This is a genomic window from Mycobacterium attenuatum (assembly GCF_900566085.1).
In the GTDB taxonomy this organism is placed as follows: domain Bacteria; phylum Actinomycetota; class Actinomycetes; order Mycobacteriales; family Mycobacteriaceae; genus Mycobacterium; species Mycobacterium attenuatum.
Genome location: NZ_UPHT01000006.1, coordinates 1 through 57,671, shown reverse-complemented (window position 1 = coordinate 57,671; position 57,671 = coordinate 1). Strand labels below are relative to the sequence as shown.

Here is a 57,671-nt window from a genome sequence, read left to right as displayed (position 1 = left end):
ATCTGCTGCCAGCAGCCCGGCGCACCACCAGGTCCGCCATGTGCGTTGACCCGCGGCAGATTTTCCGGATACATGTAGGGATTAGGCGCCCCGCCGACCACGCCGGCAGCTAGTCCGCCGATCTGCGAGAGCAGCAGCGGCACCAGCGACGTCGGGTTCAGCATCAATCCCAGCCCGGACAGCAGCTCGCTGTGGGTGGCCAGAGAGTAGCCGTTACCGCCGAGGAACGTGGCGGCCTTGGGTTCGATGTCGTGGTAGTTGCGCAGCGTGCAGTACAACTCCGGGCTGTAGGTGTCCAGCAGCTGAGCGCTGGGCACCAGATCGGCGGCGCCACGGGCCAGATACGGGCCGCCCCGGCCGAAGACATCCGCGCCGGTATTGCCGAACCCGGCCGCCGCCAGCAGAGCGGCGTCCAATTCGCGCTGGCGCTGGTTGAACGTCCGTGCCGTCGGCACCGAGTTGTCGAGAAAGTCGAACAGATCCGGCGAGGCGTTGGCGTAGACGTCACCGAGGCTCGCCAGCTGCTGGATGTCGCGGCGCGCCTGCGGCATTCGCGGGTTGACGTCATCGAGGATCGCGTTGGCGTTGACGATCGACTGCCCGAACCGATCGCCCAGTCCGGTCAGCGCCTGCGCGGCCGCGCTGAGGGTCAGGTTGAGTTTGACCGGATCCACCTTCTCGGCAATCGACGTGATCGTCTGGAACAAGGTGTTGATCTCGGTCGTCACCCCGACGGCATTGATGACGCTCTTGGCCGTGAGATGCCCCTTCGAGATGACGTTGCCCCGGTCATCTCTCGGCGTTGTCAGCGACACGTACTTGCCGCCGAAGACGGTGGTCGCCTTGATCTGCGCGTTGACGTTTTCCGGTACCAGCGGCAGGTACTTCGGATCGACGTTCAGGATGAACTTGGCGGCCGGTTTGCCGTCGCGTGTGATCTCCGAGATGCTGTCGACTCGGCCGATCTGCACTCCGTTGTAGGTGACCTTCGAGCCGGGGTCCATCACCAATCCGGCTCGATCGGACAGCATCGTCAGCTTCACCTTGGGCATGAAATCCCCACGGAACTGCAAGTACACCAAGGCGAATATGACAAGCGCGATCACCAGAAAGACAACACCCGCCGTCTTGTACGGCGGATCGCTGACCTTGTTGACTTTCGCCGGCATCGTCATCGCGCTACACCGTCAGTGCAAAGTTGGGGTCGACGCCGTAGAGCGCCAACGCGGCGGACAAGACGACCACAGGAATCGAAACCAGCGAGAACCGCATCGACCGGCCGACGGCCTCGCCGACACCGACGGGGCCGCCGCCGGCGCTGTACCCGTAGTAGCAGTGACTGACCATCACCACCGCGGTGATGATGATGGCCTCCAGAAATGACCAGAAGACGTCGTCGGGACGCAGGAACGTCCGGAAGTAGTGCTCGTAGGTGCCGGTCGACTGTCCGTAGAGCACTGTCGTGGTGATCTGTGGTGACAGGAACGCCATGATCATGGCCATCGCATAAAGCGGGATGATCACCGTCAGCCCGGCCAGGATCCGCGTGGTCGCCAGGAAGCAGACCGACTTGATGCCCATCACTTCCAGGGCGTCGATCTCCTCGCTGATCCGCATCGCGCCCAGCTCGGCGGTGGCACCGGCACCGACCGTTGCCGCCATGGCCACGCCGGTGACCACCGGCGCGGCGATGCGGACGTTGATTAGCGCGGCGAAAAAGCCGGTGAACGCCTCAACGCCGATGTTCCCCAGCGACGCGAAGCCCTGAATCGCGACCAGCGAACTGCCGGACAACGTGACGAAACCGACGATTGCGGCGGTGCCGCCGATGACGGCCATCGCACCGGTGCCCATTCCGATCTGTGCGATCAGCCGCAGGGTTTCCTTGCGGTATCGGCTCAACGCAAACGGCACGTTCCCGATCGCGACCAGCGCGAACCAGGACAGCCGGCCGGTCGTGTCCAGTCCCCGGACCGCGGCGCCGCCATACCGGTTCAGATTGGCGGTGGCCCTAGGGAATCGGGCCCGCAATACCGCAGATGTCGCCATGTCAGTGCCCCGTCCCGAACCGGACGCCGACCGTGGTCAGCACCACGTTGACCGCGAACAGCGCGACCACGCAGAGCACGACGGTCTCGTTGACAGCGGTACCCAGACCCTTGGAGCCGCCGCGGACGGTCAGCCCGCGGTAGCAGCCGACCAACCCGGCGATGAGTCCGAACGTCGCGGCCTTGACCATCGCGATGACGACCTCGGGCAGGCCGGTGATGGTGGTGAGGGTGGCCAGGTAAGCGCCACCCGACACATTCTGCAAATACACCCCGAACAGATAACCGCCCACCAGGCCGACGGTGATCACCAAGGCGTTGAGCAACGTGGCGATGAGCGTCGCGGCAATGACGCGGGGCACGACGAGGCGGTGGATGGGGTCGATGCCCAGCACCTCCATCGCGTCGATCTCCTCGCGGATGGTGCGGGCGCCCAGGTCGGCGCAGATGGCCGTCGACCCGGCGCCGGCCACCACCAACACCGTGACCTGAGGGCCGAGCTGGGTGACGGCGCCGATCGCGGCACCGGCACCGGAGAGGTCGGCGGCACCGAACTGGGCCAGCAGGACGTTGAGGGTGAAGATCAGCAGGACGGTGAATGGCACCGAAACCAAGATGGCCGGCAGCAGCGCCACCCGCATGATGAACCAGCACTGCAGGATGAATTCGCGCCATTGGAACGGCCGGCGAAACAGCGCCTTTCCGGTCAGCACACACATCCGGAAGAATCCGCCGACCAATGTGAGGGGCGTTTCCAGTTGGTCGCGCAGATAGCCCATCAGGTGGGGACGCGTCGAGGTCGTCACTGTCGCCTCCTCACCATGGGACCGCTCGGGTTGCGGCGTAACGGCCGATCATGTCGCACGCCTTCCTCCTTGCCCCATCCCTAGGTGTGTGACCGTCGGCTCCCTACCTGCAGGTAGTAACGGAGACCACAGGAATGTACCTGATGGTCGTCGACGTGTGAACCGCATCCTCACAATTAACCCTTCGTCAACAGCGAGCAACCGCCAAAGGTCCTGTCAGCCGTCCTCTCTGGTCGTTGAATACGTTGGCGCAGAACGATTTTCGAAGCTACTCCGAGCTCCGTAACGCAGCCTCAATTCGGTTTTGAGCACCTTCCCTGCGGGGTTGCGGGGCAGTGCCTCGACGATCTCGAGCGCCTTCGGGTGCTTGTAGCGCGCGAGCCGTTCGGTCAGGTACTCAGTTAGGTCTTCGATCAAGAGGGTGGCGTCCGTTACAGCCGCGATCGCAACCGGCACCTCGCCCCACCTTTCGTCGGGCCGGCCGATGACCGCGACTTCGACGATGGCCGGGTGACCGGCGAGAACGTTTTCCACCTCGGCGCAGTAGATGTTCTCTCCGCCGGAGATGATCATGTCCTTCTTGCGGTCGACCACCCAGACGTAGCCGTCCTCGTCCATCCGAACGAGATCGCCGGAATGAAACCAGCCGCCCGCGAACGCTTCCGCGGTGGCCTCCGGATTGTTCCAATAGCCACTCATCAATGTTGGTGCGCGGTAAACGATTTCACCGACCTTACCGACAGGCACGTCGTTCATGTCGTCGTCGACCACGCGGGCGGCGACCGTGGGGATCACCCTGCCGACCGAGCCGCGTTTGCGGATGGCGTCCTCGCCGAGCAGCATGCACGTGACCGGCGACATCTCCGTCTGACCGAACGCGGCCAGAATTTGGGTTCCGGGAAAGACCTCAGACATCAGCCGCAGCAACGCATCCGGCGCCGGTGCGGCCCCCCACGACATCACCCGCAATTTCAGGTTGCGCGGCCGGGCCTGCTGCTCGGCGCACACCGCCTGCCACTGGGCGGGCACCAGAAAGATACCGGTGACCCGCTCCGCCTCCAGCACGTCGAGCAGCTGACCGGGATCGAACGCGCCCAGCGGGTAAAGCACGGTGGGGACGCCGAGCATCATTCCGGTCAGCATGTTGCCGATGCCGGCGATGTGGAACAGCGGGACGCCGATGAAACCGACGTCACTGTTGACGTTGGCGCCGCTGGTGTACAGCGCGGTGATGGCCTGCCCGGTGAGGTTGGTGTGCGTGAGCACCGCGCCCTTCGGCCGGCCGGTGGTCCCGGAGGTGTACATGATCAGGGCCGGCGAGTCGTTGGGGATATCGACGGGCGCCGGCGGGTCTCCCGATTCGCCGAGCAGGTCGTCATAGGCCAGCACCGTGTCGTCGGAAGCGCCGCCGGCCACGACGATCGTGTCCACCAGCGGCTGGATGGCGCGGACCCCGGTGGCGACCGGTGCCAGCACCGCCTCGGTGACGAGCACCCGCGGGGCGCAATCCTCTACCAGGAAGGCGATCTCTGTCGGTGTGAGCCGGAAATTCAATGGCACCGCGATCGCCCCGAGCATGTTGGCCGCGAACACCGACTCGATGAACTCGGTGCGGTTGAGCATCAGGATCATCACCCGGTCGCCGAAGCCGACCCCTCGACGGCTCAAGGCTCCAGCCAGCGCAGTGACCCGATAGCGCAGTTCAGACCACGTCACGGTATGACCCAGGAAGCGAAGCGCGGTCGCCCCGGGCTGCATCAGGGCGTGCCGCTGCAGCTGGTTGACCCAGTTTTGCCGCCGGGCCAGGTAAGGCTGCTCCAGACCATGTGCGGCCTGGCTCAGATGACTGGCCAGTTGCGCGGTCAACTGTGCGATCCCTTCACTTCTGCACCGCTTGCGTCACGCTGATATTTGATAAAACATGGTGTTATCTGGGTCACATTAACGGGCTCAGTGGCCTCAAAACAAGACCTGCAAAGTCCCGCCAAGCCCCCGAAAGTCCTGGCAGGCCGTATGAACGCTCCGCTATCCGCCCGGCCGCGAAGCCGGCGGCCGCTGCGCCGGGCGCAGTTGTCCGACGAGGTGGCCGGCCACCTGCGGGCGGCGATCATGTCGGGCACCCTGCGTCCGGGCACGTTCATCCGCCTCGACGAGACCGCGGCTGAACTCGGGGTCAGCATCACGCCGGTCCGTGAGGCCCTGCTGAAGCTGCGCGGTGAGGGCATGGTGCAGCTCGAACCGCACCGTGGTCACGTGGTATTGCCGCTGACCAGGCAAGACATCGACGACATCTTCTGGCTGCAGGCCACCATCGCCAGGGAGCTTGCCGCCGCGGCCACCGCCCGGATCACCGACGTCGAGATCGATGAGCTCAGCCGAATCAACGATGCGCTGGCCGTCGCCGTCGGGTCGGCCGACGCCGAGGCCATAGCGACGTTGGAGTTCTCGTTCCATCGCGTCTTCAACCAGGCCAGCCACCGGATCAAGCTGGCCTGGTTTCTGTTGAATGCCGCCCGCTATATGCCGGCACAGGTATTTGCCGCCGATCCGCGATGGGGCGCGGCCACGGTGGACAATCACCGACGGCTGATTGCGGCGCTGCGCCGCCGGGATGCGGTCGCGGTGGCCGAGCACACCGTCTGGCAATTCACCGACGCGGCGCGACGACTGACCGAAACGCTGGACCGGAATGGGATCTTCAGCCACGCCGAGCGGGTTGGCCCGTCTCCCTAGCCCGTGCCCAGGTGTTCGGCGCGCTGTTTGAGGTTTTCGGCGAGTTGCTCGAGGACGTTGTTGAGCAGCAGCTTCACCATGGGCGCGGGCACCGGCATGCTGGGTTCGACGTCGATGTCCACGGTCAGCAGGCTGCTGGCGCCGGTCTCGACCACGCTGAACAGCTGCTCCTGCTTGATAAAGAGGTCGCCCTGCTGCATGACCGTTTGAATCTGATTCTCGCCCGGGTAATACACGGCGTGGATATAGATGCCCTCGAAGCCTTGGATCGCGGTGTCGAGCCGCACCTGGCTGGGACGCCCGTCGTCGTAGCGGTGCAGCACCCAGGCGCCCTTGATCCCTTCGTTCCATTCCGGGTACCGCTCGATATCGGCGACGATGCCCATGATCGCTACGGCGTCCGCGCTGACCTCGACGGTCTTGCTCAAAACTGGCATTGGCGAAGCATACCCGGGCAGCCGTCGGTTGCTGACCGTGCCGGTTCGGGCCTGATTCGGGTGCGGCCCGGGCTATTTCACCCCGCTTCAGGCGGGCTTCAGCACGGCTTCAGTCGGGTGTCACACAAGCGGAGGCCAGCAATGCGCGGATCGCGTCCGGGATGGGGACGGGTTTGCGGCTGGTCCGGTCGACGTAGACGTGTACCCAGTGCCCCAGCGCGGTGATCGGCTGCGCCCGCTCGGTATCGCCCTGCTGGCCGGCACGGAACACAGCGAGCCGGTAGGTGACGCTGCTGCAGCCCAGGCGGGTGACCGCCAGGCCCACCGTCAGGCTTTGCGGGAAGTGCAATTCGGAGAAGTAACGGCAACCCGACTCGGCGACGATGCCCAGCGCAGGCGTGGACAGCGGGTCCCACCCGGTACCCGTGGTGATCCAGGCGTTGATCGCGGTGTCGAAGAGCTGGTAGTACACGGCATTGTTGAGATGGCCGAACATGTCGTTGTCGGCCCAGCGAGTAAGCACCGGCCACAGCACCGGGAAGTCCGCGCTGGTGAGGTTCTGCGGCGCCGGCCCTTCGGGAACCGATGGAACCGATGGAACCGATGAAGCTGAAGCCATGGTTGTATTCCAACATGTTTCGCATCCGCGGCGCGGTGCTCGAGCGGATCACCTCGCCCCGCCCATACTCCGAGTCACGGCCGATCAGCGTCGCCAACCTCGATCTCGAGGCGCCCGGTGATGACGAGGTGCTGGTTCGCATCGAGGCCGCCGGGGTGTGCCACTCCGATCTGTCGGTGGTGAACGGCAGCCGGGTGCGGCCGGTGCCGATGCTGCTCGGCCATGAGGCCGCGGGGATCGTCGAGCAGGTCGGTGACCGGGTCGACGACGTAACCGTCGGTCAGCGCGTGGTGCTGGTGTTCCTGCCGCGGTGCGACCGCTGTCCGGCATGCGCAACCGAGGGCAGGACACCGTGCCAACCGGCAAGCGCGGCCAACGCGGCCGGAACACTACTGGGCGGCGCTGTCAGGATCGGCCGGGAAGGCCACCCCGTGTACCACCACCTCGGCGTCTCGGCATTTGCCACCCACGCCGTGGTCAACCGGGCCAGCGCCGTGCCGGTACCCGAGGAGGTGCCGCCGCAGGTGGCCGCCCTGCTCGGATGCGCGGTGCTGACCGGCGGCGGCGCGGTGCTCAACGTCGGCCAACCGAGACCCGGACAATCGGTCGCCGTCGTCGGACTCGGTGGCGTCGGGATGGCGGCAGTGCTCACCGCCCTGACCTATCCCGACGTCCGCGTCATCGGCGTCGATCAGTTACCTGAAAAGCTTTCCGCAGCAACGACACTCGGCGTGCACGACACCTACACCCCGCAACGGGCCACCGACGCCGGGGTGAAAGCGGACGTGGTGATTGAGGCCGTCGGTCACCCCGCCGCGCTGGAGACCGCGATCGCCCTGACCGCACCGGGGGGCCGTACCGTTACCATCGGGCTGCCGCCGCCGGACGTGCGGATCAGCATCTCGCCATTGGGTTTTGTCGCCGAAGGGCGGTCGCTGATCGGTAGTTATCTCGGTTCGGCGGTGCCCCGCCGCGACATTCCCCGGTTCGTGTCGCTATGGCGGTCGGGCCGGCTGCCCGTGGAATCGCTGGTGTCGTCGACGATTCGGCTGGACGAGATCAACGAGGCGATGGACCACCTTGCCGACGGCACCGCGATCCGCCAACTCATCACCTTCTGACTATCGGGGCTGTGTAGCCGGCCGACCCGTGCCCCGCATCGAGTCCCGTCCGCCACATCAGCACCGCCAAAGCGGCGATGACACTGACCTGAAGTGCACTTAGAGCATCTGCGAGATCGGTGTTGAGGCGGCATCAGTCACGCTGAACCGCGGGAGCGGCGACCACGGGGCGGCCGGTCTCTTGACGTTCGGGCGCTTGGTACCGGCGGGCCGCCCAGCATGAGCGGCGGTCAGTCCGGCTAGCCCAGCCAACCAGCGCCGCCCAGCAGTGTCTCGACCGATTCGACTGCGCCACAGGAGATTCCGGACGCGTTGAGCGCCTGGCGCTTGAACACCCGGGCAGCCGAACTGAGCACGTGCCGCACGGGGCCGATTCCGCGATTGAGCCCCCAAGGACACTGGTCTCCCCACAGCGCCACCTCGGTAGACCGGTCCGCGAGCGCCTCGAGCACCCTGTCGCGAACGCGATCGTCTGCCGCGAACGCGCCGGCGCTGACGGCCAGGCTCTGGCCCCCAGGCCGGATCACGGTCAATCCCGTCTCCAGGTCCGCGGCGCGCGCCCCGAGAATCCGCAACGGTCGGGCCCCGCCGGCACCGGGCAGCAGTACCGTGACCTCCCAACCGGCCATCACTCGGTCGTACAACCAGCCCCCCGCCGCCTGCACCACGTCGGCGGCGCTGATGGCCACCACCTCGAGTCGGTAGCGCAGACACTCCGCCTCCGTCCGCGGTCCCGGGGTTGTCGCCGGGTAAACGCTGAGATCGAAAGTGGGTGTGATCATCGGTTCATTCCTCTTGCGTTGGACCACACGTGGACCGGTGGCTTGCCGCGGTCGTCAGGGGCTGTCCGCCGCACGGGGTGACCCACCGGGACCGGCCCGGCTTCGGCGAATCGGTTGACACGGCTCACCCGACAGCGTGACATTTTCGCTCAATTTTGTAAAGGTTGCCGGTCGGTCAACGCCGGCGCCGCGCCGCAATTTCGGCCAGCACTTCCTCGGTGTGCTGGCCCAGCGCCGGGGCCGTCCAGCGGGGTGCCCACGGCGTGCCGTGGAAGTCCGCCGGTGTGGCCACCATCGGCACGCTGGACTCGCCGTCCGGCACATCGACGATGCCGCCCGCCGCGTGGAACTGCTCGTCGGCGACGACATCCTCGAGGGTATTGACCGGCGACCAGAAGAAATCCGGTTCGGTAGCAAAGACTTCCGCCCATTCGGTCAGCGACTTCACTGCGAAGATCTCATCCAGCGCGGCGATGAGTTGCACCGCGTTGGCGGCGCGAGCGCGGGCATCGCGATACCGCGGATCGGCCAGCCACTCCGGCCGGCCGACCACCCGACACAACGCGGGCCAGTGCCGATCCGCCTCGAGCCCGACGACCCAGAACCGCCTGCCGTCGCCGGCGGTGTAGTTGTTCATACAGGGATTACCCATCGACTCGCGCTGCCCAACCGCGATCGGTTGGCCGGTCCGCAGATAGGTATTCAGATCGAAGCTGACCGTGTAGGCACCCTGGCGATACAGCGAGGTGGTCACCAGCTGACCGACTCCGGTGCGTTCGCGCGCGAGCAGTGCCGCGCAGACGGCGGCGGCCAGGGTCATCCCCGCCGAGTGATCGCCCATGCCGCCGCGCTGGAACGGAGGGGTGCCGCCGGGCGGGGTCAGCAGATCGGCCACGCCGGCGCGCGACCAGAACGCCGCCACGTCGTAGGCCGCGCGGTCGGCGTCGGGTCCGGTTTCTCCGTAGCCGGTGATCAGCCCGTAGACCAGACGGGGGTTGCGGTCCGACACCGACTCGAAGTCGAGCCCCAGCCGTCGCAACCCGCCGGGGCGCACATTGGTCACGAAAACGTCCGCGCCGGTGAGTAATTCGAAGGCGGTGTGGCGACCGGTCGCGGTGGTGAGATCCAGCACGATGCTGCGCTTGGAGCGGTTGTCCATCTCGAAAGGCGGGTTCACCCCGAGATCGCAACCCAGCATCCGGCCGAACATCCGGCCGGGATCACCGGCCGGCGGCTCGATCTTGATGACGTCGGCGCCCCAGTCGGCCAGGATGGCGGCGGTGGCCGGTGCTGCAACCCAGACCCCGAGTTCGACGACTGTGATGTCTTCCACCGGTCCCGCCATGGCTCATTCCTACTCCATGCCACTTACGCTTACGTGAATGACATCGCCGGGGTTCGCGGCCGCCAGCAGCGCGCTCGCAACCTTGCACTCGGCGCTCGCGGCTCGTGGCGACAAGCTCACCATGGCCGCGGTAGCGGGTGCCCGAGTTGGGAGGAGCCCCATGAGTCTGGTGGCCGGACACGGTCCCCTCAGCCGGAACCCGGCCGGACGCTTCTGTCCGCCGGTACCCGCCAACGTCGTCTACATCGAACCGCATCCCCGCCGCATCCAGGCTTACCGCAACGGACTGCCGGTCATCGACACCGAGCGGGCGCTGCTGGTGCACCGGCGCGATCACCCGCTCAGCTACGTCTTCCCAGCCGACGAGGTCGGCGACTTACCGACCGAGCCGGAGGCCGAAGCCCCCGGCTTCGTTCACGTGCCGTGGGACGCCGTGGACACCTGGGTGGAGGAGGGCCGCAAACTCGTCCACTATCCGCCTAATCCGTACCACCGGATCGACTGCCGCCCGACTACGCGCCACCTCAACGTCTCGCTCGCCGGGACGGCACTGGTGGACACCCACGACACCGTGATCGTTTTCGAGACATCGCTGGAACCGCGGCTGTATGTGGAGCCGTCGCAGGTCCGCACTGATCTGCTGCGGAAGTCCGACACGTCCAGCTACTGCAACTACAAGGGCGTCGCCACCTACTGGTCGGTGGTCCTGGACGACGTCTTCGTCGAGGACGCCGCGTGGAGTTATGCGGATCCGTTTCCGGAAAGCTGGCCTATCAAGGGATTTCTCAGCTTCGACGACTCCCGCATTGATGTCACAGCGGATCTCCCGGGCCGTGCCCCCGGCGCCGCACGGCTTCGCTGATCGCCGACACCGGGTCAGGCCGCCTCGATCACCAGCGTCCGGAACCGCTCGATGCTCTCCAGCGCATGGGTGAGACTATCGCCGGGCAGCCCTACCTGTACCCAGGTAACTCCAAGGGCGGCAAGATTTTCCAGCCCCAACAGGTAGGCGTTGGCGTCGAACCCGTCGGTCGACGGGCTGCCCCCGTCGGCGTTGGTGAACGTGATGTCGATTGCGGACCAATCCCGGCCCGCCGCGTCGCACCTGCGCCGTAGGTCCTCGATGCCGTCGGCAAGCCGGTCAATCGAGTCGATGGCCGCGGTGCCGGCCGTCTGGGCCAGCCGGGCAGGCGCGGCAAACGGGCACCAGCCGTCACCATAGCGGGCGACCCGCTCGCGGGCCGCCCCGGTGTTACCGCCGATCCAGATCGGCGGATGTGGCCGGCTGAGCGGCCGGGGATGCGCGCTGATTCCGCGCGCGGTGAAACGCCTTCCCGCATAAGATATCTCATCGCTGGTCCACACCGCGCGGATGACCTGCAGCGCCTCTTCGAACAGCTCGGCGCGTTCCTCGTAGTCGACCCCCAGCGCGGCGAATTCCCGTTTGAGGTATCCCACGCCGACCGCGAGGGTGAACCGGCCACCCGAGAGTAGATCCAGCGTTGCTCCGCACTTGGCCACCAGGAACGGGTTTCGGTACGGCAGCACGACGACATTTGGGATCAGGCGCAAGGTGTTAGTTCGCGCGGCAGCGAATCCCATTGCCACAAACGGATCTAACGCGTCGTGGCCACCGGCATCAAGCCAGCGCTGAGACGGGGCCGGGTGGTCGGTGAAGCCGAATCCGTGAAAGCCGGCGTCTTCGGCCGCCCCGGCGATGGCCGCGATACTGGCCCCGGACAACAACTCCGGGTTGTAAGGATGACTGTGCATCGGATGGGTGATGGCGAAGCGCATGCCGCTAGAACCGGGACCGCGCGTCGATCGCCGTGTCGGTGGTGCGCAGCGGCCGGATCAGCGCCTCCTGGGCGAAGGAGCCGAGGAGGCCTCCCTCCTCGGTGTGCACGGTGCCTCGGACGTACGACATCCCGGCACCGACCTGAGTGCTCTCGTGGGTGTAGAGCAGCCAGCCGGCCCAGCGCACCGGTTCGTGGAAGGCCACCGAGATGGACATCGGCGCGGTGGAAACGCTCAGATGCGCCTGGCTGGTACCGATACCCGGGTGCGCCCGCATGGTGGTCGAAATGCCTAGGTGGCCAGTGAAATACGCGATCAGCGCCTTGGCCAGGTCGTCACGGGCCGGAATCGGGTCGTAGCGCAGCCACGCATACAGTTCGGGTGGCCCTACCTCGTCTGGACTGTTGACATCGACCACGTCGACGAGTCGCAGTTCGCGTCCGATCATCGGCATCACCGAGACGTTGGCAACCGCGGGTGCGGTGACGCCGGGGCGCGGCAGGTGATGGCGGATCACGTCGCCGGTGGGAACGTCGGCCAGGACCGTCATGGTGATGCAGCGCCGGCCGTCCTGCTGTGCCGAGACTACGGCGGTGGCGGTAGACCGGCCCTCGTGTACGACGTCGACGACAAGCTCGACCGGTGGCCCGACCGCGACGGCGCGGGAGAACACCGCGTGCGCCGAACGCACCGACTTGCCCTGGAACCGCTTGGCCACTGCGACGATCGCCTGTGCCAGCACCTGGGTGCCCTCCACGACCTGCCGGTCGTCGTGCCCGGCGATGCCGGTGTCCGCACTGAACCGATCCGCACCCTGTGCCCGCACCTCGAAGAGCTCAAGCAGGCGATCGACCGACCATTGGGACTGTTCAGAATCTGTCGTCAACTGCGTTCACCTCTTGCTCGCGTCGCCAACTCAGGCCCAGCGTGACACTGAGAGCTAAATTTTGTAAAGGTCGCTACCCGGGACCCCGGGGGCACGATCCCCGTCGGCGGCTCCCGCGACTCCGGTTCGACGGCGAAACAACGTGACACTTACCCAACGCTTTGTAATGTTTGAGACATGAGCCAGGCGTTTGGGGCAACAGCGGCGACCGAGACCGACAATTCGACCCGTCAGCGGATCCTGGCGGCCACCGCGGAGGTTCTCGGGCGCAGCGGCCAGACCAAGCTCAGCCTCTCCGAGGTCGCGGCCCAGGCCGGGGTGTCACGTCCGACGCTCTACCGCTGGTTCGCCTCCAAGGAGGAGTTGCTCTCCACATTTACGCGCTACGAGCGCCAGAACTTCGAAGATGGACTGGCCGAAGCGACGGCCGGGCTCAAAGGCGTCGAAAGGCTTGATGCCGCACTGCGTTTCATCGTCGAGTACCAGCACTCGTACTCGGGAGTCCGCATGGTCGATGTTGAACCGGAGCTGGTTATCGCACAGATGTCCGGCGTCATACCCGAGATGCGTGATGGCTTGCAGCGACTACTGCCCGGACCCAACGCCGCGGTGAAGGCAGCGACGGCAATCCGAGTCGCGATCTCGCACTACATCGTTCGAAGCGACGACGCCGATCAGTTCCTGGCTCAGCTGCGCCATGCCGTCGGCATCAAGGCAGCCGACTGACGGCATCAAGGGAGCCGACTGACTTCGCCGAGGCTAACGCCGCGGCGCGAAAACTCACCGGATGGGGCACTGGCGTTACACTCGCGCCACCAGCTAGCCGCCAGGCTGATCGAACAGCACCGCCGAGTTGAGATAGCCGGTCGGGTCCAGTGCCGTTTTGATCGTTCGCATCACTGCGACATCGGCGGGTCCTCGCGACATCCCCAGGTACCGGCGCTTGCGGCTGCCCACGCCGTGCTCGGAGCTGACGTTGCCGCCGCAGTCGGCGATCAGGCCCATCAGCTCCGGATACAGCACGGGTTCGTGCGCCGGCGGCAGCCGCAGCACGTTGAGGTGCAGATTGCCCTCGCCGATGTGGCCGAACAGGACCGGCAGCGCCTCGGCGACACGAGCGTGGATCAGCCCGACCGCGTCCCGGGCAAATCTGCCGATCGCCGCCAACGGCAGCGAGACGTCCAGCTTCAACGGCGGCCCATACCTGCCCAGCACCTCGGCGAGCGCTTCCCGGGTGCGCCACAGCCGTTGCTGCGCAATGCTATCCACGCCCACCGCGGGTTCGCTGGACAGCCGCATCCCGGCGAGCAGCCCGGCGAGCCGATCGGTCTGATCGTGGTCGGCGGCCAGCTCTACCAGCAGCAGCCAGTCTCCCCCGACGGGAGCGCCAACCCCCAGCAGCTCGCCGGTGAGCGCGGCAGCTCGGCCGTCGATCAATTCCAGCGCGGCGATTCCGTCCGCGTCGCGCAGCACCCGGCCGGCGTCGACCAGCGCGTCGAGGTCGTCGAACCCGCACACGGCCGTCACCCGATGCGGCACAGCCGGATGCAGCCGCAGATCCAGCTCGGTGATGACGCCCAACGTGCCTTCGGCGCCGACGAAAAGCGCCGGCAGGTCGTAGCCGGTGTTGTCGCGGCGCACCCGGCTGTGCCGGTGCAGCACCGAGCCGTCGGGCAGCGCGACGTCCAGGCCCAACACCTGTTCGCTCATGTTGCCGTAGCGCACCGTCCGAAGGCCGCCGGCATTCGTCGAGGCCATTCCGCCGACGGTCGCCGAGTCGCGAGCCGACAAGTCGACCCCGAACACCAGGCCCGCCGCCGCCGCGGCGTGCTGCACCGCGGCCAGTGTGGCCCCGGCACCCACCGCGACCCGGCGGTCGAGGACGTCGACATCGCCTACCGCGCAAAGTCTTTCGGTGGACAGCAGGATGTCGTCGTGTTCCGGCACGGTGCCCGCCACCAAGGAGGTCCGGCCCCCTTGCACGGTGACATAGGCTCCGGCGTCCCGGCAGAGCCGCAGCACCTCGGCGACCTGCTCGGCGGAGCCGGGCCGCACCAGCGCACTGGCACGGCCACGATAGCGGCCGGTGTGGTCGACGCTGTGTGCGGCGAGCACGTCGGCGTCGGTGACGACATGGTGCGAACCGACCACATTCGTCAGACCGCGCAGCATGCTCACGACCGTCGGTGCGGCCCGTGGGCGACGCGGATCGCCATGGCTGTCCTCCGTCGAGCTGTGATGTTGTAGCGTTTCCAGACCGTAGTCCATCATCCGGCGGGCTCCGGACATCCCAATGGAGGGGCTGTGCCAGAACGCGAGCCTAAACGCATGCCCGACCGCGAGCCCGAACGCGAAAACGTCTATTTCACCTCCGGTGCCGACCGGATCAGCGCGTGGCTCTACCGTCCCACCGGCGGCGGCCCATCACCCCTGCTGGTCATGGCGCACGGTCTCGGCGCGGTGCGCACCATGCGATTGGACGCCTACGCCCAACGGTTTTGTGCGTCCGGATACGCCTGCCTGGTGTTCGACTACCGCAACTTCGGCGACAGCGAGGGCCAGCCCCGCCAGCTGCTCGACATCGGCATGGAACTGGCAGACTGGCGGGCCGCGGTGACCTACGCGCGCACCCTCGACGGTATCGATCACAACCGAATCGCCTTGTGGGGAACATCTTTTGGAGGCGGTCATGTGATTGCGACGGCGGCCCGGGTGCCGGGCATCGCCGCCGTCGTCGCGCAGTGCCCGTTCACCGACGGCATCGCCTCCGTCCGCGCGATCAATCCGGGGACCGTCGCGCGGCTGACCGCGCTGGCGGTACGCGACGTCGTCGGCGCCGTGGCCAGGAGGGCGCCGGTGCTCGTGCCCACGGTCGGCAAGCCAGGCGAGGTTGCGGTGATGACCGCACCGGATGCCTACGAGGGCTACCTCAAGTTGGTGCCAGAGGGTGTCGAACTGCGCAACGCGATCGCGGCCCGGATCGCGATGAAGGTCCTCAGCTACCGCCCCGGCCGCCTGGCCGCGAAGGTCCGCTGTCCCATTCTGTTCTGCGTCTGCGAGACCGACTCGGTGGCGCCCGCCGGCCCGACCCTACGTTATGCCGCCAAAGCCCCCCGCGGTGAGGTCAGAACATATCCCGAAGGGCATTTCGCCATCTATGTCGACGACGCGTTCGAGCGCGCCGTCGCCGACCAGATCGCGTTCCTGGACAAGCACCTCAAAAGCGGCTAGTCGATACCGACAAACGCCAGACTTCCCGGCGCGACGGCTCTACTCTCTGTAAATACCCAATACCCGCGGTTGCGGCTAGTTGCGGTGGGCCAGGGTGGGGTCCGTTGCCGGGAAGGACGCGGAGATGTCATATGTGTTTGCTGCCCCGGAGCTATTGGCGTCCGCAGCCGCCGATGTTGACGACATCGCCGCGGCGATAGGCGCGGCCAGCGCGGCGGCCGCCGGGCCGACGTCCAATTTGCTGGCCGCGGCCGGTGACGAGGTGTCGGCGGCTACCGCGGCGCTGTTCAACGCCTACGCGCGGGAGTACCAGGCGGTGGTCAGGCAGGCGGCCGCGTTCCAGCAGGAGTTCACCCAGGTACTGGCCGCCGCGGCGGGAGCCTACACACAGGCCGAGGCCGCTAACGCGGCTTTGCTGAACGGGGCGTTGAACGGGGCCCTGTCGAATGCGCGGACAGCGGTCACCACACCGATCCAGTCGCTGCTGACCAGCGCTGCGGCCGCCACCGGCGGATCTAGCGCGCTGACGGCGGTGCCGGCCGCGGCCTCCCAAATCGCGCTGATCATGGGCGGCACCGGCAACCCCGACCCCGACCCCAAATACCTGAATCGAATCAACGTCAAATACATTCAGCACCTCTTCCCCGGGGCCATCCCGAAGGCGCTCTTCACACCCGAGCAGTTCTGGCCGGTTACCCCCCAACTCGGGAACATGACGTTCAACCAGTCTGTCGCCCAGGGTGTGACAGCGCTGAATAATGCCATCAACGCTCAAATAGCCATGGGAAACAAAGTCATCGCGTTCGGCTATTCGCAGAGTGCCACCATCGTCAACAACGAAATCAACGCCCTCATATCCGCGGGCGCGCCCCATGCCAGCGACATCTCTTTTGTCATGATCGGCAATCCCAACACCCCCGACGGGGGAATACTGTCGCGATTCCCGGGCTTCTATATCCCGTTCCTGGACGTGCCGTTCAACGGCGCGACGCCGCCGAACAGTCCTTATGCGACAACCATCTACACCGCCCAGTACGACGGCATCGCCAACGCGCCGCGCTATCCGCTCAACATCTTGTCGGACATCAACGCCTTCATGGGTTACTTCTATGTCCACAACACCTATCCCACGCTCACGGCCAGCCAGATCGCCAACGCGGTACCGCTGCCGACGTCTCCGGGGTACGCGGGCCTAACGCAGTACTACATGCTGCTGACTCAGGACCTGCCCCTGGTCCAGCCGATTCGCGACATTCCCTACGCCGGACCACCGATCGCCGACCTTTTCCAGCCGCAGTTGCGCGTACTCGTCGACCTGGGCTACGCCGACTACGGACCGAACTACGCAAATGTTCCCACCCCGGCCGGCCTGCTCTCGATCCCCAACCCGCTTGCCGTCGGCTACTACCTGGCCCTGGGCAGCCTGCAGGCGCCCTACGCCGCCGCGGTGGAAATCGGTGTGGAAGCCGGATTCTGGGGCCCGGAGTGGTTCCCCCAGGCCTATCCGTGGATTCCGTCCATCAATCCGGGCTTGCATTTCTATATCGGCCAGCCCGAGGTGACATTGCTGTCTCTGGCAAGCGGTGGGCTCGGGTCGCTGCTGCATCTGATTCCGCCGCCCGTCTTCCCATGAGACGACGGCGGATGACCTGGTCGCCGCGAGTTGAGCGATTTCGGGTCCGCCGGAAACCTGGAATCGCCGGACTTTCCGGCGGGACCGCTTTAGTCTCAGTTCATACCTGATACCCGCAGTCGCAGGCCCTTTCCGTGATCGACCGGAAAGCGCCCGGTTTGCAAAGGACTTGGCGATGTCGTATTTGCTCACTGCGCCAGAAATGGTGTCGACGGCCGCCAGTGATCTGGACGGGATCGCGGCGGCCCTCCACACGGCCAACGCGGCCGCGGCAGGCCCCACGACAGGATTGCTGGCGGCGGCCGAAGACGAGGTATCGGCGGCTGTAGCGACGCTGTTTGGCACCTTCGGTCAGGAATATCAGGCGGTTGTCACCCTGGCCGCCGAGTTCCACGACGAATTCACCCGGACACTGGCTGCAGCGGCGAACGCCTACGCACAGGCCGAGGCCACGGCGTGCAGCGCGCTGAACGTATTCGGCACCCAAGTTCAGACCCTGTTGGCCCCGCTGCTTCCCAATGCCGGCGCCGGCGCCATCAACCCGCCGTCGATAACCAGCATCGGCGCGCAGGTCGCCTTCATCATGGGCGGCACCGGTATCCCGGACCCCGACCCGATGTATGTGACAGGCGCCCAGACGCTGTTCATCCAGCCCCGTTTCCCGGGCTTTCTCTCGGATGCTCTGCACACGCCCGAGCAGTTCTGGCCCACCACTCCGAATCTGGGCAACCTGACGTTCGGCCGTTCGGTGGCCGAGGGTGTGGCTACTTTGAGCAACGCGCTCACCACGCAATTCAGCACCCTGGGCAACAGCGCCGTCGTTTACGGCTACTCGCAGAGCGCGGTGATTGCCACCATCGAAATACGCCACTTGATGGCCCAGGTCACCCCGCCCAGCCCCAGCGACCTGGGCTTCGTGCTCACCGGCAACCCCAACAATCCCAACGGCGGTGTCCTGCAACGCTTCACCGGCCTGTACGTGCCGGTGCTGGATGTGCTGTTCAACGGCGCGACGCCGCCGGATTCGCCTTACCCGACTGTCATCTACACCAACCAGTACGACGGCACCGGCAACTTCCCGCAATACCCGCTCAATCTTCTGGCGGATCTCAACGCCGTGATCGGAATAGTCGACGGTACGCATTTCTACGTCGGCTTACCGCCGGACCAGGTTGCCAACGCCGTACACCTACCGACTTCCCCGGGCTACGCCGGCCACACCGACTACTTCCTGGGTCTCACTCAGAAGCTGCCGCTGACCAGCCTTATTCGTCCGATTCCCTATGTGGGGACGCCACTTGCCGAACTGGTCCAGCCGGACCTGCGGGTGCTCGTCGATCTGGGCTACTCCGACTACGGGCCGGGCCTGAGCTATGCGGACATTCCCACCCCGGCCTCGTTCCTGTCGGTTCCCAACCCGTTCGCCGTCAGCTACTACCTGGCCAAGGGGGCCGTGCAGGGAGTCCAAGCCAGCCTCGTGGATCTGGGGTGGCTGCCGCCGTCCTACATACCCACCGGATATCCATACAACCCATCGGTGGCCCCGGGTCTGAACTTCTTCGTGGGTCAGCCGAGCGTGACCGGCCTGTCCCTGCTGACCGGCGCCCTGGGTACCGCGGCCAGAGATCTGGGATGGATTCCGCCGTGGTGGGATTGATTCCGCCCATGCCAAGGCGTGCGCTTTGCTAAAATCACATACTCGCTGACCAGCTGAAACGCCCGCTTTCCGGTGCAACAACAGCTTGTTCATTCCCACTGGAAAGCGCTGGATCGTCAGGGGAGGACGTGCAATGACGCACTTAATCGCTGCGCCCGAAATGATGGTGTCGGCGGCCACCAATGCGGTGAAGATCGGTTCGGCAATCAGCGCCGCCGGCGCGGCCGCAGCAGGGTCGACGACCAATGTGTTGGCGGCCGCGGCCGATGAGGTGTCGGCGGCCGTCGCCAACCTGTTCGGCACATACGGCCGGGAGCTTCAGGCGGCCCTCACCCACGCCACCGCATTCCACGACGAGTTCGTCCAGACGCTGGCCGGTGCGGCAACCAACTACGCCCAAGCCGAGGCCGCCAATGCGGCCGCGGTGGCCAATGCTCTCGGCGGACTCAACGCCCAGGTCCAAAGCCTGCTGGCACCGGCGGCCGCCGACGTCAGCGCCGCGCAGACGCTGCTGGCCGCGGCACCGGCTGCCTCGACAGCGGCGCTGGTGATGGGCGGAACCTTTGACCCCGAGCCTTTTCCCTTCTACGTATCACTGATCAACAATTCCTACATCCAGCCCTTTTTTCCCGGGGCCAACCCGACGGGCGTGAGCTACCCCGCCCAGCTGTGGCCGCTCACAATATTCCAAGGCAACCTGACGCTCAACGAGTCGGTCGCCCAAGGCATGGTCGATCTGACCAACGCCATCAATTCTCAGATCGGTTCGGGAAATACGGTCGTCAACTTCGGATTCTCGCAAAGCGCTGTGGTTGCCACGAACGTCATCACCGACCTCATGGCCCTGCCCCCTGGCATGCGCCCGGATCCCAGCCAACTGTCGTTCGTGCTGGCCGGTAATCCGTCAACCCCCAACGGAGGCATCTTCACCCGCTTCCCCGGTTTTCACATTCCATTTTTGGATGTGACGTTCACCGAAGCGACTCCGCCTAATTCTCCCTACCCGACCACCATTTACGCTACCCAATACGACCCGGCCAGCGACTTCCCCCGATACCCGCTCAACTTCCTGGCCGACCTCAACGCGATAATGAGCACCGGTCGACACGATTTGTATCCCAATCTCGATGTCAATCACGCGGTACAGTTGCCGACGTCTCCCGGCTATAACGGCAACACCCAGTACTACATGTTCATGACCAAGGACCTGCCGTTGCTCGACCCGCTGCGCGCCGTTCCATTTATCGGTGAGCCGCTCGCCGAGCTCATCCAGCCTGATCTGCGGGTGCTGGTGGATTTGGGCTACTCCGACTGGGGTAACGGCCAGGACTACGCCAACGTAGCCACCCCGGCCAGCCTGTTCCCGATACCCGACCCGTTCGTCGTGGGCAGAGAACTGGTCGACGGCACGGTAAAGGGTGTCCAGGCCTCGCTCGTGGAATTAGGCGTGTTGCCGCAAGCAGTACTGCCGAACGAATATCCATATCTGCCGTCGCTGGACACCGACGTGAATTTCTACCTGGGCCAGCCGTCCGTGACGGAAGTATCTTTTTTCACCGAAGCCGTCGGGCCGCTACTGGAATTGATTCCACGCATTAACCACATACTTCCCCTGACTCCCTTGACACTTCCCTTAACACTTCCGTTGATTCCGTTATCCCCGTAACGCGGCGCAAACGTGAGCCGAGAACTCCGTACGACCGCCGCGCCGCGATAGGTCCGTGAGAAGCGCCCGCGTCGCATGATTGCACGGCCGCGGGGTCCCGCCGCGTGTGCGAAATCGCAGCGCGCAGCTCTCGGCTCGCGCCTACCTGCTGACGCTGGCCTGGCCATGCTCGCCGGGAAAGACGTGCGGAACGGCGATGTCGTATGTGCACACTGCTCCCGATCTGTTGGCGATCAGCAGGGCCAATGCGGTTAAGCACCGCCCAGCGGAGAACTGTTGCGGATCGACTCGTCGCGAATCAGCCCGCGCAGCAACGCGGTACTGAATTCGGCCGCGATCTCCTTGGCGGTGCGACGTCCACTGGGCCGCAGCCACCGATAGCTGCCCAGGGTCATCCCGATGTAGCCCAGGGCTACCACGTGGGAGTCGCATTCGTAGAACTCACCACTGGCAATGCCGCGGTCGATGAGACCGTGGACGTGCTCGTAGACTTGGGCTTCCTTTTCGCGAACCTCCGCGACCTGTTCGCTGGTAAACCACTCGGTGATGTAGGGCTGCTCCTGAAAGTAGACCGCGGCCCGTTCGGGATTGCTTGCGATGCCGGTGAGCAGGCGCACGGTGTACTGGTAAAGCGCTTCGCGCGCGGTCCAGGACGGGTCGTCGTGCACGGCGGCCAGCGTGCCCTCGGCGGCTCGACGGTAGATGTCGAACAGGATCAGCGCCTTGCTGGCGTAGTAGTGGTACACCGTCGCCTTGTTCAGACCGATCACGTCGGCGACGTCGTCCATCCGGGTGCCGTGATAACCGCGGGCAGCAAACAGCTTGGTGGCAACGGCCAGCAACTCCTCACGGCGCGAAAGCCCGTTCTCGGATGGCGTTTGTGGCATCGGTACTCGCTATCGTCGCTGCCCGCGGGGCTCGGCACCCCGAATCAAGGTCTAACCAATCAACTGGTTGGACAGTCTAGGCAGGGCCGGCGCCGCCTGTCGCACCGGCGCGGATCCGACTAGACTCCTGGGGGACCAAGTCGCGAGTCGATAGCGAGTCGAGAGGTGCACTAATGGATCCCAGCCCTGACTACGACGTAAGCGACGAAATCGAGTTCTTTTTCCGCTACCTCACCTGGGGTATCCGCGGGGTCGAAGACGGCAACGGATACCCGCCGCCGGCCTATCCGCCCGTTTAGGGCTTCCGTTTGGACACAGCACCACCATTGCCGCGGACGAGCCCGAACGTGCTCCCCGGCGATCGGCCGATGGTAACGATGGCCTGATCAACCAGCCGCGATCGCGGGCATCTGGCCCGCCGGAAGCCGGATTGACGAAAATGCCGGATGTCCCGGCGAGACTTCTTTTAGGCTCTGGGCGACCTTTGTTGGGCTGGCCGCGCTAAGGAGGGGTCGGTCCCGTTTGACGGGTATTGGCCTTCGGTGTCGGACAGGAGACGGAGATGCCCGTGATGACCGCGGTCCCGGAGATGCTGGCGACGGCGGCCGCCGACGTGGACGGGATCGGTTCGGTGATCAGCGCGGCCGGTGCCGCCGCTGCGGGGCCAACGTCCCGTGTTCTGGCGGCGGCCGCCGATGAGGTGTCGGCCGCCGCTGCGGCGCTGTTTCGCGAATACGCCAACGATTGTCAGACCGTGCTGAGCCAGGCCGGCGCCTTCCATAGCGAATTCACCCAGGCGCTGGCCGCCGCCGGGGCCGCCTACGCGCGGGCCGAGGCCGCCAACGCTGCGGGCATGTCGAGCGCACTCGACGCGCCGGTCCAGGCGCTGCTCGGACTGGGTGACACCGGACGTAGCAGCGCCGTCATTGCGCCGACTTCCAATGTGATGCTGTCCGGCAACCCGGTCACGGCGTTGATCATGGGCGGCACCGGGTATCCGACCTTTACTGCGCCTGTCTTGGCGGCCCTTGACAGCGCGTACATCCAGCCAATCTTCGGGCACAACAGTCCGATCGCCCAATACACCCCCGAGCAGTGGTGGCCGTTTATCGGGCATCTGTCACTCGACCAGTCCATCGCCCAGGGCGTCACTTTGCTGAACAACGGCATCAACGCGGAACTAGAAAATAGGCATGACGTGGTCGTTTTTGGCTACTCGCAAAGCGCCGCGGTAGCCACCAATGAGATACGCGCGCTGATGGCCCTACCACCTGCCCAACAGCCAGACCCCGGCCGGCTGGCTTTCATGATGATCGGCAATATCAACAATCCCAACGGCGGCATTCTGGAGCGTTACACCGGCCTTTACATCCCGTTCATGGATGTGTCGTTCGACGGTGCGACGCCACCGAATTCTCCGTACCAGACCCACATCTACACCGGCCAATACGACGGTTATGCCCACAACCCGCAATACCCGCTCAATATCTTGTCCGACATCAACGCCTTTATGGGCATCAAGTTGGTCCACAACGCGTATCCCGTCACTGCCGCCGACGTCGCGAATGCCGTGCCATTGCCAACTTCCCCGGGCTACAACGGCAACACCCATTACTACATGTTCTTGACCCAGGACCTCCCGCTGCTGCAGCCCCTTCGCGACATTCCGTTTGTCGGGCCGCCGCTGGCCGACCTGATCCAGCCCGACCTTCGGGTATTGGTCGATTTGGGCTACGGCTACGGCTACGCGGATGTGCCGACCCCCGCCAGCCTGTTCGCCCCCGTCAACCCGATCACAGTGATCTCGCACCTGGCGACCGGGGCAGTGCAGGGCCCGCAAGCCACGCTGGTGGATATCGGCGTGTTACCGCAGTCCGCGCTGCCGGATACCTATCCCTATGTTCCGTCGGCGAATCCCGGTCTGGTGTTCAACGTCGGCCAGTCGAGTGTGACAGAGCTGTCGTTGCTCAGCGGCGCCGTTGGGTCCATAGCGCGATTGATTCCGCCTGTCATGTGAGACAGCCGCCCGCCGGCATCAGCCGACCGGGTACCGGGCTACAGCGCCTTGAGCTCCTCGGTGACCTCGGTGACCGATTTCTTTGCATCGCCGAACAGCATCGTGGTGCCGTCGGCGTAGAACAGCGGGTTGTCGATACCGGCGAACCCGGAGTTCATCGAGCGCTTGAGCACGATCACCGACTTGGCTTTGTCCACGTTGAGGATCGGCATGCCGTAGATCGGGCTGGACGCGTCGTTGCGGGCCGCCGGATTGGTGACGTCGTTGGCGCCGATGACGATCGCGACGTCGGTGCGGGCGAACTCGTCGTTGATGTCGTCCATGTCCTTCATCGCGTCGTAGTCGACTTCGGCCTCGGCCAGCAGCACATTCATGTGCCCGGGCATGCGGCCGGCCACCGGGTGGATGGCGTATTTGACCGTCACACCCTTGTCCTCGAGCAACGACGCCATGTCCTTGACGGCATGCTGCGCCTGCGCCACGGCCAGGCCGTAGCCGGGCACGACGATGACCTGGTTGGCGTAGGCCATCTGAATAGCGGCGTCGGCCGCCGACGTGGCCTTCACGTGCTTGTCGCCGCCCCCGTCGCCGCTGGGGGCCACGCCGCCGCCACCGAAACCGCCCGCGACGATTGCCGGGATCGAGCGGTTCATGGCCTTGGCCATCAGGTTGGTCAGGATGGAGCCGGATGCGCCGACGATCATGCCCGCCACGATCATCGCGGTGTTGTTCAGCGCCAATCCGGCCGCCGCGGCCGACAGCCCGGTCATGGCGTTGAGCATTGAGATCACCACCGGCATGTCGGCACCGCCGATGGGTAGCACCACCATCAGACCCAGCACGCCGGCGGCGGCCAGCAGGCCGACCATCCACCACAGCGACACTCCACCGCTGCCGGGATGGGCATCCAGCCCGATCACCACCGCGGCCGCGACGGCCCCGGCCAGCAGCAGCAGGTTGACCGGCTGCTGCGCCTTGCCGAGTCCGATCGGACGACCGGAGATGATCTCCTGCAGCTTGCCGAACGCGATGATCGATCCCCAGAACGAAATCGATCCGATGATGGCGGCGAACAACGAGGCCACTACGATGTGCACGGTCGGCGACTCGCCGTGCTGGAACGCCGAGAAGCCGCTGGTTTCAATGAATTCGGCGAGCGCGATCAGCGCCACCGTTCCACCACCGACGCCGTTGAAGAACGCCACCAGTTGCGGCATGGCGGTCATCTTGGTCAGACGGGCCGGCGGTACGCCGAGGACCACTCCCACGACCAGGCCCGCGATGATCAGCGGCCATTGGCTGGTGTGCCGGATCATGACCAGGGTGGCTGCCACGGCGATGGTCATGCCGACCGCGGCAATGAGGTTGCCGCGCACCGCGGTCTTGGGCCCGGTCAGACCCATCAGACCGTAGATGAACAGGGAGAACGAGACGATGTAGAGGCCGATCACCAAGTAGTTCATTTGGCTGCCGGCTCCTCTTTCTTCGCGGCTTTCATTGCGGCCTGCGGCTTCTTGCCCTTGAACATGCCAAGCATCCGGTCGGTGACGATGAAGCCGCCGATGACGTTGAGCGTGCCGAACACCACGGCGACGAACAGGATGATCTGGACGGCCAGCGACGGGTGTTCGACCTCCCCGAACACCACCAGCGCACCGAGCACGACGATCCCGTGGATGGCGTTGGTTCCCGACATCAGCGGGGTGTGCAGCGTGTTGGGCACTTTGGAGATCACCGCGAAGCCCACGAACCCGGACAGCACCAGGATCGCCAGGTTCTCCAATAGTTGGTCGTACATCTTTTAGGAGTCCTCTCGGTCCTGTGCGCGGGTCACACACGATTCCGCGATGACTTCGTCGTCGAAGTCGGGAGCCAGCTTGCCGTCCTTGACCAGGAGCTCCAGCAGGGCCGTGATGTTCTTGCTGTAAAGCTCACTGGCGTGCTCGGGCATGGTCGCCGGCAGATTCAGCGGCGAGGCGATGGTGACGCCGTGCTTGACCACCGTCTTGCCGGGCTCGGTCAACTCGCAGTTGCCGCCGGTCTCACCGGCCAGGTCCACCACCACACTGCCGGGCTTCATGGCTTCCACCGCGGCGGCGGTCACGAGCCGCGGCGCGGGCCTGCCCGGTACCAGCGCAGTGGTGATCACGACGTCGAAGCCGCTGATCGCCTCTTCCAGCGCCTTCTGCTGCTGGGCGCGTTCCTCGTCGGTCAGCTCGCGGGCGTAGCCGCCCTCCCCCGAAGCCGTGACGCCGACCTCGAGCCATTGCGCCCCGACAGATCGGACCTGGTCGGCCACTTCGGGACGCACGTCGTAGCCAGTGGTGCGCGCCCCCAGCCGTTTGGCCGTCGCCAGCGCCTGCAGGCCGGCCACGCCGACACCGAGCACCAGCACGGTAGCCGGCTTCACCGTCCCCGCCGCGGTGGTCAGCATCGGGAAGAACCGGGTCGACTCCGAGGCGGCGAGCAGCACGGCCTTATAACCGGCAACATTGGCCTGCGACGACAGCGCATCCATGACTTGCGCCCGCGAGATGCGGGGGATGGCCTCAAGGGCGAAGGCCTGCACGCCGGCCTGCTCCAGCGCGCCGATGCAGTTGTCGGCGTTACGCGGGGCCAAAAACCCGATCAGGGTTTGCCCGCTGTGCAGCCGCCCGACCTCCTCGGCCGTCGGTGGCGCTACCTTGACCACCACGTCGGCAGCCCACGCGTCGCCGACGGTGGCGCCCGCGTCGGTGTAGAGCTCATCGGGTAGCAGCGCCCGGTGACCGGCACCCGATTCGACGACAACGGCCACACCGCTGTTCACCAGCGCGGCGACTGCTTTGGGTACCAGCGCAACACGCCGCTCGTCGGGTCGCGACTCGGCCACCACCCCTACCCTGATGGTGTGGGTCTGCGCATCTGTCATGGCGCGTACATCTACTTTCCTCATACTTCCTAGTACGTTCTGGTACGTTCCTGCGCGATGGATTTGCCGCTAGCTCGGCCGCGCGCCTGGCTACCATAACGCGTACCGAGGTCACCACCGATTTGTGACCGTCCGGGCCTGACCGACGGCAACCCTCAGCACACAGGTTGATGCTTCGCTGGTCGGCGTCTATGCGGTAGCCGCCGGGCTGTTGTGGCGACACAAAGTGCGGTTGTGTGACGCACAGCCTCACCACAGCGGCATATCCAGCCCGTGTTCGGAAGCCGGGCGCGGACCGAAGTAGCGCCGTTCGGATTCGGTGATCGCCACGTCGTTGATGCTGGCCTCACGGCGCGCCATCAGCCCCGACGGGGTGAATTCCCACAGCTCGTTGCCGTAGCTGCGGTACCACTGCCCGGTGTGGTCGCGGCTCTCGTACTGAAACCGCACCGCGATGCGGTTGTCGTGGAAATCCCACAAACTCTTGCGCAGTGCGTAGTCGAGTTCGCGCTGCCACTTGCGGGTCAGGAACGCCACGATCTGGTCCCTGCCGACGAGGTGTTCGTCGCGGTTTCGCCAGCGTGAGTCGACGGTGTAAGCACGGCTGACGTGGTGGGGGTCCCGGGTGTTCCAGGCATCCTCAGCGGCCTGGACCTTCTGGGTTGCCGTTTCGACGGTGAACGGCGGAAATGGCGGGCGGCTCTCGGTCATGCACTACATCGTGGCCCGGCTGCGACGGTCGGCAAGCACCTGTGCACGGGCACTCTGCTCGAAGCCCCCTGCGCCCGACAGCGCGGTGTTACATTACGGTTCCAGACGTTTCTCTCCGGTACCGGGAGGGCGGTTCGATGCCGAATGTCATTGCGATCCCCGATGCCTTAGCCTGGGCCGCAACGGATTTGGAGCACATAGGTGCCGCGGTGCGCGCGGCGACTGCGACAGCAGCAGCGCCTACCACCCAGGTGTTGGCCGCCGGCGCAGATGAGGTGTCGGCGGCGGTGGCGGCCCTGTTTTCGTCGCACGCGCAGGCTTACCAGGCGCTGAGCCACCAGACGGCAGCATTGCATGACCAGTTCGTCGCGGCCCTCAATGGCGCTGCCGGCGCATACACGACAGCAGAGGCGGCCAACGCCGTACCGCTGCAAAACCTGCAACCGGGGCTGCTGGGCCTGGTCAACGCCCCCACCGAGGCGCTGACGGGACGCCCGCTGATCGGCAACGGCGCAAACGGCACGGCCGCGCACCCCAACGGCGGGGCCGGCGGCTTGTTGTACGGCAACGGCGGCAACGGATTCTCCCCAACGACCCCCGGGCAGCGGGGCGGCACCGGCGGGGCGGCGGGACTGATCGGAAACGGCGGCGACGGCGGCAGCGGCGGCCCCAGCGCTGCCGGCGGCACCGGAGGGCATGGCGGCTGGTTACTGGGCAACGGCGGGCACGGCGGGCACGGCGGCGCCGCCGTCGGCGGCAACGGCGGCGCCGGCGGTGCGGGCGGCACCAGCGGCCTGATCGGCTCCGGTGGAACCGGTGGCGCCGGCGGCTCCGGCGGCGGCTTTGGAAGCCACGGCGGGGCCGGCGGAGATGCGCTGCTGATCGGGCGCGGCGGCGACGGCGGGGCAGGTGGCGCCGGCGCCACCGGGCTAGCCTTACAGCCCGGCCAAGACGGCGGCAACGGGGGTCATGGCGGCAACGGCGGGTGGCTGCTGGGCTCCGGCGGAACCGGCGGCACGGGCGGCATCGGCGGACAAGCCGGAACGGGCATGGTCGCCGGTGAATTCGGCGGCGACGGCGGCGCCGGCGGCGACGGCGGCCACGCCGGATTGATCGGCCACGGCGGTAGCGGTGGAGCAGGTGCATCGGGAGGTAATGGGACGGCAGGGACCGACTTTGGCGGAGAAGGAGGATTCGGCGGTACTGGTGGTGGCGGCGGCGACGGTGGCCTGCTATTCGGGGCTGGCGGGGCCGGCGGGACCGGCGGCAACGGAGGAACTTTCGTACCGGGGCCGGTTGGCTCTGCCGGCGCTTTCGGCGGCGCCGCCGGCTTCGGGGGTCGTGGCGGCAACGCCGGACTATTCGGCAGCGGAGGTCTCGGCGGCGGTGGTGGCAACGGCGGGGACGGCGGCGACCTATTCGCGAACGGCGGTGACGGCGGGTGGGGCGGACATGGCGGCCACGGTGGTTTGCTGTTCGGCAACGGCGGCAACGGCGGAGCTGGCGGAATCGGCGGCGACGGAGGCGATGCGAACAGTCCAGTTTCCCCCGCCGGCTCGGGTGGCCGCGGCGGCGAAGGTGGCAACGGTGGCTATGCCTGGATCGGCCGCAGCGGGAACGGTGGCGCCGGTGGGAACGGCGGAAACGCCGGCACCATCGGCATTGACGGACTCGCGGGCTCCGGCGGGGACGGCGGCTTCGGCGGGTCTACCCGACTATGGGGGGATGGCGGTAGCGGCGCAAACGGCGGCGACGTGGGGACCGGCCAGATCCTCTTCAGCGGCGACGGCGGCTTGGGGGGCAACGGTGGGTTCTTCTTTGGCAACGGCGGTAACGGCGGCAACGCCGGGACCAGTTCCGACCCACCCCCAGCCTTCGATGGCGTGGGTGGAACGGCGGGTTCCGCCGTGCTAATTGGTAATGGCGGCAACGGCGGGGCCGGAGTCCCCGGCGGCCAAGGCGGCTACGGCGGCTTCGGCGGAGCTCTGTTCGGCCGCAACGGAGTGAACGGGCCGCCCTGAGCCGGACGGCCGCACAACGACGTGCGCTATCCACCCGCGGGGGGACGAGCCACCACCGTGGGCCGGAATCCGTATTGCGGCAACGAACGTCCCGGACCCTGGCCGCTGCCGGTCAACACCCCACCCAACGGCATCTCCGGTAGACCGGACTCGACCGGTGGCGGCGTGGTCATTGGTGTCGCGACCGACATCGAGGACACCTGCCCGGCTGCAGGCCCGACCGCGGTCCAGGTCGGTGGAACCGAGAGCGGCCCGATCGAAGCCGCTCTGCCCAATGTCGCCGACACCATGTCGGCGTTAGCGCCCACGACCCCCAACCGTGCCAGGTTCTCGGAGTGGCTGGCGATTTCGCCCGCAGCCCCGCTGACGCCCGCATCTGCAATCGCGTCGGCGGCGTGATCAGCGGCGGCCTCACCACCGAGGAAGCCAAGAAAGGGCGCGAGTGTGTTGCTCGGCATGTAGAAGCCGGAGGAAAATATCGTGTTCCAGATATTGGCATCCGGGCCCCAGTTGTTCCAGAACCTCTTGAGCCACCCCGACCCGTTCACCAGGTCGTCAGCGCGCGATCGCCGCGCGCAAGACCCAGCGTGTGCCGCCGGTGATGAGAATTCCCGCAGCGCAGCCGGCAGCGCGGAAGTCAGGCGCGCGAGCATGCCGTGCTCAGCGCCGGCGTTGCCGACGGCTTCGGCGACGACAGCGGAGCGCAGCCTCAAGCCGCCCGGGTTGGTGATGGGTCGCAACCACATGAAGGGAGGAAGCGTGGCGGCTTCGGCCGATGCGGCCGCATAGCTATACATAGCGGTGGCGTTTTGTGCCCACATGTCGCCATACTGCGCGTCAAGGACGGCGATGGCCGGGGTGTTCTGGCCGAACAGGTTGCTCACCGACAGCGCAAGCCGGCGGACCCGGTTGGCCCGAATCACCGACGGCGGCACCGTTTGGGTGAGCACGTCGTCGTACGCAGCCGCCGCGGCATCAGCTTGCGCGGCGGTATGCTCAGCCTGGTCTGCGGTAGCACAAATCCACTTCCGGTAGGGCTCGGCCGCAGCCGCCATGGACACCGATGCCGCACCGCGCCATTCGTCGTCGACCAGCGCGGAGACGGTCGAGCCGAAGGCGAGCGCGTGGCCATTGAGCTCGTGAGCCAGCCCCTTCCAGGCCACCGCAGCGGCCCGCAGCGGCGCTGCACCGGCACCGGCACGCAATCGGGCCGAGGTGATTTCGGGCGACAACCGAGCGAAATCGACTAGTGCATTCACCGGGTCCGCCTTTTAGTGCTGCTTGCAACAGTATCTATGGCATATCGTAAGCTAAGGTTAGCCTAACTCGCCTGCGCTGCTGCTTGCGACTTGAGCGCGACTGCCCGGCAATTGGCCAGTGAATTCCGCGCCTTATGGTGCCTTATGGTGAAGTAATGGACTTCGCGATGTCGGCCAAGGTCATCGACTACCACAAGCGGTTGTCCAGCTTCATGACGGAGTACGTCTTCCCGGCAGAGTCCGACTACGAGAGATATCGTCGCGAGGCCGGCCCGGATGACCACACCGTGCCGCCGATCATCGAGGAACTCAAGATCAGGGCCAAAGAGCTCGGCCTGTGGAACCTGTTCCTGCCCGCGGAGTCGGGCTTGACCAACCTCGAGTACGCACCGCTCGCCGAGCTGACGGGGTGGAGCTTGGAGATTGCGCCCGAGGCATTGAACTGCGCCGCGCCCGACACCGGCAACATGGAAATCCTGCACATGTTCGGCACCGAAGAGCAGCGTCGGCAGTGGCTGCAACCATTGCTGGACGGCGAGATCCGCAGCGCCTTCTCCATGACCGAACCCGCGGTCGCCAGCAGCGATGCCCGCAACATCGAAACCACCATCTCGCGTGACGGCAGTGACTACGTCATCAACGGCCGCAAATGGTGGACGTCGGGTGCGTCGGACCCGCGCTGCAAGATCTTGATCGTGATGGGGCGCACCAACCCCGCCGCGGCCGCCCACCAACAGCAGTCGATGATCCTGGTGCCGATGGACACCCCAGGGGTGCGGGTCATCCGTTCCACACCCGTTTTCGGGTGGCAGGACCAGCACGGCCACTGCGAGGTCAGCTACGACGACGTCCGGGTGCCGGCCACCAACCTGCTCGGCGAAGAAGGCTCCGGATTCGCGATCGCCCAGGCCCGCCTGGGCCCGGGCCGCATCCACCACTGCATGCGCGCGTTGGGCGGAGCCGAACGTGCGCTGGCTCTCATGGTCGACCGGGCGCGTAACCGGGTGGCGTTCGGCCGTCCGCTCGCCGATCAGGGTGTGGTGCAACAAGCAATTGCCAAGTCGCGCAACGAAATCGACCAGGCAAGGCTGCTGTGCGAGAAGGCGGCGTGGACTATCGATCAGCACGGCAATAAGGAGGCTCGCCACCTGGTCGCAATGATCAAGGCGGTAGCCCCGCAGGTCGCCTGCGACGTGATCGACCGCGCGATCCAGATACACGGAGCTGCCGGGGTCAGCGACGACACGCCGTTGGCCCGGCTCTACAGCTGGCATCGTGCGATGCGGATCTTCGACGGACCCGACGAGGTGCACCTGCGCTCCATTGCCCGCGCCGAGCTGGGGCGGGAGAAATCCGTGCTCGCCGCCGCGGCCACCCGACATGGCTGAATTGGAGTTAGCCGGCGCATGGAACTTTCGTGACGTTGCCGACAGCGCCGCGCTGAGGCCCGGTCGGCTATTTCGCTCGAGCGAGTTGAGTCGCCTCGATGACGCCGGTCGCGAAGCGCTGCGCCGGCTGGCTGTCACCGATGTCGCCGACCTGCGCTCGTCGCGTGAGGTCGTCCGGCGCGGTCCCGGCCGGGTGCCCCCCGGCGTCGACGTCCACCTACTGCCGTTCCCCGACCTGGCCGACGACGGGCACAATGACACCGATGCGCCGCACGAGCACGCCTTTCGGCAGCTGATGACCGAAACCCCGGACGGGGAGTCCATCAACGAAACAGCCGTGCGCTACATGACCGACGAGTACCGCCAATTTCCCACGCGCGCCGGTGCGCAACGCGCCCTGTACCGCGTCGTCACTTTGTTGGCCGACGCGCGGGCGGTGCTCACGCATTGCTTTGCGGGCAAAGACCGCACCGGGTTCGTGGTGGCCACCGTGCTGGACGCCATAGGCATCGACCGCGACGCCATCCTGACCGACTTCCTGCGCAGCAACGACGCGGTACCGCAGTTGCGGGAACGCATCTCGGAAATGATCCGGCAGCGCTCCGACACCGAACTGACGCCCGAAGTGGTGACCTTCACCGAAGCCCGGCTGTCCGACGGCGTGCTCGGCGTCCGGCCCGAGTACCTCGCCGCATCGTGGCAGACGATCGACGAGACCTGGGGATCGGTCGGCGCCTACCTTCGCGACGCGGGTATTGCGGCGACTGATGTCGACCGCTTGCGTACCGCGCTACTGGGCTGAACACCGATCTTTGAGGTCGGCTCAAAGCCCAGACACGATCGCGGAATCGCCTTAGGCTCAACGGGTACCCGGTTTGTGCACCCCGTCGCCAGGAGGATGGCGTCTTGTCGTACGTTCTCACGCAGCCGCCGGCCATGACCGCGGCCGCCACCGAGTTGGCCGGGATCGGCACGGCGATCAGCGAGGCCGCCGCGTCCGTGGCAGGTCCGACGACCACGATCGCCACGGCCGCTGCGGACGAGGTGTCGGCCGCCATCGCGCAACTGTTCGCCACGTTCGGGCAGGAATACCAAGCGGTCAACGCACAACTCGGCTCGCTATATAGCCAATTCACCCAAAAGTTGGCGGCGGCCGCGAACGCCTACTTCGGCGACGAAGCCATCAGCGCCGCCTCCCTGGTGAAAGGCGCCACCGCCGGACTCTTTACGCCAACCTCGCCCACCGCAGTACCGCCGGTTTTTGGTCAGAACACAGCGATCGTCATGAGCGGCACCGGATCACCGATACCCTCGATTCAGTACGTCACCAACATCACCAATTTATTCTTGCCGCCCGGCGTGGTAGTGAACCCGCTGAACACCATTGAAGAGCTGTATCCCATTACCGGCGTCAAATCGCTGCCCTTTCAAAACTCGGTGCAAACAGGGCTGCAGATTCTCGATACCGCGATTTGGGAGCAGATCCATGCCGGAAACCATGTCACCGTTTTCGGCTATTCCCAAAGCGCCGTCATATCGTCCCTGGAAATACAGCAGCTTCTTTCTCTGGGCCCCAATAAGCCAGACCCGAGTCAGCTTAGCTTCATCTTCATCGGCAACGAAATGAATCCCAACGGCGGCATCCTTTCGCGGATACCCGGGCTGAACATCTCCACCCTCGGCCTGCCGTTCTACGGAGCGACTGCGGATAACCCCTATCCGACAACTACCTACACGCTCGAATACGACGGTTTCGCCGACTTCCCGCGGTATCCGCTCAATGTCCTGTCCGACATCAACGCGGTTTTCGGGATAATCACCGTGCACACCCAATATCCGAATCTCACCGCGCAACAGGTAGCGAACGCCATACTGCTGCCGACCGAAGGCGTGACGTCGAATCAGTACTACATGATTCCAACCGCGCACCTGCCGCTGCTGGACCCGCTGCGGGCAATCCCGGTCATCGGACCACCGCTGGCCGCACTCATCGAGCCCGACTTGAGGGTGTTCGTCAACCTGGGCTACGGCGATCCGAACTTCGGTTATTCGACAAGCCCCGCGAATATTCCGACCCCCTTCGGACTCTTCCCCAACGTCCCGCCGGGCGTCGTCTTCGATGCCCTGGTTGCCGGAACCCAGCAAGGCATCAACGACTTTGCGGCAACGCTGCCGGCTGCACTCAACCCTCCCCAACTGCCGGTGATCGGGTACCCACCGTTCATCCAGCAGATCCTGCCGCCGGGTCCAACACCGGTGCCCGCGACGCCGGCCAATATCGCCAGCACTTTTGCGGCCGTGGTGTCGGACAGCTACTCACTTCTGCTGCCCACGGCAGATCTCGGTCTGGCTTTTGTCACGATTCTTCCGGCTTACGACCTCAGCTTGTTCCTGAACCAGCTATTCCACGGAAACTTCATTGCCGCGATCGAGTTACCTCTAGCCGCCAGCGCGGGGCTGGCCGCGCTGGGCGGCATGATCGAATTCATTGCGATCGTGCGGACGGTGGCGGCAATTATTCAGCAGTTGCAGGCCCTGAGTTTCTAGCCGAATTCGGCAGAACCCGAACGAAAGGGCTAGGCACCAAAGCTGCGGACAGGTTGCCTTGAGCGCCTGAGATTGGTCGTGAAGGAGGATGCGCCGGATGGGGTACGTGCTCGCCGAGCCCGCGCTCATGGCGACGGCCGCGGCCGATCTTGAACGCATTGGCGCCGCGGTCAGCTCCGCCAGCGCCGCAGCAGCCGCTCCGACGTCACGCCTGGCGGCAGCGGCGGCTGACGAGGTGTCGGCGGCCATCGCTAATTTGTTCGGCGCCTACGGCCGGGAGTACCAGGCCATCGTCAAACTGTTGGAGGCGTTTCAGGCGGAGTTCACCCGGACATTGGGCGCCGCCGGTTTGGCCTACGCGCACGCTGAAGCCGCCAATGGGGCAACCGTGTCGGCTGCCATCGCGACGTCGCCACTGACGGGGCCGACCGTTTCCCTGATCATGGGCGGCAGCGGAAACCCAACGCCGGGAACCGATTACGTGAATGGCCTGCTCAATTACATCACTCCGCAATTCGGAGCCACCAATGCGCTGGCGCTGTTCACCCCGGAGCAGTTGTATCCGATTACCGGCGAAAAGAGCTTGCCGCTGAGCACCTCGGTGACCGAGGGCGTGACGATCCTGCACAACGCGATCCTGAACGAGGTCAACACCCTGGGCAATAGCGTCGTTGTCGGCGGCTACTCACAAAGCGCGATCATCGCCTCGTTGGAGATGCGGAACCTGGCGGCCATGCCTCCAGGCACCGCTCCGCCCGCCGACAAGCTGGGCTTCGTCCTGCTGGCCAACCCGATGAACCCCAACGGCGGGCTGCTGTCGCGCTTCGCCGGGCTGAACCTGCCCAGCCTGGGCGTGGACTTCTACGGCGCGACACCCGCCGATACGATCTACCCGACCTCGATCTACACCCACGAATACGACGGCTTCGCCGACTTCCCGCGCTATCCGCTCAATATCGTCTCGGATCTGAACGCCATTGCCGGCATTGCCTTCGTCCACACCGATACCCCGGATATCAACCCGCAGACGCTGCCGCCGGGCGATCTGATCAAGTTGCCCACGGAGCCGACATACCACGGAAACACGTCGTATTACCTCATTCGGACGCATAATTTGCCGCTGCTGGACCCGCTGCGCTTCATCCCAGTAGTGGGCAACCCCCTGGCGGATCTGCTGCAGCCGAATCTGACGACGATCGTGAACTTGGGTTACGGCGACCCGCATTACGGCTATTCGACCGCGCCGGCGAATGTGCCCACGCCGTTCGGGCTGTTTCCGCAGATCGACCCGGCCGTCGTCGCCGGAGAATTGGTCACCGGAACCCAGCAGGGCTTCAACGCCGCACTCAACGATGTGCTGATGCAGCCGCCACCGGGACCGCCCACCGTTCCCAGCCTGGGGTCATCACAGTTGCTTGCATCATTTGCTGTGCCACCACCGGCGTTGGTAGTGCCGACGTCGATCGACGGCCTAATCACCGATCTGCAGGCCACGAACACCTATCTCACCAACGCCGTTTCCGGTGGGCTCTCCAGCGCATACGAGTCACTGCTTCCGACGGCGGACATCCTCAATGCGGGGGTGACCGAAGTGCCGTCGTACGACCTCAACCTCTTCCTGGACGGGATCGAGCAGGCGGTCAACGGTGACCCGATCGGGCTGATCAATGCCATCGGTTATCCGATCGCGGCGGACGTGGGATTGCTTGCGCTTGCCGGCGGGCTTGAGGGCCTGGTCCTGTTGGGCATCGTGGTCACCGATTTCTGAGCGTTGACCCGTCATGGGTGATGCCGCGCCAATTATCTTGGGAACTAGCAAGTGGTCGTCGGCTGCTCCCGCCAGGTTCAGGCCTGGCTCCCGGACTAGCCGAAGTATTCCACCAATCTGCGGGTTTAATTGTTATTGTTTGAACCTGCGTCATTGGAAGTGCCGACTGCAGCGGCATTGTTATTGTTGAAGTCGGCGACTACGTTGTCATATTCGAATCTCTCGAGCGCAGCAATGCTCATGGCTTCGTAATCGGGCGTGCCGGCGTAAGGGTCGCTAAATTGAATTTGCGCTGACGACAGCTCCGCGTTCACGGCATCTTCAGCCGCGTTATTGTTGGAGATGTCATCGTTGAAGCTAGCCGAGGCGGAGATTTCATTTTCTGGGTAAGTTTTCGACCCTAGTCGCTGTTCCGTCTCCATCTCCTCCGACCCCGCAGTTTCGGACAATTGGAGGGCGGCTGGGTCTTCACGCGGAGGAAGGCCTGCATACAGATTACTTATATAATTGCCAGCGTTGCGCGAAAGATCATTATGCGAAAGTCCGATGAAGCTATCCGGAATTTCAGTGAGGTCGAACTCAAGTGGATTAATTTCATTCGTTACCTCGAAAGATCTGAATATGCTGGCGGCCGACTGGTGGCCTGCTAGCTCAGCTCTGAACGTACTAGCGGACTCGCTGTCTACCCAGCCAACGTCGGGTATGTAGAATGGAATCCCTTCGGTTTGCGTCGATGATATATTCGTTGGAGTTAAGTGAGTTCTGGCAGCTTCTTCATCTTCCCGTGTGTCGATTTGCCCGACAATGCGGTTCACCGCGAGGGGATTGGCCGGCTCTGATGATTCGTTCGACGATTCTTCGGAATCACCGTGATCGGCAACATAGTCCGATGATTCGCTGGACGATTCTTCGGAAGCATTGTGTCCGGCAGCATTTCCTTCTGAATAGAAATCGAGCGCGGCGACGCGTTCTGCAACCAGAAATTCCAGACCGCTGAAACGGTGAACGAACTCGTCGGCTACCCAACCGACGCCGGGCATGTAGTGCCGGGCCGCTGCGGTTTGCGTCTCGGAAAAGTTCAGCGGAGTAAGGACCCAAGAAAGTGTGGTCTCATCTTTCTGCGTAGGTAGGAATGCGCCGACGACCTGAACTCCCACGCTTGGCAACGGCTGCAGCCAGCCGCCGGGTTCTAATGATTCGCTTGATGATTCTTCGGAATCTTCGTGGTCTGCCCGGATATTTGGCCGCACGAGGTCGACGACGGGGAGGGCGGCAGTATCGGCATTGTCGGTGTTGTTGTTCGTCGACGCTTCGCCGATGCCATAGGACTCACTGATGGAGGTGATGGCGGTGGCGTTCGTGTCGGGAGATGTGGAACTCGTGGTAGAGGTGTCGGTGGAGTTGGTGCCCAAATTTCCAGTGCCTGCTGTTGTGCAGGTATCGAGTTTGAACGCCTCGTGAGCACTTAGCGTGATAGCAAGTCGGCCCACGCTGAGCTGAGCACTCCTCACCGGTGGGGGCGCCGCGACATCCAGGTTGGCACCAGCCGTGCCAGTCAGCGCGAGTGCTCCCAGCGCGACGCCGACCACACGGGCGCTGTGTCGAGGCGATTTGGCCGGGCGGGGTGTGCGGCGAGCTTGCCCGCGGGTAGAGCTATCGGCTATAGCATCGTTGTGCGAACGAGACCGCTTGGGCTTAGCCGGCATGCGCCACCACCGTGTGGCTCGTCGGTGCGGCAGCAGCGCGAGCGGGCCCCACTGCAGCGCTGAGCACCGCCGCGCTTGCCACGTCGTCAGAAACGACCCACAACGTCACTGTCAGCTCCTTATGGCTGATCGCATACTGGCCAACTGATCCGCGGCGCGGAACCACGCTGGCCGTTATACACATGCACTGTATGCGATACGCGCGTATCAGCTTTGGTTGCCCAAGTCGGTCAACTGCCGATGCCGGCTCATCGACCGGACTGCTCGCGACGGCGCGGCACAAACCGGCGACGTCCACAGACAGTCGGCTAATCATCAAACGCATTCGCGCAGCGCGAAAGTCAATGCCGGACTCATGGCTACCCGGGCGAACGATGCCCGAGACCGCCCGAAACCGTATCCCGATGCGCCGGAACATGATTCGCTGACACCGCCCAGGAGGCTAGTGTGATACCGGGTCGTTCACCGAGGCCATCGCCCAGACGAATCGTCCAAGAAATGGAACTGGTGCTACTGCCGTGAACAGCGGATGTGGAGTCCAGGATCGACGCTGATGAACCCAACCTACAACTGGAAAGCCCAAGCGGACACCGATCTGAACACGCCCACAACCACACCGCACGTGACGACCGCAACAAGCCCCGCCGACCACGCGAGCCTTTTCCTCAACCAGCTTGTCCAGGACAACCTCATCAACGCAGCCAGAATCGCAGCCGACGCGGGTTGGCCACGATCGCCGGCGCGGTGGAATCTCGCACCCTTAACGAAGCCGCCTTGCCTAGGGTCAGTCACTGATTGCGTGACTGCGCAGAAACTGGCGCGCGAGATGGCCAAACACACGATGCGGTAGGCCCGACCGATCTAGGCTGACAGATGCCGGACCTCCCGATGGCCGGCTCCGCCCGGGCCGTCGGTTTTCGCCGCATTCGGCGGTGCCACAACGAAACAGCCTGGGTTTGAAGGAATTTGAAGGAAATAGACCGATGAACAACGTGATCGCGCAACCGCAACTGATGGCCGCCGCCGCAACGAACATCGAGGGAATTCGTTCGGCGATCGCCGAAGCCAATGCCGTCGCCGCCGGCCCGACAACCGGTCTGGCGGCGGCCGCCGCTGACGAAGTGTCGGCGGCCGCGGCGGCGCTGTTCGGCGCGTACGCGCAGGAATACCAGGCGGTCATCAAGCAGGCCGCGACGTTCCATGACGCTTTCGCCCAGGCCATGGCCGCCGCCGCGACCGCCTATACCGAGGCAGAGGCGGCCAATGCGGCGATGGTGACCGGGGCGCTTCGAGCGGTGACCTCGCCCATCCAGTCGTTACTCGGCGGTGGCGCGGCCCCGGCCGCCCCGGGCGGCGGCGCAATGCCGGCGCCGGCGGCTTTGGCGTCTCCGTTCGATGCGTTGATCATGACCGGCAGCGGCACGCCGATTCCCTCACTGCCCTATATGCAGGCCGTTGCCCGCTACATCTCCGGTGTGCCCAGCCAATTGCTGCCCCTCAACACTCCTGAGGGCCTGTACCCGCTGACGGAGATCAAGGACCTGCCGCTCAACCAGTCTGTGACCACTGGTGTGCAGATTCTGCACAACGCGCTCTTTGGACCCCAAGGGCTGATCACGGCCGGAGGCAACGTCGCGGTTTTGGGCTATTCGCAGAGCGCCATCCTCTCCTCGATGGAGATGCGCCAGCTCATTCTGCAGGGGAGCCCGAACACCGCCAACCTCAGCTTCACGCTGCTGGGCAACCCGATGGCCCCCAACGGCGGCCTGCTCTCACGCTTCCCCGGCCTGCACATGCCTGCGCTGGGTCTGGAGTTCTACGGGGCGACGCCGTCGAATTCGGGCTACCAGCTCAGCCAGTACACAATTCAATACGACGGATACGCCGACTTCCCGCGCTACCCGCTCAACTTCTTGTCGGACCTCAACGCGTTCCTGGGCATCCAATTCGTGCATGGCGACTACCCCTCCCTGGATCCGAACAACCTTCCCCCGAGCTACAACATGGTGGAGTTGCCGGTTTCTCCGGCCAACAACGGCCTCGAGCACTACTACATGATCACCTCCCCGGAACTGCCGCTGCTGACACCGGTGCGGGCGATCCCGGTGATCGGCAACCCGTTGGCCGATCTGGTCCAGCCGGACCTGACCTATCTGGTGAACTTGGGCTACGGCGATCCCCACTTCGGCTATTCGACCGGATATGCCGATGTGCCAACCCCCTTCGGGTTGTTCCCGTCGATCAACCCGGTGACCTTTGCCGGCGATATGGTCGCCGGTGCCCAGCTGGGAGTGAATCACTTCGTCAGCGACATCGGCGCCATGCTGCCGACATCGCTGCCCGATCTCTCGCTGCCGGCCGCCGCGCTCACCGGCGGCTCGCCGACATCGTGGGCGCTGCCCAGCCTGCCGGCGGCCACCGGTTCGCCGATCGACGGCATCATCGACGCCCTCAAAGCGGCGAACACCAACATCACCAAAGCCATCAGCAGCGCGGCTTCTGACCTCTACGCGGTTGCGCTACCGACCGCAGACATCGTGAACACCATGGTGACCGAGATCCCGTCCTATGACCTCAACCTCTTCCTGGACGGCATCCGGGAAGTGGCCAACGGCGATCCCGCCGGATTCATCAACGCGTTCGGGTATCCGCTGGCCGCCGACGTAGCGCTGCTGACCCTCGCGGGCGGCTTCCAGACGATCGTCATGCTGAATGGAGTCGAATCGGTCATCGCCGACCTCACGGGAAACGGCTAACCGTCGTCGCGCTGTCCAAAACCACTGCGGGGCAGCTATTTTGAGCACAACAATTCGAGACGGTGACCGGCCGCGACAACGGGGCCGGGGGTCCGGGCGCAGCGACGCCACGGCCCCGCGGCCGGGCGAGTAGGCGCGTAACCGATTTTCCGGTCAAATCGCAAGCGACCCATACGCAAACGACTTACGCTGTCTGCCACCGGCTTCGGGCGCCGGATCACCTGTTCGACCGATCCGTCGGTTCGGCAGGATCCTGGTCGCGCGGAGGACGGGTCAATGATGTATCTCACCACTGCGCCGCAGATGATGATGGCAACGGCTGCCGATGTGGCGCGAATCGGTTCGGCGATCGGCGATGCCAACGCAGCCGCGGCGGGACGGATCACCGCTGTCGCAGCCGCCTCGGCCGACGAGGTGTCAACGGCCGCCGCTACCCTCTTCAGCTCCTACGCTCAGGAGTACCGGGCCGTCATGAGCCAGGTGGCGGCCTTCCATAACCGCTTCACCGCGGCGTTGACCGCCGCGGCAAGCGCCTATCTGGACACCGAGGCCGCCAACGCCGCCGCCGTGGTCAACGCGCTCACCGCGCCGGTCCGGTCGCTGATGGGCCGCCCGCTGGCCGACGGCGCCGCCAGCGCCGCGGACATGCTCACCGCGCCCGCACCGGCAAGTCCCACCACGGCGTTGGTCATGGGCGGCAGCGGCATGCCGATACCGGATGCGACCTTCGTGAGCAATGTCGTCGGCACCTACCTCACGCCCAAGTTCCCCGCAGTGACCTTCAACCCGCGGGCCCTGTTCACCCCCGAAGGGCTGTATCCGGCGTTCGGCCCCAAAGAGTTGACCCTGGATGCCTCGGTGTCTCAAGGACTGGCCATGCTCGACGATGCGATCCGGCGGGAACTGGTCGCCGGCAACCCCGTCTCCGTCGTCGGCCTGTCGCAGAGCGCCGTCATCGCCTCGCTGGAAATGAGCCGGCTCAGCCCCGGCGGAACGCCGAGTTCACTACCGATAACCTTTACGCTGCTCGGGAACCCGGTGAATCCCAACGGCGGCCTGCTGACCCGTTTCCCCGGGCTCAGCCTGCCCAGCCTGGGCATCACCGCCTACGGCGCACCCCCGGACAATGCGTGGCCCACCAACGTCTACACCATTGAATACGACGGCTACGCCGACTTCCCGCGGTACCCGATCAACATCTTGTCCGACGTCAACGCCCTGGCCGGCATCGTGTTCCTGCATGACACCTATCCGGAGATGACGTCACTTCCGCCGGCCATCACCCTGCCGACGCAAGGCCCCACCCAGACCACGTATCACATGATCCTCAGCCCGCACCTGCCGCTGTTAACGCCGCTGCGGGCGCTGCCGCTGCTGGGCGAGCCGCTGGCAGACCTGATCGAGCCGGACCTGAAAATACTGGTCAACCTCGGCTACGGGGACCCGTCCCACGGCTACTCGACGGGGCCGGCGAACGTGCCGACCCCCTTTGGATTAATCCCCCCGTTCGATCCGGTCACCGTGCTGGGCGATCTGGTCACCGGAACCCAGCAGGGGGTCGGCACCTTCGTCACCGACTTCGGAAACATTGGGGCAGCGCTGCCGGACCTGACCGTAGCTGGCACGGCCAACCCGTGGGCCCCGACCGACCTCACCGGCCAGCTTCCCATGCCGCCGCCGCTGTCGATCGACAGCCTGATCACGGGCCTGCAGTCGGCGAACACCGCCGTCACCGACACCGTCACGAATGCGTTTGCCTCGGGTTATGCGGCCTTGCTTCCGACCGCGGATATCGCGAACGCCGTCTTGATCTCGTTGCCGTCCTACGACCTGAACCTATTCCTGGACGGAATTTCGCGGGCGGCCCACGGCGATCCCGCGGGCCTGGTCAATGCGATCGGCTACCCGATTGCGGCCAACTCGGGACTGCTGACGTTCGGTGCCGGTTTCGAGCTCATCGTCATCGGCAATGCCGTCGTCTTGATGCTCGGCGGCCAGCTCGAACCGGGCTAAGGTTCGAGGACGACCTTACCGAGCACGCCGCCGTCAGCCAGGCTCTGCAACGCAGCCTGCGCTTCGGACAACGGATAGCGTTGCGGCGGAGGCGGTCTCAGCCCCAACGCAATCAGATAATTCAACCCCCAGGAGAACAAGCCAGCCGAACCGGGAACCTTGTTGAGGTACTCGCCCCACGCGACTCCCAGTACCCCGACGTTGCGCAACAACAGCCGGTTGACGGTGAGCGTCGGAATGCTGCCCGCGGCAAAGCCGATGACCAGTAACTTGCCGTCGATGGCCAGCACCCGGATGGCGTCGTCGAAGCTCGGGCCGCCGATGGGGTCGACGACGATGTCCACACCGCGGCCGTGAGTGTGCTTGTGTACCTGCGCAACCCAGCCGTCCGTCAATCGCAGCACCACGTCGGCGCCGAGCGCCCCGACGTAGTCAACCGCCCCCTCGCGGTGCACCACGGCGATCACCTGCCGCGCACCCATCGCCTTGGCAAGCTGGACGGCAGCCGTGCCCACCCCGCCCGCGGCACCGAGCACCAGCACCGTGTTGCCCGGCCGCATCGCGGCACGGCGGGCCAAGGCGAAATACATGGTGTTGTAGTTGACCAACAACGACACGGCTTCGGCGTCGTCGAGTTCGGCGGGGCTGGGCACCACGTTGGAAACCGGAACCGCCACCCGTTCGGCGTAGCAGCCGAGCACCCCGAACGCCGAGACCCGTTCTCCCACGCGGAAACCCGAGCCGGGCGGCGCATAACGCACGACGCCCGCGGTTTCCAGACCGGGCACGAACGGCGGCGACAACTTCAGCTGGTACTCGCCCTTGCTCAGCAGCAGATCCGGAAAGCACACTCCGGCGGCGCGAACGTCGATGACGATGTTGTCGCCGTCATCGGGGATGTCGTCGATATCGGTATAGACCATGCCGGACGGGCCGGAAAGCTCTTGTACGACACAGGCTTTCATGCAAACTACAGCTTGAACCCGGCTTTTTGCGCGCCGGCCAAATCGGTGATCTCGGCCCAGTGCGCCGCGACATCCTGCACCGACGGCGGGTTGTCGAAGGTGACCCCGGCGTTCTGGAACAACGCAACTCGCTGCACCTTGCCGCCACCGACGACGAAGACCGACGCGTTGTCGGCGCATTCTTCGGTGCACAGGTAGGCCACCACCGGCGCGACGAAATCGGGGGTGAGCTTCTCGAACACCTCGGGCGGCAAGATGTCCTGGGTCATTCGGGTGGCCGCGATCGGGGCGAGCGCGTTGGCGTGAATGTTGTACTTGGCGCCTTCCAGCGCCAGGGTGTTGATCAGGCCGACCAGACCGAGCTTGGCCGCGCCGTAGTTCGTCTGGCCGAAGTTGCCGAACAGCCCGCTGGTGGAGGTGGCGACGACGACCCGGCCGTAGCTCTGCTCCCGGAAGTGCGGCCAAGCCGCGCGGATAACGTTGTAACCGCCGTAGAGATGCACTCTGAGCACGGCGTCCCAGTTCTCGAACGTCATCTTGTGGAAGGTGCCGTCGCGCAGGATGCCGGCGTTGCTGACCACGCCGTGCACCGCCCCGAACTCGTCGAGCGCGGTCTTGATGATGTTGGCCGCGCCCTCGGGCTCGGCAACGCTGTCGTAGTTGGCCACCGCGCGGCCGCCGGCGTCCTTGATCTCGGCGACAACGTGGTCGGCCATCGCCGACCCGGCACCGGTCCCGTCACGGGCGCCGCCGAGGTCGTTGACAACCACGCTGGCCCCTTCCTTGGCAAGAGTCAGGGCGTATTCGCGGCCCAATCCCCCACCGGCTCCGGTAACGACGACGACGCGATCCTGCACTCCGGGCATCAGGTTCCTCTCTGAACGTGCGTTGACATGGTCAGGGTCGGCCCGGCAGCTAACCGGGTCGCGGGGGGCAGCTGGGTCCGTCTAGAACAGCTTGCGCGCCAGCTTGAAGGCGCGCTCGGTGTAGGGCGGGTAGATGATCTTCGAGAAGTCGGGACGGGTCGGCTTGGTGAGCACCGACTTGCGGTGACTGAACTCGTCGAAGCCCCATTTCCCGTGGTAGGCACCCATTCCGGAGGCGCCCACGCCGCCGAACGGCAGCTTAGCCGTCGATACCTGGAAGGCCAGGTGGTTGACCAGCATGCCGCCGGCCGGCACCTCCTTGATCACGCGTTCGCGGATTTCCCGCGACTTGGTGAACAGGTACGCCGACAACGGCTTAGGCCGTGAGTTGACGAACTTGATCGCCTCGTCCAGGGACTTGACCGTGAGCACCGGCAAGATCGGGCCGAAGATCTCGTTGGTCATCAGCGGGCCGGCCGGATCGGGGTCGACGACGACGGTCGGCTGGATGCGCAGGCTCGACGCGTCGCACTTGCCGCCCACCGCGACCTTGGCCTTGCCGTTGGCTTCGCCCTGGTTTTCGACAGCGGACAGATAGCCGCTCAGCCGGTCGAACTGGCGCTGGTTGACGATGCGCAGGCCGGCCGGGTCGTCCTGGGAGCGGAACTTCGCCAGCGCGGAGCCGATCTTGTCGACGAGTTCGTCGCTGATGGTCGCGTCGGCCAGCACGTAGTCGGGGGCGACACAGGTCTGGCCGGCATTGAGCAGCTTGATCCAGGCGATCCGCTTGGCGGCCACGTCGACGTCCGCATCGGCGGCGACGATCACCGGGCTCTTGCCGCCGAGTTCCAGCGTGACCGGGGTCAGATGCGGCGCCGCGCCTTCGTAGACCTTGCGGCCGATCTCGGTGCCGCCGGTGAACATCACCCGGTCCAGACCCTGCGCGATCAGCGCCTGGCTTACCGAGCCGTCGCCTTCGACCACAGCGATCGCGTCGCGGTCGAGGTAACGAGGCACCAGCTCGGCGATCAGCCGTGACGACGCCGCGGCGATCTCCGAGGGTTTGAGCACGACGGCGTTTCCGGCGGCGATAGCCCCGACGGCCGGGCCCAGTGTCAGATAGAACGGGTAATTCCACGCGCCGATGATCAGCACGGTGCCGTAAGGCTCGTACTCCACCCAGCCGCGGCCGGGCAGCTGCGGCGCCTCGAGAAGCAGGTATTTGCGACGCATCCACCTGCGTACCTTCTTGGCCGCGTACTTCGCTTCGGCAATGGTGACCGCGATGTCGGCGATATACGCCTCGACCGGGTTGCGGTCCAGGTCCTCGGCGAGCGCCTTGGTGATCGCGTCCTCGTTTTCCTCCATCAGCCGTTGCAACTGCAGCAGTTGGTTCTTGCGCCACTCGACGCTGCGAGTGCGTCCGGCGGCGAATGTCTTTCGCAGCCGCGCCACGGTGTCGGCGGCCGTTTCGGTAACAGGCGTCGACTTCGATTCGTCGGACCTGGCTTCGGTGGTCTCCGCGGTTTCAGCAGCTGCAGATGGCGCCGTCGCGAGTTCCTGAGCTTTCGGTGCAACCGATTCGGTGGTCATCGTTGTCCTTTCGTTTCCGGTCGTTTCCGGTCGTTTCCGGCCTTCCCGGACTTAGCTCGAAGCGACCCGGAGTGCTCATGCCACATCGTGTGGTCGCACGTCGGTGATATTCGCGATCCTAGTCATGTCGGTAAGGCAGCAATAGGAAAGATCGGGCCCGATCTGTGATATATCGGCGCGGCAGGTGACACCCGGCGGGCTGTCGGCGGCCGCTCGGCGCGAAACAGCCGTTTCGCCGCCACCCCGGCGAGCGGGGCTGGCGCCGCTTACAACCGCTCCGCAGTCACAAACTCGGAGAACGCATCCTTATCATCGGCCATCGGCACGCCGTCGACCCAGCGACCCACCCGGCGCATCTCGTCGCCGGCGTTTTGCGCGGTGGCGCGCCAACCGTGTTCGTTGAGCCAATCGGCGACGTTCGCCCGGCTGGGGTCGTGGTAAATGAGCTCCTGCACGTCAACGGTCTCCTCGAGGCCCAGGGTCTCGGCCACCTTCTTGAATCGTTCCCGCATTTCTTGGCGCCGTACGTGCGCGTGGTTGCCCGCGGTTTCGACGGCGATGCGGCTGCCCACCGGGCTGAGCTCACCGATGTGGGTGAACAGCCGGTCCTGGGCATCGGCGGGCAGGTACATCAACAGTCCCTCGGCCAGCCATGCGGTCCGCGCTGCGGGGTCGAAACCGGCGGTACGCAGCGCGGCCGGCCAGTCCTGGCGCAAGTCGATCGGCACCTCGCGCCGCTCGGCCGACGGCGACGCGCCGCTTTCGGACAACGTCGCGGCTTTGTAGGCAAGAACCTGAGGCTGATCGATCTCGTACACCGTCGTCCCGGCCGGCCAATCCAAACGGTAAGCGCGCGAGTCCAGGCCCGAGGCCAGAATCACGACCTGACGAATCCCGCCGGCAACCGCGTCGGCGAAATAGTTATCGAAGAAATTCGTCCGCACGGCCTGATAGCTGCGCATGTGCTGGACAGTCGCGGCGGTCTCGGCGTCCAGATCCGCCATCTTGGCCACCACCTGCTCGTCGAGCATCGCTTCCCACAGAACGCCGGCGTTGGCGTTGCTGACCAGCAGTTTGGCGTAGGGGTCGCGGATCAGCGGAGCGGGTTGCTCGGTTTCGACGGCGCGCGCCGCGGCCACCATCACCGCGGTGGCACCGACGCTGGTCCTGATGTCCCAGGTGTCGTCATGGCTGCGCAGGGTGCTCAATGGCATGCTCCCGTTCTCTAGCGAATTTCTCGCTGGGTTGCCCGGCGAAACACGGGGCCAGACGGCAGGTTCCGTCCCGGCGGCGCCCAGCGAACGGAGGTATCAACCACATCAGTCATACCGAGACCATGCTACCTAGTAAGTTAGGCAACCTATACACTTTGTGGTCCAGGTCACTATTGCGGGCCGCTTCCCGGCGCTCAGGCCTGTGTTTTCCAGACTCGGCCGGCCATCAGTTGCCGCAACGCCGCGATGATGTCCTCCATCTCCCGGTAGCTGCCCACGAAACCGGCGTAGAAGCCCACCCCGCACAAGACGAGCAGCAACGCCTCGGCCAGGGGCGCGGCGTGGGTGTCGGCGGTCAGTTCGCCGCGCTCGACGGCGTCGTGGACGGCCCAGATTAGGAACTTGCGCGAGCCGGCGATCGGGTCGTTGCCGGTTCGTCCCAGTTCCGGATGCCGCTGCGACTCGAGCACGGCAGTGGCCAGGAATGCGGCAGTCGAAGGATTCTTGGCGTCCGCCTCCATCGCGACGGTGATGAACGCGCCCAGCCGCCGCAGCAGCGTCGGCTCGCGCCGGGCCCGCTCGATACCAGCAGCCACGACCAGCTCGTTGGTCTGGTCCACCACCTCCCGGTACAACACCCGCTTGCTGGCGAAGTAATGGTTGATAGCCGGGCGGGTCAGGTCGGCCCGGACGGCGATTTCCTGGAAGGTCGCGCCGTCGTAACCGCGTTCGCTGAACACCTGACGCGCGGCACCGACGATGCGCCTTCGGGTTTCGTCCGATTTTGTGGCAGGCGGACGTCCGGGGCCGCGACGCGCGGGGGTGGGCGGCATGCCTAGAGTGTGCCACCGCCGCGATTCGGCTTCAGCGCGTTCGGCGGGATGCTACGAAACTTGCCAGCCTGATAGTCCTCGAGCGCCTCGATCACTTCGGCGCGGGTGTTCATCACGAAGGGCCCGTAGTGGAATACCGGCTCACGAATGGGTCGTCCGCCCAGCAGCAGCACGTCGAGAGCTGTCGTCCGGGGCGCATCCGGCGCCGGGCCGGCGGTCACGCTGATCCGGTCGCCGGAGCCCAGCACGGCCAGCTGGCCCTGCCGGATCGGGTGTCCGGCCGTGCCGACCGACCCAGCCCCGGACAGCACGTAGACCAGCGAATTGAAGTCCCGCCGCCACGGGATGTTCAACCGGGAACCGGATTGAATTGTGGCGTGCGCCAACGTGATCGGCGAATGGGTGCTCCCCGGTCCGCCGTGACCGTCGATCTCCCCGGAGATGATGCGCACCAGCGCTCCGCCGTCGTCCGAGGCGATCAGCGTGACGTCGCCGCCTTCGATGGCCTGGTATCGAGGTGGGGTGAACTTGTCCTTTTTCGGCAGGTTCACCCATAACTGCACGCCATGGAAAGTTCCGCCGCGCCTGACGGTGTCAATGGGCGGGGTCTCAATGTGCAGGATGCCCGATCCCGCCGTCATCCACTGGGTGGCGCCGTCGGTGATCAGACCGCCGCCTCCGTAGGAATCCTGGTGCGCGAGCTTCCCGTCGATCATGTAGGTGACGGTTTCGAAGCCCCGGTGCGGATGCCAATCGGTACCGCGGGGCTCACCCGGCTGGTATTCCACCGCACCGATCTGGTCCATGTGCACAAACGGATCCAGCGCGGCGGTGCCGACTCCGGCGAACGCCCGGACGACGGGAAACCCCTCGCCCTCGAAGGCGCGCGGGCCGGACGTGATTGACCGGACCGGCCGCTCGGTTGCGTCGGCGCCGGGCGGACCTACCCGTGGCAGGGTCAAGGTATCGGCGGTTACAGCGGGCATTGGTACCTCCTAGTGCGGCACTACCGGGAACTACCGGATATAACCGGACCAGAGTCCACTTATTCCCGGCTGTCATAGGATGACCTGATGCTGGTCAGGTCCGCGCGGTGAACGAGTCGGCTTCGGACGCGCCCGAACCCAGAGAGGCGCCGCCCGCCGCCGCTGGCGGGCGATTCGGCGCATCGATCAGAAGTGCCGGCTACTTGCGCAAGTGGTTGCTGCTGGGCATCACGATCGGTGTCATCGCGGGCCTAGGCGCTGTGGTGTTCTACCTGGCGCTGAAATACACCGGCGAGTTCCTGCTCGGCTATCTCGCCGACTATCACATTCCGACTCCGCTCGGCGAGGGCGGTAGCCGTGGGTCCAGCGGTTTCGCCCGCCCATGGGCCATTCCGCTGGTGACGACGGGCGGGGCGCTGCTCTCGGCCTTCATCGTGGCCAGGTTCGCACCCGAAGCCACCGGTCACGGCACCGATGAGGCCATCGAGGCGGTGCACACCGATCCGCGGGCCATTCGCGGGCGCGCGGTGCTGGTGAAGATGGTGGCCAGCGCGCTGACCATCGGATCGGGCGGCTCCGGCGGGCGTGAGGGTCCGACGGCGCAGATTTCCGCCGGCTTCTGCTCGTTGCTGACGCGGCGCCTGGGTCTGTCCGACGAGGACGGCCGGATCGCGGTGGCGCTGGGCATCGGCGCGGGTATCGGCGCGATATTCGCCGCGCCACTGGGCGGAGCGGTGCTGGCGGCGTCGATCACCTACCGCGACGATTTCGACTACCGCAGCCTGCTCCCCGGCTTCATCACCTCCGGGACGGCGTACGCGGTGCTGGGCGCCTTCCTGGGATTCGATCCACTGTTCGGCTACATCGACGCCGAGTACCGCTTTGAACGGGCGTGGCCGCTGTTGTGGTTTGTCGTGATCGGCCTGATCGCCGCGGCCGTCGGCTACCTGTATGCCCGCATCTTCCACGCATCGGTGGCATTCACCCGCCGGCTTCCCGGCGGGCCGATCATCAAGCCGGCTGTCGGCGGGCTGCTGGTCGGATTACTGGGGCTACTGATCCCGCAGGTCCTGAGCAGCGGTTACGGCTGGGCGCAGCTGGCCGCCGACCGCGGATCGCTGATGGGCATTCCGCTGTGGATCATCGTCGTGCTGCCGATCGCCAAGATCATCGCCACCTCGCTGTCGATCGGCACGGGTGGGTCCGGCGGGCTGTTCGGGCCCGGCATCGTCATCGGCGCGTTCGTCGGCGCCGCGGTCTGGCGGCTGGGTGAACTCTCGGGCATCCCCGGTGTTCCGGACGCACCGGGGATCTTCGTGGTGGTCGGCATGATGGCGTGTTTCGGCAGCGTGGCACGCGCGCCGCTGGCGATCATGATCATGGTCGCGGAGATGACCGGCTCGTTCTCCGTGGTGCCCGGGGCGATCCTGGCGGTGGGGATCGCCGCATTGCTGATGTCGCGCACCAACGTCACGATCTATGAAGCTCAGCGGCTGAACCGCGAAACCGCCGAGGCCGAACGCGCCGCAAAAGCCCGGCCCGAGTAGCCGCTCAGGTGCCGCGCGCGGTGCTGGCAGCATCCCGCTCGGTGGCCGAGCCGTCATGGGCCAGCCTGCCGCCCGCGTTCTCCAGGTGCGCCCGGACAAACCACTGGAACTTCTCGAGATCCGCGGCGTGCCCGATCAGCATGTCCTGGGTGACGCGGTCGAGTTCCTCGGTCTCATCGATGGCTTTGCGGATATCTTCGATCACGCCGGTGTAGACGAGGTCCAGCGCAGCAAGGTGCGCCTGGACGCAGTCCCGGCCCACCGAGTAGTCGTCCCAGGAACGGTCCTGGATGATCGCGCCCGGGGTGCCCTGCGGTGACGAGCCCAGGGCCGCGATGCGCTCGGCCACCTCATCGGCATAGCCACGCACCGCCTCGACCTGCGGGTCGATCATCTCGTGCACGCCGATGAAGTTCGGGCCCACCACATTCCAGTGGATGTGCTTGAGCGTCAGATGCAGGTCGTTGTAGGTGCTCAGCTGCTTCTGCAGCAGCTCGGCGAGTCGCGCGCCCTGCTTGTCGGTCAATCCCGGAATGGTGAACGGTGTCATCGGTCGGCCCCCTGAAGTTCGCCTTTGGTCACTTGCTGGCAGGGGTACCCGATGGTGTCGGCTGCTAACACCGGGTCTGCGGGAGTCACAGCGAGTGGATCTGCTGCACCGGCAGCCGCGGCCCGCGGCGGGGCTCGCGGGCCAGTCCGCTGGCTTCGAGCAGGCGAACCACCCGGTGCCGGTGCGGCCGCATCGGCTCCAGCAGCTCGAGCATGCCGGCATCATCGACCGGATGGCCCAGCATGGTCCAGCCGATCATTTTCGGAATGTGGTAATCCCCCACCGACACCGCGTCGGGGTCCCCGAAGGCCCGCTGCACCGTTTCGGCCGCGGTCCACACGCCGACTCCCGGCAGCGACATCAGCGCGTCACACGCCTGCGCGGCCGGCAGCGCGGTCAACCGCTCCAGCGACGCCGCCCGCCGCGCGCAGCTCACGACCGTGCGGGCCCGCCCGGGGTCAACGTTGGCGCGGTGGAACTCCCAGGACGGGATGTGCCGCCAAGCCTCGGGCGACGGCGGCACCCGCATGCCGTCGGGCGCCGGACCCGGGGCCGGCGTGCCGTATTTGGTCACCAGCACCCGCCACGACCGGAAGGCGTCGGCGCCGGGGACCCGCTGCTCGATGACGGCCGGAATCAACGCCTCCAGCACCTGCCCGGTGCGGCCCAGACGCAGGTGCGGTAGCCGCCGGTGCGCAGCTGCAACCGTCGGCTCACTGGGCGCGAAATCCGAGATGTCGTCGTCGGCGCCCAGCATCGCCGGCAGCAACTCGAGGAACTGCTCGGCACCGCGGCCCCACGCCACGCAATGGGCCGCGTCGGGCGCCGCGCGGCTGATGCGCGCCGTGAGCGGCCCGCTGGACAGCAGGCTGGTGCGCCAGATCGTGCCGTCTCCCGGGACCCGAAAGCACGGATCGCCGCGGCCGCGTCGCAACGGCGCCAGGGTATGCCCGAAGCCCGCCGCGCCGGGGAACGTGACTGTACGTGCGTCGATCAGTTGAGCCTGCCATGACCGGCGTTACCCAACCACGATCGGGACCTCGATTGACCGCGATCGGCCTGCCGCGACAGGATGGCGATGTGATGACGCCGTTCGACGATCCGCAGGCCGAACTGGCATGGATGTTCATGCAGAGCATGTGCGAGGGCGGAGACCTCGACGAGGGTTTCACGTTGCTCAGCGACGACTTCACCTATTGGAGCATCGCCACCCGCTCGGCGATCGATAAGGCGGCCCTGCGGCGAGCGGTAGAACAGCGCAAACAGAAATTTGAGGTCAATATCGAATTGCTGCGCTGTGTCAACGAAGGCGAGACGGTTGTCGTCGAAGGGCAGGTCGAGGGCATCACCGCCGGCGGCACCCGCTACGACAGCCCGTTCGTGTGCATCTTCGAATGCCACGACGGCCAGATCGTGTCGCTGCGCGAATACAGCGACACGCAGTCGTTGGCGAAGGTATTTCCCTTACCCACTATCCCGAGGCGACGGTGATGTCGGCCTTGCCGGGATAGAACGCGACGTGCCCGGCTATCGCCGCCACCGCGGGATAGGGCTGGTCGTAGGTCCAGATCACATCCTCGACGATGTCGCCGGCCGAGGTGGTCACGCTGTAGTAGCCGGCCTCACCCTTGAATGGGCAGTAGCTGTGGGTGTCGGTACGGGTCAGCCTGCCCTGGGCGACGTCGGCCAGCGGAATGTATTGCACCGCTGGCAAAGTGGCCTCCCGTAATTCCAGGGCCGCGGTCGTGTCCGCGATGAGTTCGCCGCGAATGCGCACCTGTACCCGACCGTCGGTTGGTTCGATGCTGATGGGGTGCCCCGCATTGGGTTCCAAGACTTTCCGGTGGCTCATGGGGTGTGCAACGCCTGCCGGCCATCAGCATTCCCGGCCGAACGCGTAACGGTGGTACTGCGACATGTTGGCCAGTGCCGGTACCCGCGACATGAGGCTGCCCATGACCTGGTAAGCGCGCGGTAATCGCGCGAAGGTGTCGGATTCGAACCAGCGGACCCAGGACAGTAGCCGGGTGCCGGGCACCGCCCGCAGGATGTCGTCGGGTCCGTCGATACCCCAGCGCAGCGTCGATCCGGAGCGGCGTACCACGGTGTTCATCCACTGCGACTTGATGCCCAGCCGGTTGAACGCGTCGAACTGCAACTCGCCGGATGGAAAACGGTCGACCACGCGTCGCAGTAGCCCGACGCCGTCCGGTTCGCTGAGGTACATGGTCAGCCCCTCGCCGATCAGCAGCGCGGGCCGGTCGCCGGGAATGTCGGTCAGCCAGCCCGGATCGGTGACCGACGCGGCGACGACGTGGCGCTGAGCCGCCGCGGGGTACAGCCTGGTGCACAGCGCGGCGACCTCGGGGTGGTCGACGTCATACCACTGCACCTGCGGACCAGGCCGCACCCGGAAGTATCGGCTGTCCAGCCCGCAACCCACATGCAGGACGACGGATTTCGCGTGCGTGACAAGAAATTGGCGGGTCCAGGCGTCGAAGTGCGCGGTGCGGGTCGTCACCGATGCCGAATTGCGCGGGGTGATCGCGGTTTCGGTCCAGTCATAGTCGATGCGCTCGACAACCTCCGTGGCATAGCGATCGCCCAGGATCGGATCCGGCAAGCCGGCGTCGAGCGCCTTGGCATACAGGGTCGCGAGCATGGTCTGCGGCGGCCCGGTGAGCTCGACCGCGACTTTGTCCATGCTGTCGCTTACTCCGGGCCTACTCTGATGCCGCCGTCTTGGCGTCCGGCCGGGCCGTGCGCATCGCGGCCCAGAACCGGGCGGCCTCGCGAATCGAGTCTTCGACCGGCCGTGGCTGCCAGCCCAGCTCGCGGACGGCCTTGCCGTGATCGAGCTCGGCTTCGGCGCGCATCATCCGCACCGACTGCAGGCTGAGTTCGGCGTCTTTGCCGGTGAGCCGTGCCCGCAGGCTGCCCAGCGCACCCAGCGCATAGAGCACCGGCGCCGAGATCGAGCGTCGCGGCGGCGATACGCCGGCTTCCGCCGCCGCTATCCGCACCACCTCGGTCAACGCGATCATCTTCTCCGAGACCAGGTAGCGCTCGCCGTTGCGGCCGCGCTCGGCCGCCAGGATCATCGCTGCGGCGGCATCGTCGACACCCACGGCTTCCAGGTCGATCCCGGTCATCAGGAACGGCAACTTGCCGAAAACCGCGCCGGCAATGAAGGCGCCATGGGGTGTGCGGCCCCAGTCTCCGCTGCCGTAGGTCGTCGAGACGCACAGTGCGACCGCCGGCAGCCCCGCCTGCGACACGTACCGCATCACCAGGTTTTCGGCCGCAACCCGTGATTGGACGTAGGGACTCACCCGCCGCACGTCGACGACGTCGGCCTCGGTCGCCACGTGCCCGTGACGGCGGCCCACGGTGGCATAGGTGCTGGTGAAGACAAACCTGTGCAGATCCGCGGCGATCGGCTTTTCGACGGCCACGTCCAGAACGTTGCGCAGGCCTTCGACGTTGGTGCGCAACAGCGGCGACGGGTCGCGCAACCAGGCGCGGGTGTCGACCACGCAGTAGTACACGTCGTCGCAGCCGGCCATCGCCTCGCGCACCACCGCGGTGTCGAAGACGTCGCCGTGAAATCGGGTGAGCTCCAGATCGTCGATCGAGCGGGTATTGGCGGTGGGGCGCACCATCGCCCGCACCTGTTCGCCTGCCTTGACAAGCTGGCGGGTCACGTGGGAACCCAGGAAGCCGTTGGCGCCGATGACGAGTTTGGGCTTGGTGCTCATTTATCGCATCCCCCCATACCGTTGCATCCACTGCGCCGCGTCCTCGTCAAGAGTGCCCAGCGCCTGCGCCTTACGGCACCATGCCATTCCCGCCTTCAGGAAGCGCAGCGGGTTGTAGATGTCTTCCTGGCGGCACCACTGACCGTGGCCGGCGTAGGTGATGATCGAGATGTTTGTCGCGCTGATCACGCTGCCGTCGCCCGGGTCGCGCATCGGGTTGTCCAGCTCCATGATGATGCGGCCGGTGGGCTCGTCGATGACCGACCACAGTGACGGAAACTCCACCATGTGACTGCCCGGGAAGGTCGACATCGTGTGCTGAATCCAGGTGCGCACCTGCTCGCGGCCGAGCATCGTGCCGGCGGCGTGCTCGATGTATTTGACGTCAGGGGTGTACTGAGCAACCCAGTCGTCCCAGTTCCGCGTCCGCGCCGCGCGGGCGACCGTACGCTCGAATTCGCCGAACGCCGCGGACAATTCGTCGCGGCTGAACACCGGGCCGGTCACATCAGCTCCTCAGGACGGCCCGGCGCCTGCCGTCCGTCGGTTTCTCGAAGGCGAGATGAGGCGAATCGTACGACGTCCGCTGTCGCCGAAGTCGACGCGCACCGCCCGCGTAGCCGGTCAGCTACGGCTGAGCGACCGCAACCGCCAGCTCAGCACACCGGTCCACAGCGCACCGAGCGCCAGCAGTATGCCGATACTCGACGTCCACCAGACCGGCGAATGCGTCCACAGCAGGTCGGCAGCGGCCGCCGGATCGACCGCGGCGAGGTCCACTGTGCACGCCGAGGCCGCGAAGCCCCAGCGCGCCGGAACCAGCCAGGAAATCTGGTTGAGGCCCACCCGGTCGCCAAGCGGAAATATGCCCCCGGCGAACACCAGCGCGACCAACGCCGCCAGCAGAAACAGCGTCGGCACCTCCCGCCGGTACTCGGCCAGCGCGGACAGCGCCAGGCCGACCACGGCCGAGACGACGGCCGTCGCGGCCAACGCCAGGTACAGCTCGACAATGGGGTGATCGGGTAGGACGGTTCCTCGGGCAGCCGAGATCAGCTGGTGCTTCCCCGCCGCCACGATGGCCGTCAACGCCGCGGTCTGCAGCGTCGCGACGAGACCGAAAACAATGATCTTGGCCGTCACATACCCGGGCACCGACAGCCCGAAGGAATGCTCACGCCGGAAGATGGCGCGCTCGGCAACCAGGCCACGGATGGTCGATGCGACGCCCATGACGACCGCGCCGCCGTTGAGCACCACCAGGATCTGCACGGCTTCGCCGCGGTTGTCCCCGTGCGGGACCAGCAGTGACAGCGCCCCGAGGATCAGTGGCAAGGCGGCCATCACGATGAGGTAGCCGCGGTCGGCGGCGATGAGCCGGACCTGACGCCGGATCAGCATGAACGTTTGGCGCCAACCGGCGGTGCCGCGGCGGCGATCGGGCGAACCGGCCGGCGCTTGAGTCAGCTTGGCTTCGAGGCCCCCGGGTCCACCCGCCTCGGTCGAGGCGGCGTCGCCCGCGGTGTCGGCGCCTCCCGGCGGAAAGGCTTGCGACCAGCGGGCCTTGCTGACCGCCTGCTCGATGTCCCCCGGCGCCCCGGCGAAGGCGATCGCGCCGGACGCCAGCAGCAACACCTGGTCGCAACGACTCAGCGCGGTCAGCGACTGGATCGCCACCACGACCACACGGCCCGCGTCGGCGACGCGGCGCGCCGTCGTCATCACCTGGCGGTCCAGCCACCGATCCGGCTTACCCGGGGGCTCCTGGAAAAGGACCAGCGACGGCCCGGTGAGCAATTCGATCGCCACCGATACCCGCTTGCGATCGCCAGCGGAAAGCATGCCTGCCCGGGTCGCCCGATGCTTGCCCAGCTCAACCTCCTCGATGACCCTGTTGACCGCCGCACGGCGCTCGGCGGCCACGGTGCCCGGCAACCGCAACTCGGCGGCGTAGGCCACGATCTGCTCCACGCTGAGCTGATCGTGCATGACGTCGTCATGCGGCACTACCGCGATGCGCGACCGCAGCGATGCATAGCCGGTGTGCAGGTCCTGGCCGTCGCAGGTCACCCACCCCGATGTCGGCCGGGCGGCGCCGCTCAACAGCGCGATCAGGCTTGACTTGCCGGCTCCCGGTGGCCCGATCACCGCGGTCAGCGTGCCCGGACGGGCTGTGAAGGAAACGTCGGTTACCAACTGATGGCCATCGACGACAAGACCGAGCCGGTCAGCTTCCACTCCGCCGCCAGCCGAGGCCGATCGGTGGACCAGGGTGGTGTCGGTGAACGCGAAATCCGCATTGCCGACGGTCACAATGTCGCCGTCGCGCAGCAGCGCACGGCTCACCGGATCGGCATTGAGATAGGTACCGCTGCGGCTACCCCGGTCGCGAATTTCCCAGCCGGCGTCGGTGGGCCGCAGCACGGCATGCACGCGTGACACCAGCGGATCGTGCACCGCGATGTCGCTGCTCGCCGACCTGCCGATGCGCAGCGCGCGACGACGATGCCCGACCAGCTGCTGCGCGGCGGCGATGACGCGTTTGACGAGGGTTTGCCCCGGCTTAAGGGGCTCCGGCTCTGGGGGCTTGGGCTCTGGGGGCTTGGGCTCTGGG

At 65.8% G+C, this 57,671-nt stretch carries 50 protein-coding genes (1 of these 50 running past the window's edge); 19 read left to right on the top strand and 31 right to left on the bottom strand.

From position 1 onward, the window contains the following. From EET13_RS01520 to fadD5, 4 genes are all read right to left on the bottom strand, one after another. Nucleotides 1-1,175: the 5' portion of an MCE family protein gene (locus tag EET13_RS01520; protein ID WP_122440627.1), read on the bottom strand. 145 nt of this gene lie to the left of the window's left edge; the window shows 1,175 of its 1,320 coding nt (coding positions 1-1,175); the start codon lies at nucleotides 1,173-1,175; the stop codon falls past the left edge of the window. Between the two features lie 4 nt (nucleotides 1,176-1,179). Beyond that, nucleotides 1,180-2,049 (bottom strand): MlaE family ABC transporter permease, encoded by an 870-nt coding sequence (locus tag EET13_RS01515; RefSeq protein WP_122440626.1) that lies wholly within the window; start codon nucleotides 2,047-2,049, stop codon nucleotides 1,180-1,182. A 1-nt stretch (nucleotide 2,050) separates the two neighbouring features. Beyond that, complete coding sequence (locus tag EET13_RS01510; RefSeq protein ID WP_122440625.1) at nucleotides 2,051-2,854, bottom strand: MlaE family ABC transporter permease; 804 nt, start codon at nucleotides 2,852-2,854, stop codon at nucleotides 2,051-2,053. 216 nt (nucleotides 2,855-3,070) lie between these two features. Beyond that, nucleotides 3,071-4,720: a fatty-acid--CoA ligase FadD5 gene (fadD5, locus tag EET13_RS01505; RefSeq protein ID WP_122440624.1), complete on the bottom strand. Its 1,650-nt coding sequence runs from the start codon at nucleotides 4,718-4,720 to the stop codon at nucleotides 3,071-3,073. Nucleotides 4,721-4,867: 147 nt separating this feature from the next. Between fadD5 and EET13_RS01500 the strand changes: the two genes are divergently transcribed. Further along, complete coding sequence (locus EET13_RS01500) at nucleotides 4,868-5,587, top strand: GntR family transcriptional regulator (RefSeq protein ID WP_122440623.1); 720 nt, start codon at nucleotides 4,868-4,870, stop codon at nucleotides 5,585-5,587. Here EET13_RS01500 and EET13_RS01495 read toward each other — a convergent pair. Together EET13_RS01495 and EET13_RS01490 are read right to left on the bottom strand one after the other, a co-directional pair. Further along, a complete protein-coding gene (locus EET13_RS01495; RefSeq protein WP_122440622.1) occupies nucleotides 5,584-6,024 on the bottom strand; it encodes an SRPBCC family protein in 441 nt (146 codons plus the stop codon). The two genes, EET13_RS01500 and EET13_RS01495, sit on opposite strands and share 4 nt — an antisense overlap. A 109-nt stretch (nucleotides 6,025-6,133) precedes the next feature. Continuing rightward, nucleotides 6,134-6,643: an acyl-CoA thioesterase gene (locus EET13_RS01490; RefSeq protein WP_122440621.1), complete on the bottom strand. Its 510-nt coding sequence runs from the start codon at nucleotides 6,641-6,643 to the stop codon at nucleotides 6,134-6,136. A 14-nt stretch (nucleotides 6,644-6,657) separates the two neighbouring features. Between EET13_RS01490 and EET13_RS01485 the strand changes: the two genes are divergently transcribed. Continuing rightward, entirely contained in the window at nucleotides 6,658-7,764 is a 1,107-nt protein-coding gene (locus EET13_RS01485; RefSeq protein ID WP_122440637.1) for an alcohol dehydrogenase catalytic domain-containing protein, read from the top strand. A 239-nt stretch (nucleotides 7,765-8,003) separates the two neighbouring features. Here EET13_RS01485 and EET13_RS01480 read toward each other — a convergent pair whose 3' ends face one another. After that, a complete protein-coding gene (locus EET13_RS01480) occupies nucleotides 8,004-8,546 on the bottom strand; it encodes a hypothetical protein (RefSeq protein WP_122440620.1) in 543 nt (180 codons plus the stop codon). A 175-nt stretch (nucleotides 8,547-8,721) separates the two neighbouring features. Further along, on the bottom strand, nucleotides 8,722-9,891 hold the full coding sequence (locus EET13_RS01475) for a CoA transferase (protein WP_122440619.1): 1,170 nt from the start codon (nucleotides 9,889-9,891) through the stop codon (nucleotides 8,722-8,724). A 160-nt stretch (nucleotides 9,892-10,051) separates the two neighbouring features. Between EET13_RS01475 and EET13_RS01470 the strand changes: the two genes are divergently transcribed. After that, complete coding sequence (locus EET13_RS01470; protein WP_122440618.1) at nucleotides 10,052-10,753, top strand: DUF427 domain-containing protein; 702 nt, start codon at nucleotides 10,052-10,054, stop codon at nucleotides 10,751-10,753. A 14-nt stretch (nucleotides 10,754-10,767) separates the two neighbouring features. Here EET13_RS01470 and EET13_RS01465 read toward each other — a convergent pair whose 3' ends face one another. After that, the gene (locus EET13_RS01465) at nucleotides 10,768-11,688 is read right to left on the bottom strand and encodes an LLM class F420-dependent oxidoreductase (RefSeq protein WP_122440617.1); all 921 of its coding nucleotides are present in this window, start codon (nucleotides 11,686-11,688) and stop codon (nucleotides 10,768-10,770) included. Nucleotides 11,689-11,692: 4 nt separating this feature from the next. Then, nucleotides 11,693-12,574 (bottom strand): acyl-CoA thioesterase, encoded by an 882-nt coding sequence (locus EET13_RS01460; protein ID WP_122440616.1) that lies wholly within the window; start codon nucleotides 12,572-12,574, stop codon nucleotides 11,693-11,695. Between the two features lie 177 nt (nucleotides 12,575-12,751). Between EET13_RS01460 and EET13_RS01455 the strand changes: the two genes are divergently transcribed. Beyond that, nucleotides 12,752-13,300 carry a TetR/AcrR family transcriptional regulator gene (locus EET13_RS01455; protein ID WP_122440615.1) on the top strand — a complete coding sequence of 183 codons (549 nt, stop codon included), beginning with the start codon at nucleotides 12,752-12,754 and terminating at the stop codon, nucleotides 13,298-13,300. A gap of 93 nt (nucleotides 13,301-13,393) precedes the next feature. Here EET13_RS01455 and EET13_RS01450 read toward each other — a convergent pair whose 3' ends face one another. Continuing rightward, nucleotides 13,394-14,746 (bottom strand): FAD-binding oxidoreductase, encoded by a 1,353-nt coding sequence (locus EET13_RS01450; RefSeq protein ID WP_122440636.1) that lies wholly within the window; start codon nucleotides 14,744-14,746, stop codon nucleotides 13,394-13,396. 156 nt (nucleotides 14,747-14,902) lie between these two features. Here EET13_RS01450 and EET13_RS01445 point away from each other — a divergent pair, with 156 nt between their 5' ends. From EET13_RS01445 to EET13_RS01430, 4 genes are all read left to right on the top strand, one after another. After that, nucleotides 14,903-15,805: an alpha/beta hydrolase gene (locus EET13_RS01445; RefSeq protein ID WP_122440614.1), complete on the top strand. Its 903-nt coding sequence runs from the start codon at nucleotides 14,903-14,905 to the stop codon at nucleotides 15,803-15,805. A 124-nt stretch (nucleotides 15,806-15,929) separates the two neighbouring features. After that, on the top strand, nucleotides 15,930-17,438 hold the full coding sequence (locus EET13_RS01440; RefSeq protein WP_122440613.1) for a PE family protein: 1,509 nt from the start codon (nucleotides 15,930-15,932) through the stop codon (nucleotides 17,436-17,438). A 175-nt stretch (nucleotides 17,439-17,613) separates the two neighbouring features. Next, nucleotides 17,614-19,095, top strand: a complete 1,482-nt coding sequence (locus EET13_RS01435; RefSeq protein ID WP_122440612.1) for a PE family protein — start codon at nucleotides 17,614-17,616, stop codon at nucleotides 19,093-19,095. A gap of 133 nt (nucleotides 19,096-19,228) precedes the next feature. Then, on the top strand, nucleotides 19,229-20,761 hold the full coding sequence (locus EET13_RS01430) for a PE family protein (RefSeq protein WP_122440611.1): 1,533 nt from the start codon (nucleotides 19,229-19,231) through the stop codon (nucleotides 20,759-20,761). A 251-nt stretch (nucleotides 20,762-21,012) separates the two neighbouring features. Here the strand turns inward: EET13_RS01430 and EET13_RS01425 are convergent, their stop codons facing one another. Continuing rightward, nucleotides 21,013-21,648 carry a TetR/AcrR family transcriptional regulator gene (locus tag EET13_RS01425; protein ID WP_122440610.1) on the bottom strand — a complete coding sequence of 212 codons (636 nt, stop codon included), beginning with the start codon at nucleotides 21,646-21,648 and terminating at the stop codon, nucleotides 21,013-21,015. Nucleotides 21,649-21,821: 173 nt separating this feature from the next. On the opposite strand from EET13_RS01425, the gene EET13_RS01420 reads away from it, so the two are divergent. Both EET13_RS01420 and EET13_RS01415 read left to right on the top strand, forming a co-directional pair. Next, a complete protein-coding gene (locus EET13_RS01420) occupies nucleotides 21,822-21,947 on the top strand; it encodes a hypothetical protein (RefSeq protein ID WP_122440609.1) in 126 nt (41 codons plus the stop codon). A gap of 263 nt (nucleotides 21,948-22,210) precedes the next feature. After that, on the top strand, nucleotides 22,211-23,665 hold the full coding sequence (locus EET13_RS01415) for a PE family protein (protein ID WP_122440635.1): 1,455 nt from the start codon (nucleotides 22,211-22,213) through the stop codon (nucleotides 23,663-23,665). Between the two features lie 38 nt (nucleotides 23,666-23,703). Here the strand turns inward: EET13_RS01415 and EET13_RS01410 are convergent, their stop codons facing one another. The 4 genes from EET13_RS01410 to EET13_RS01395 all read right to left on the bottom strand — a co-directional run bounded on the left by EET13_RS01410 (nucleotide 23,704) and on the right by EET13_RS01395 (nucleotide 27,287). Next, nucleotides 23,704-25,128 carry an NAD(P)(+) transhydrogenase (Re/Si-specific) subunit beta gene (locus EET13_RS01410; protein WP_122440608.1) on the bottom strand — a complete coding sequence of 475 codons (1,425 nt, stop codon included), beginning with the start codon at nucleotides 25,126-25,128 and terminating at the stop codon, nucleotides 23,704-23,706. Continuing rightward, the gene (locus EET13_RS01405; protein ID WP_122440607.1) at nucleotides 25,125-25,463 is read right to left on the bottom strand and encodes an NAD(P) transhydrogenase subunit alpha part 2; all 339 of its coding nucleotides are present in this window, start codon (nucleotides 25,461-25,463) and stop codon (nucleotides 25,125-25,127) included. The genes EET13_RS01410 and EET13_RS01405 overlap by 4 nt, the downstream gene beginning before the upstream one ends. A gap of 3 nt (nucleotides 25,464-25,466) precedes the next feature. Further along, complete coding sequence (locus EET13_RS01400; RefSeq protein ID WP_122440606.1) at nucleotides 25,467-26,576, bottom strand: Re/Si-specific NAD(P)(+) transhydrogenase subunit alpha; 1,110 nt, start codon at nucleotides 26,574-26,576, stop codon at nucleotides 25,467-25,469. 249 nt (nucleotides 26,577-26,825) lie between these two features. Beyond that, nucleotides 26,826-27,287: a nuclear transport factor 2 family protein gene (locus EET13_RS01395; protein WP_122440605.1), complete on the bottom strand. Its 462-nt coding sequence runs from the start codon at nucleotides 27,285-27,287 to the stop codon at nucleotides 26,826-26,828. A 137-nt stretch (nucleotides 27,288-27,424) separates the two neighbouring features. Between EET13_RS01395 and EET13_RS01390 the strand changes: the two genes are divergently transcribed. Beyond that, the gene (locus tag EET13_RS01390; protein WP_122440604.1) at nucleotides 27,425-29,308 is read left to right on the top strand and encodes a PE family protein; all 1,884 of its coding nucleotides are present in this window, start codon (nucleotides 27,425-27,427) and stop codon (nucleotides 29,306-29,308) included. A gap of 26 nt (nucleotides 29,309-29,334) precedes the next feature. Here EET13_RS01390 and EET13_RS01385 read toward each other — a convergent pair whose 3' ends face one another. Then, nucleotides 29,335-30,567 (bottom strand): PPE family protein, encoded by a 1,233-nt coding sequence (locus EET13_RS01385; protein ID WP_122440603.1) that lies wholly within the window; start codon nucleotides 30,565-30,567, stop codon nucleotides 29,335-29,337. Nucleotides 30,568-30,734: 167 nt separating this feature from the next. Between EET13_RS01385 and EET13_RS01380 the strand changes: the two genes are divergently transcribed. The 4 genes from EET13_RS01380 to EET13_RS01365 all read left to right on the top strand — a co-directional run bounded on the left by EET13_RS01380 (nucleotide 30,735) and on the right by EET13_RS01365 (nucleotide 36,270). Further along, nucleotides 30,735-31,955, top strand: coding sequence for an acyl-CoA dehydrogenase family protein (locus EET13_RS01380; protein WP_122440634.1), 1,221 nt, complete (start codon nucleotides 30,735-30,737; stop codon nucleotides 31,953-31,955). Further along, nucleotides 31,948-32,757, top strand: a complete 810-nt coding sequence (locus EET13_RS01375) for a tyrosine-protein phosphatase (RefSeq protein ID WP_122440602.1) — start codon at nucleotides 31,948-31,950, stop codon at nucleotides 32,755-32,757. The genes EET13_RS01380 and EET13_RS01375 overlap by 8 nt, the downstream gene beginning before the upstream one ends. A 104-nt stretch (nucleotides 32,758-32,861) precedes the next feature. Beyond that, nucleotides 32,862-34,502 (top strand): PE family protein, encoded by a 1,641-nt coding sequence (locus EET13_RS01370; RefSeq protein WP_122440601.1) that lies wholly within the window; start codon nucleotides 32,862-32,864, stop codon nucleotides 34,500-34,502. A gap of 97 nt (nucleotides 34,503-34,599) precedes the next feature. Then, nucleotides 34,600-36,270, top strand: a complete 1,671-nt coding sequence (locus EET13_RS01365) for a PE family protein (protein ID WP_122440600.1) — start codon at nucleotides 34,600-34,602, stop codon at nucleotides 36,268-36,270. A 125-nt stretch (nucleotides 36,271-36,395) separates the two neighbouring features. On the opposite strand, the gene EET13_RS01360 is transcribed toward EET13_RS01365, so the two are convergent. Continuing rightward, nucleotides 36,396-37,859, bottom strand: coding sequence for a hypothetical protein (locus EET13_RS01360; RefSeq protein ID WP_122440599.1), 1,464 nt, complete (start codon nucleotides 37,857-37,859; stop codon nucleotides 36,396-36,398). A 1,100-nt stretch (nucleotides 37,860-38,959) separates the two neighbouring features. On the opposite strand from EET13_RS01360, the gene EET13_RS01350 reads away from it, so the two are divergent. Next, complete coding sequence (locus tag EET13_RS01350) at nucleotides 38,960-40,732, top strand: PE family protein (RefSeq protein WP_122440597.1); 1,773 nt, start codon at nucleotides 38,960-38,962, stop codon at nucleotides 40,730-40,732. A 276-nt stretch (nucleotides 40,733-41,008) separates the two neighbouring features. Further along, a complete protein-coding gene (locus EET13_RS01345) occupies nucleotides 41,009-42,745 on the top strand; it encodes a PE family protein (protein ID WP_122440596.1) in 1,737 nt (578 codons plus the stop codon). Here the strand turns inward: EET13_RS01345 and EET13_RS01340 are convergent. From EET13_RS01340 to EET13_RS01315, 6 genes are all read right to left on the bottom strand, one after another. Beyond that, nucleotides 42,742-43,710, bottom strand: a complete 969-nt coding sequence (locus EET13_RS01340; protein ID WP_122440595.1) for an NADPH:quinone oxidoreductase family protein — start codon at nucleotides 43,708-43,710, stop codon at nucleotides 42,742-42,744. The two genes, EET13_RS01345 and EET13_RS01340, sit on opposite strands and share 4 nt — an antisense overlap. Before the next feature lie 5 nt (nucleotides 43,711-43,715). Beyond that, the gene (locus EET13_RS01335; RefSeq protein WP_122440594.1) at nucleotides 43,716-44,576 is read right to left on the bottom strand and encodes an SDR family oxidoreductase; all 861 of its coding nucleotides are present in this window, start codon (nucleotides 44,574-44,576) and stop codon (nucleotides 43,716-43,718) included. Between the two features lie 81 nt (nucleotides 44,577-44,657). Further along, nucleotides 44,658-46,169: an aldehyde dehydrogenase family protein gene (locus EET13_RS01330; RefSeq protein ID WP_122440593.1), complete on the bottom strand. Its 1,512-nt coding sequence runs from the start codon at nucleotides 46,167-46,169 to the stop codon at nucleotides 44,658-44,660. Between the two features lie 266 nt (nucleotides 46,170-46,435). Next, entirely contained in the window at nucleotides 46,436-47,368 is a 933-nt protein-coding gene (locus tag EET13_RS01325) for a class I SAM-dependent methyltransferase (protein WP_122440633.1), read from the bottom strand. A gap of 209 nt (nucleotides 47,369-47,577) precedes the next feature. Continuing rightward, entirely contained in the window at nucleotides 47,578-48,216 is a 639-nt protein-coding gene (locus EET13_RS01320; protein ID WP_122440592.1) for a TetR/AcrR family transcriptional regulator, read from the bottom strand. Between the two features lie 2 nt (nucleotides 48,217-48,218). After that, entirely contained in the window at nucleotides 48,219-49,202 is a 984-nt protein-coding gene (locus EET13_RS01315; RefSeq protein WP_122440591.1) for a pirin family protein, read from the bottom strand. Between the two features lie 107 nt (nucleotides 49,203-49,309). Here EET13_RS01315 and EET13_RS01310 point away from each other — a divergent pair, with 107 nt between their 5' ends. Then, nucleotides 49,310-50,749, top strand: coding sequence for a chloride channel protein (locus EET13_RS01310; RefSeq protein ID WP_122440590.1), 1,440 nt, complete (start codon nucleotides 49,310-49,312; stop codon nucleotides 50,747-50,749). A gap of 4 nt (nucleotides 50,750-50,753) precedes the next feature. On the opposite strand, the gene dps is transcribed toward EET13_RS01310, so the two are convergent. Then, nucleotides 50,754-51,299: a DNA starvation/stationary phase protection protein Dps gene (gene dps / locus EET13_RS01305; RefSeq protein WP_122440589.1), complete on the bottom strand. Its 546-nt coding sequence runs from the start codon at nucleotides 51,297-51,299 to the stop codon at nucleotides 50,754-50,756. 85 nt (nucleotides 51,300-51,384) lie between these two features. Next, the gene (locus tag EET13_RS01300; RefSeq protein ID WP_122440588.1) at nucleotides 51,385-52,296 is read right to left on the bottom strand and encodes a DNA-3-methyladenine glycosylase family protein; all 912 of its coding nucleotides are present in this window, start codon (nucleotides 52,294-52,296) and stop codon (nucleotides 51,385-51,387) included. An 86-nt stretch (nucleotides 52,297-52,382) separates the two neighbouring features. On the opposite strand from EET13_RS01300, the gene EET13_RS01295 reads away from it, so the two are divergent. Beyond that, nucleotides 52,383-52,790: a nuclear transport factor 2 family protein gene (locus tag EET13_RS01295; RefSeq protein ID WP_122440632.1), complete on the top strand. Its 408-nt coding sequence runs from the start codon at nucleotides 52,383-52,385 to the stop codon at nucleotides 52,788-52,790. Here the strand turns inward: EET13_RS01295 and EET13_RS01290 are convergent. From EET13_RS01290 to EET13_RS01270, 5 genes are all read right to left on the bottom strand, one after another. Next, nucleotides 52,771-53,151 carry a DUF427 domain-containing protein gene (locus EET13_RS01290; protein ID WP_122440587.1) on the bottom strand — a complete coding sequence of 127 codons (381 nt, stop codon included), beginning with the start codon at nucleotides 53,149-53,151 and terminating at the stop codon, nucleotides 52,771-52,773. The genes EET13_RS01295 and EET13_RS01290 overlap by 20 nt on opposite strands. Nucleotides 53,152-53,175: 24 nt before the next feature. Continuing rightward, the gene (locus tag EET13_RS01285; RefSeq protein ID WP_244603718.1) at nucleotides 53,176-54,003 is read right to left on the bottom strand and encodes a class I SAM-dependent methyltransferase; all 828 of its coding nucleotides are present in this window, start codon (nucleotides 54,001-54,003) and stop codon (nucleotides 53,176-53,178) included. 19 nt (nucleotides 54,004-54,022) lie between these two features. Then, nucleotides 54,023-55,057, bottom strand: a complete 1,035-nt coding sequence (locus EET13_RS01280; RefSeq protein ID WP_122440586.1) for an NAD-dependent epimerase/dehydratase family protein — start codon at nucleotides 55,055-55,057, stop codon at nucleotides 54,023-54,025. After that, nucleotides 55,058-55,564, bottom strand: coding sequence for a nuclear transport factor 2 family protein (locus tag EET13_RS01275; protein WP_122440585.1), 507 nt, complete (start codon nucleotides 55,562-55,564; stop codon nucleotides 55,058-55,060). 117 nt (nucleotides 55,565-55,681) lie between these two features. Continuing rightward, nucleotides 55,682-57,671: ATP-binding cassette domain-containing protein (locus EET13_RS01270; RefSeq protein WP_136623075.1), on the bottom strand; the 1,990-nt coding region annotated here is incomplete at its 5' end.

Coding starts and splice junctions, on each gene's coding strand:
- EET13_RS01515 (WP_122440626.1), bottom strand. CDS start 2,049: ATGGCGACATCTGCGGTATTGCGGGCCCGATTCCCTAGGGCCACCGCC.
- EET13_RS01500 (WP_122440623.1), top strand. CDS start 4,868: ATGAACGCTCCGCTATCCGCCCGGCCGCGAAGCCGGCGGCCGCTGCGC.
- EET13_RS01495 (WP_122440622.1), bottom strand. CDS start 6,024: ATGCCAGTTTTGAGCAAGACCGTCGAGGTCAGCGCGGACGCCGTAGCG.
- EET13_RS01490 (WP_122440621.1), bottom strand. CDS start 6,643: ATGGCTTCAGCTTCATCGGTTCCATCGGTTCCATCGGTTCCCGAAGGG.
- EET13_RS01485 (WP_122440637.1), top strand. CDS start 6,658: ATGTTTCGCATCCGCGGCGCGGTGCTCGAGCGGATCACCTCGCCCCGC.
- EET13_RS01480 (WP_122440620.1), bottom strand. CDS start 8,546: ATGATCACACCCACTTTCGATCTCAGCGTTTACCCGGCGACAACCCCG.
- EET13_RS01475 (WP_122440619.1), bottom strand. CDS start 9,891: ATGGCGGGACCGGTGGAAGACATCACAGTCGTCGAACTCGGGGTCTGG.
- EET13_RS01470 (WP_122440618.1), top strand. CDS start 10,052: ATGAGTCTGGTGGCCGGACACGGTCCCCTCAGCCGGAACCCGGCCGGA.
- EET13_RS01465 (WP_122440617.1), bottom strand. CDS start 11,688: ATGCGCTTCGCCATCACCCATCCGATGCACAGTCATCCTTACAACCCG.
- EET13_RS01455 (WP_122440615.1), top strand. CDS start 12,752: ATGAGCCAGGCGTTTGGGGCAACAGCGGCGACCGAGACCGACAATTCG.
- EET13_RS01450 (WP_122440636.1), bottom strand. CDS start 14,746: ATGCTGCGCGGTCTGACGAATGTGGTCGGTTCGCACCATGTCGTCACC.
- EET13_RS01445 (WP_122440614.1), top strand. CDS start 14,903: ATGCCCGACCGCGAGCCCGAACGCGAAAACGTCTATTTCACCTCCGGT.
- EET13_RS01440 (WP_122440613.1), top strand. CDS start 15,930: ATGTCATATGTGTTTGCTGCCCCGGAGCTATTGGCGTCCGCAGCCGCC.
- EET13_RS01435 (WP_122440612.1), top strand. CDS start 17,614: ATGTCGTATTTGCTCACTGCGCCAGAAATGGTGTCGACGGCCGCCAGT.
- EET13_RS01430 (WP_122440611.1), top strand. CDS start 19,229: ATGACGCACTTAATCGCTGCGCCCGAAATGATGGTGTCGGCGGCCACC.
- EET13_RS01425 (WP_122440610.1), bottom strand. CDS start 21,648: ATGCCACAAACGCCATCCGAGAACGGGCTTTCGCGCCGTGAGGAGTTG.
- EET13_RS01420 (WP_122440609.1), top strand. CDS start 21,822: ATGGATCCCAGCCCTGACTACGACGTAAGCGACGAAATCGAGTTCTTT.
- EET13_RS01415 (WP_122440635.1), top strand. CDS start 22,211: ATGCCCGTGATGACCGCGGTCCCGGAGATGCTGGCGACGGCGGCCGCC.
- EET13_RS01410 (WP_122440608.1), bottom strand. CDS start 25,128: ATGAACTACTTGGTGATCGGCCTCTACATCGTCTCGTTCTCCCTGTTC.
- EET13_RS01405 (WP_122440607.1), bottom strand. CDS start 25,463: ATGTACGACCAACTATTGGAGAACCTGGCGATCCTGGTGCTGTCCGGG.
- EET13_RS01400 (WP_122440606.1), bottom strand. CDS start 26,576: ATGACAGATGCGCAGACCCACACCATCAGGGTAGGGGTGGTGGCCGAG.
- EET13_RS01395 (WP_122440605.1), bottom strand. CDS start 27,287: ATGACCGAGAGCCGCCCGCCATTTCCGCCGTTCACCGTCGAAACGGCA.
- EET13_RS01390 (WP_122440604.1), top strand. CDS start 27,425: ATGCCGAATGTCATTGCGATCCCCGATGCCTTAGCCTGGGCCGCAACG.
- EET13_RS01380 (WP_122440634.1), top strand. CDS start 30,735: ATGTCGGCCAAGGTCATCGACTACCACAAGCGGTTGTCCAGCTTCATG.
- EET13_RS01375 (WP_122440602.1), top strand. CDS start 31,948: ATGGCTGAATTGGAGTTAGCCGGCGCATGGAACTTTCGTGACGTTGCC.
- EET13_RS01365 (WP_122440600.1), top strand. CDS start 34,600: ATGGGGTACGTGCTCGCCGAGCCCGCGCTCATGGCGACGGCCGCGGCC.
- EET13_RS01350 (WP_122440597.1), top strand. CDS start 38,960: ATGAACAACGTGATCGCGCAACCGCAACTGATGGCCGCCGCCGCAACG.
- EET13_RS01345 (WP_122440596.1), top strand. CDS start 41,009: ATGATGTATCTCACCACTGCGCCGCAGATGATGATGGCAACGGCTGCC.
- EET13_RS01340 (WP_122440595.1), bottom strand. CDS start 43,710: ATGAAAGCCTGTGTCGTACAAGAGCTTTCCGGCCCGTCCGGCATGGTC.
- EET13_RS01335 (WP_122440594.1), bottom strand. CDS start 44,576: ATGCCCGGAGTGCAGGATCGCGTCGTCGTCGTTACCGGAGCCGGTGGG.
- EET13_RS01330 (WP_122440593.1), bottom strand. CDS start 46,169: ATGACCACCGAATCGGTTGCACCGAAAGCTCAGGAACTCGCGACGGCG.
- EET13_RS01320 (WP_122440592.1), bottom strand. CDS start 48,216: ATGCCGCCCACCCCCGCGCGTCGCGGCCCCGGACGTCCGCCTGCCACA.
- EET13_RS01315 (WP_122440591.1), bottom strand. CDS start 49,202: ATGCCCGCTGTAACCGCCGATACCTTGACCCTGCCACGGGTAGGTCCG.
- dps (WP_122440589.1), bottom strand. CDS start 51,299: ATGACACCGTTCACCATTCCGGGATTGACCGACAAGCAGGGCGCGCGA.
- EET13_RS01295 (WP_122440632.1), top strand. CDS start 52,383: ATGACGCCGTTCGACGATCCGCAGGCCGAACTGGCATGGATGTTCATG.
- EET13_RS01290 (WP_122440587.1), bottom strand. CDS start 53,151: ATGAGCCACCGGAAAGTCTTGGAACCCAATGCGGGGCACCCCATCAGC.
- EET13_RS01285 (WP_244603718.1), bottom strand. CDS start 54,003: ATGGACAAAGTCGCGGTCGAGCTCACCGGGCCGCCGCAGACCATGCTC.
- EET13_RS01280 (WP_122440586.1), bottom strand. CDS start 55,057: ATGAGCACCAAGCCCAAACTCGTCATCGGCGCCAACGGCTTCCTGGGT.